Source organism: Micromonospora sp. NPDC020750, from assembly GCF_044334565.1.
GTDB lineage: Bacteria > Actinomycetota > Actinomycetes > Mycobacteriales > Micromonosporaceae > Micromonospora.
This window is the reverse complement of sequence record NZ_JBIRTH010000004.1, coordinates 624,956-671,894: the sequence shown is the minus strand read 5'-3', so window position 1 is coordinate 671,894 and position 46,939 is coordinate 624,956. Positions and strand designations below refer to the sequence as shown.

Sequence of the window (46,939 nt, the reverse complement as noted above, 5' to 3'; positions counted from 1 at the left end):
GTCGTCCGCACCGTCGACGACGGCCGGGCCGTGGTCGCCAACATCGCCGGCACCACCACCGACACCGACGGCACGGTGCACTCCTTCGAGGGCGGGCACTACATCAGCGTCGTGGGCTACCGCGACGACGGCCGGACGGTGAAGATCGCCGACTCGGCCAACCCCGACCAGGCCAGCTACGAGATCACCGTCGACAACCTCGCCGACTGGATCGCCACCCGCGGCTACGCCACCTCCTGACCCACCCACAAACGACGAGGGCCGGCCCCCACCCGGGGAGCCGGCCCTTTCGTCGTCATGTCGGTCGGCCAGGTCCCGTCGGGGTCGGTGGCCAGGGGGCACGGGACAGAGCCAGGAACCCAGCCCCCGCCCGGGCGTCCCGACCGCTACGGCAGGATGGGGACGTGGCGAAGAGACCCGCCCGTGGCGGCGCACCCCGGAACGCGAACGGACCCTGCCCGTGCGGAAACAGCCAGCCCTACCCGGAGTGCTGCGGACGGCTGCACCGGGGCGAGGCGGACGCCGCTACCGCCGAGGCGCTCATGCGGTCCCGGTTCAGCGCGTTCGCCGTCGGCGACGCCGCCTACCTGCTGCGCAGCTGGCACTCCTCGACCCGACCCGAGCGGCTACACCTCGACCTCGGGCAGCGGTGGACCCGGTTGGAAATCCTCGGAACCGAGCACGGCGGCCTGTTCGACAGCGCCGGCACGGTCGCGTTCCGGGCCCACCACCGCGAGGGCGGACGGCCCGGAACGCTCACCGAGCACAGCCGCTTCACCCGCGAGGACGGCCGTTGGGTCTACCTCGACGCGCTGCCCGACTGACCGCCCCCGAGCCCCACAACCGCCACGTCGACGCTCACCCGAACGCGACCCGGTCCAGCCAGAAACGCAGCAGGTCCACGTCCCCGAACACCTCGACCGTGCCCGCCTCGACCGGCCGACGCCGGTACACCATGAGCAGCAGCTCCGACAACGGGCCACGGACCGCGACAGCCGCCTTCTCGTGGGACCGCCGCCACACGATCGCCTCGCCGGTCAGGTCGACCAGCCACTCCGCCGCCACCTCCGGCGCGGTGTCGGTGGCGTGCAGGTGCACCGTGCGCCCCGGCCCGAGCAGCTCCCGCTGCGCCGGATGGAAGTCGAGCATCTCCGGCAGCGACCCCAGCTCCATCCACTCGTCCACGGCGTCGAGCGCCACCCGCGCGTCGACGGCGAACTCCACGCCGAGGGCCAGTGCCGCGTCGGCGCGGTGCAGCAGCGTCTCGTGGGTGAACCGGCGCGCCCAGAACGTGCTGCCCACACCCACCGTGGTCGACGGCGTCGGTATCCAGATCGGCGCGTCCGGGCCTGCGGCGACAAGTGCGGCGGCGAACCCTCGCGCCCCGGCCCTCAGCCAGGGCCCGAGCACCGCGGGGTCCTCGTCGCGGTAAGGGGTCAGATCCCGGAAGGAGTCGTCGGGCGGCGGCCCGGCGGGCCGGTCCCGGACGATCGACTCCGCCCACCGCTGCCCGCCGCCCAGATGCCGGCCGAGCTGCCCCACGTTCCACCCCGGACAGGAGGGCACCGGCGTGGTCAGGTCGGCACCGGCCACATGCCCGGCCAACAGGTCGGTCTGCTCGACGAGCTGCGCACAGAGCTCGTCGTACCCCAATCGGCTCATCGCGTCAGGCTAGACCGGAGCACCGACGATCCGGCGGACCAGACGCGGGGTGGCCCGGATCCGCCGGCCCGTCCACCCCGCGTCTCGGCGTCAGCGAGCGGGGGTCTCCCCGTCCGGCCGGGGAATGACCACCGTGGCGTCGCCCGGCAACCGGTCGTGGTCGCCGTCGCGCTGCGGGTACGACGGGGTGGGCTCCGACCCGGCGTACGGGGCCACCGGCTGGGTGGCCTCGACAGGGTCGCCGGCCAGCCGGGGCACCACCTGAGTCCGGTCAGGGTCGTCGCCGGACGGCACCACCTGGGTCCGGTCGGGGTCGTAGGCGGCCTCCCTCGGCACCACCTGCGTCCGGTCGGCGTCGTCGGCCACCGGGGCGACCGACTCGGCCCGCTCGGCGTCCTTCGCCACCGGTCCCGTCGCCGCCAGCCGGGCCGCCACGTCCCGCCGCCCCGCCTGGTACGCCCGCGCATGCGTCGCGATCAGCTGCGACTCCCGCTCCGCCCGGCTCAGCCACGACTCCCACCGGCTCTGCATCGGCCGGACCAGCCCGCCGCCCACGCCGACCACGAGGATGCCGCCGATCGTCGCCAGCACCGCGACCAGCACCGGCGTGGTCACCGCCGTCGCCACGCCGATCTGGTTGAGCGCCGCGATGACGCCCAGCCCGAGGATGAACACCGACGCGATCGTCGCCAGCACCCGCCCGTACGACAGGCCGCCCAGCGCGCTGCTGATGATGTCCTTCACCGCGTGCGCGATCGCCGCCGCGACCACCACGATCACGATCGCCACGAACGCCCGGGGCAGCCACGCGATCACCCCGGCGATCAGATCCGAGATCGGATTCGGACCCCAGATGCCGAAGGCGAGCTGCAACGTCACCAGCAGCACCCCGTAGTAGGCGAGCTTCGCCACGATGTCGCTCGCGTCGTACCTGGACCGGGCCAGCGCGGCCTTGACCCCGCCGCGCTCGACCGCCCGGTCGAAGCCGACCCGTTCCAGCACCTTGTCCACGACCTTCAGCACGGCCTTCGCGACCAGCCAACCAGCCACCAGGATCGCCACAAAACCGAGGGCCTTGGGCAGGAACAGCAGCACCGCGCGCAGGGCATCCCCCACCGCGTCACCGAAGTTGTCTCTCATCGAAGGGTCCTTCACACCAGGGGTCGCAACAGATCCGCCCGCTCTACCCCGACCGCCCCGCGCGCAAACGCCGCCACACCCCGACGAGGACCGCCGTCAGCGCCGTCGGCAGACGTAACGGACCTCGGCGCCGGCCTGCACCGGCGACGGCTCGACGATGTTGACCGTCGCCGTCTCCCGCGTCGCGCCCACCCCGCTGAAGGACCACCTCAGGGGCAGCGTCACCGTCCGCTGCCCCCGCCCGACCCGCTCGCCGACCAGCGCCCCCGGCGCCGACCCGGAGCGCAGCCACTGGTAGCGGATCGTGCCGGCGTTGCCGTTGGTCCGCACCGTCGCGACCACCTCCACCGTCACATCGCACCGGTTGCCGGCGGGCTCCGTCACCGCCACCGTGACCCCTTCGATCGCCAACGGGCTCAGCCGCTGCCAGACGAACAGCCCGACCGCCACCACCAACACCACGGTGACCAGGGTGGACAGCACCGAGACGACCCGCCGCCACGGCGACCGGGGCCGCCGGGCCGCACCCGGCTGCCGCCAGGCGGGGGCAGCCGGCGCGACGCCCGGCACCCCCGGCCCGAACCGCACCTCGCCCGCCGACCCGCCGACGGTCGGCCCCGCCGTGGCCGGTGCGGTCCCGCCGGCCGCGATCGTGGGATCGGTGAAGCCCTCAGCGGTACGCGCAGAGCCGCCCCCGCCCCACACCGGCCCGGGCGGCCCACCCTGCCCGGGCGGCCCACCCTGCCCGGGCGGCCCACCCTGCCCGGGCGGCCCACCCTGCCCGGGCGGCCCCGCCCCGCCCCCGGCAACCGGGCCACCCGCAGGGACCGTCCCGCCCAGCCCGACCGTCCGGCCGAGGTCCACCGTCCGGCCCAGGTCGGCGGTCGGCTCCCCCGCGCCCGGCGTCCCGAAGCCCGACGGCGTCCCGGGGCGCGCGCCACCGAGGGGCAGCGCCGTCGTCGGCTCGTTCGGATCGCTCATCGCCAGCCTCCCGGCATCGTCGTCGGCCGCCCGGTCAGCCCGGCGTGCAGAACGACTGCAGGCTCACGTACGCCGGCCCACCCGACCCGGCCGAGTTGCCCGCGGCGTCCACGGCGGTGACCTGTACCGAGATACGCACCCCGTCGGCGGGGCGGTCGAACGGGCCGAGGGTGCCCTCGAACACGCCCTTGCCGACCGACGACATGACCACCGTGCCCGACTGCGCGCCCGACGTGTAGCGGAACGACACCCGCAGCCCGTCGGCGCCCGACCGGTCGTCGGTGACCGCCACCGTGACCGGGGTCGACGTCGCCCCGTACGGGCAGCCCCTCGGATCCAGGGTGGTCCACCGGGTGCTCGGCGTCCCGACCGTGGGGGCGGTGACGTCCGGCGCGGGCGGGGGGCTGCCGGCCGACACGGTGGGGCTCGGCGTCACCGTCCGGGTGGGCCGGACCGTCGGCGTCGGGGGCCGGGTCGTCGGGGCGGCGGTCGTCGGCCCGCCGGTGGTCGGGGCGACGGTTGAGGGTGTCGGCGTGGCCACCGACGGGGTCGGCGTGACCGGCGGCGGCGTGGCGGATCCGGAGACCGGGGCGACCGGCGCCGGCGCGGCAACCGGGGCGGCCTCGCCCGCCACGGGCACCACGTCGGGTTCATCGCTTGAGGCGTACCGGTAGCCGACGCCACCGACCAGCACGGCCGCGACCAGGGCGCCGCCGATCAGGGCCGGCCGAGCCCGACCGGTGCGCATCCGTCGACCGGTGCGGATCTCCCGCCCCATGCCCGGGCTGCCGTCCGGCACGAGGACCGTACTGGCCAGGCTGGTGCTGCCGCCCGAGGCGTCGGAGAACGGGAAGAACGCGGCCAGCAGCGCGGCCCGCCGGGCCAGCTCACGGACCCCGCGCTCCTCCCAGTCCGCCCCGTACCCCTCGGCGGCGATCTGCTCCAGGATGCCGAGGAAGACGTGCGCCGGTTGAGGACGCTCGGCGGGCAGCTTGGCCATCCCCCAGCGCAGCAGCTCGTGCACCGGCGGCGGGGCCGGGTCGGTGGGGACCGGCGCGTACGCGTGCTGCTCGCGCAGGGCCAGCAGGCTGCGGCCGTCGTACGGGGGGTGACCGGTCAGGCACTCGAAGAAGGTGGCCGTGGCGGCGTAGATGTCGCAGGCCGGGGAGGCCGCCGCGCCCGTCCACTGCTCCGGGGCCATGTAACGGGGCGTGCCGGTCACCATGGTGGCGGACTCCCGGCCCACCGGCATGGCGATGCCGAAGTCCGCGAGCTTGCTCTCCCCCTCGGCGGTGACCAGCACGTTCTCGGGCTTGTAGTCCCGGTGCACCACGCCCCGCGCGTGCGCGGCTGCGAGCCCGGCGAGGGACCCCTTGAGGACGAGGAGCGCGGCCTCCGGCCCGGTGGGCCCGTTGGCGCGCAGCATCTGCCGCAGCGACACCCCGTTGACCAGCTCCATCACGATGGCCGCGCCCGCGGTCGACTCGACGTACTCGTAGAGTCGGGAGACGTGCTGATCGTCGATCTCGGCCAGTAGCCGGGCCTCGGCTCGGAAGGGGTCGCGGAAGGCCGGGTCCGTGCCGAGGACGCCGGCGAGGTACTTCACGGCGACCGGGGTGCCGGACCCGTCGTGGGTGGCGAGCACCACCCGCCCGGACGCGCCCACGCCCAGCTCGCGCACCTCGGTGTAGCCGGACACCCGCCAGCTGTTCCCACTCATTGGACGGTCTCCACGGCTCTTCCGGATTGACGCCCGGCACACAGGGACGCCGCTCATTGTGGCGGTCGCTGTCCAGTCCGCCATCGGCGCAACGGTTGCATCCTCCGCACCGGACGTCGGCGCCTCGTCCGGTGCTTGTGGACGGCGCTACTCCCCCTAAGCCATCCTAGGAGGCTAGGTGAACGGGGCGGACGGTGGGCGACCTGCGGCGGGCACTCGTTCGGACGCCGACTCCCCGCCCGCCACCTCTGGTGTTGCGCGTCGGTTGGAAATATCCTCCACCTCACGCGTTGCCTGTGAAGCTACTTTTCACCCCGGCCGTCGTCAGCCACAGAGGAGATGCCCATGCACTTCGACCACCCCGAGCTGGACCGCCGCACCCTGTTGCGGGCCGGGCTCGGCGCGGCGGCCGTCGCCGTCGTCGGCACGGAACTCGCGTTCCCCGCCGCCGCGCAGGCCGCGTCCGGATCGGACGTCGACTGGATCATCAGCTGCGACGAGTGGGGCGCCCGGCCGCCGGCCGGCTCCCTGCCGCTCAGCGCCATCGCCACCAACAAGATCATCGTGCACCACATGGCGTTCCCGAACGTCACCGACTACTCGCGGGACCAGGCCGTGAAGCTGGCCCGGGACTGTCAGAACCTGCACATGGACGGCAACGGCTGGTCCGACACCGGCCAGCACTTCACCGTCAGCCGGGGCGGGCACGTGCTGGAGGGCCGGAGCGGCAGCCTCGAGCGGCTGGCCGCCGGCGACCGGCAGGTGATCTCGGCGCACTGCCCCGGGGAGAACGGCCGGGCCATCGGCATCGAGAACGAGGGCACGTACGTCACCGAGACGCCGCCGCAGGAGCTGCTCGACTCGCTGGTCCAGCTCTGCGCCACGATCGGCCGCCGGTACGGCCTGCACGCCCACGACATCTTCGGGCACTGGGACTTCCGCACCACCGCGTGCCCGGGAGCCGCGTTCTACCGGCAGTTCCCGGAACTGCGCCGCCGGGTCTTCCGCGAGCTGGGCACCGACATCGGCGACGTGCCGGCCCGCCGCTGGCCGGACCTGTGGCGGTTCGTCAACTCCCCGACCGTACGGGTGGCGCAGTACCTGCTCACCCACCGCGGCTACGTCGTGCCGGTGAACAGCACGTTCGACGCCGCGACCGTCGCCGCCGTGCAGGACTGGCAGGCCCGCAACGGCATCCCGGTCGACGTCGACGCCACCCTCACGGGGCCGACCTGGGAGACCCTCGCGCCCGAGCTGGACAAGAACGCCACCGGCGCCCCGGTCAGCGCCGTGCAGTTCATCCTGAACTCCAAGGGCTATGCCGACGTCACGGTGACCGGCGAGTTCGACCACGCCACCAAGAAGGCCGTCCAGGACCTCCAGCGGCTGCACGGCCTGCACCCGAACGGCAAGGTCAGCACGAGCACCTGGTGCGCGCTCGTCGGCGGCGTGGTCCGCCAGTCGTTCCAGGCGGGCTGACCGGCTCCCGGTCGTGGTGGGGCGGGTCCGGCGTTGGTCCCGCCCCACCACACACGCCCGACACCCCGGCGGTCAGCCGCGCAGCGCCGCCGGCAGGGGCCGGTGGTGGACGATGTCCAGTCGGGACACCGCCCTGGTCAGGGCCACGTACAGCCGGTGCGGGCCACGTGCCTCGGCGGCCACGATGTCCGCCGGCTCGACCAGCACCACGTGGTCGTACTCCAGGCCCTTGGCCAGGGTCACGGGCAGCAGGGTGACCCGGGCCGACAGATCCACCTCGTCCACCCCGGCGGCCGGGACGCCGGCGGCGCGCAGCGGGTCGGCGAGCCGCGCGACGGCCGCGTCGACGCCGACGACCGCGACCGAGCCCGCGTACCCGAGCGCGTCCCGGACCGCGTCGAGGACGCCGGCGTCCAGGTCATCGACGTGCCGTACGCGCAGGTGGCCCTCGGCGCGGACGGACCGGGTCGGCGGCACGTCCACGCCGAGCGTCCCGAGCAGCCGGTTGGCCGGCGCCAGCACCGCGCCGGGCACCCGGAATCCCACGGTCAGCGGCACGACCCTGGCCGTGGGCCGGCCCAGGTGGGTCAGCTGGTCCGGCCAGCTCCGCGCCGCCCACGGCGTCGTGCCCTGGGCGAGGTCGCCGAGCACGGTGAGGGAGCCGTGGACGCTGCGGCGGGCGAGGGCGCGGCACTGCATCGGCGAGAGATCCTGCGCCTCGTCGACGATGACGTGGCCGTATCCGGGGGGATGCTCGATCAGCCCGGCGACCTCATCGAGCAGGACGAGGTCGGCCGCGGACCAGCGGGCGCCCCGGGCGCCGCGCGGGCGGGCCCAACGGACGGCCTTCTGCTCGTCGGCGGTGAGAATCCCGTCGGCCGACCCGGCGAGCGCGTCCGGGTCACCGAGCAGCTTCGCCAGCAGCTCGCCGGGGCGGGCGGCGGGCCAGACCCGGTCGAGGAGGTCACGGACCGGGGCGCAGCGCCCCACCCGCCGCCCCCAGGCCGCGCCGGACAGCTCCACGCGTCGCTCGGCCTGTCGTTGCAGCAGGTCCACGATCCGGGACCGCAGCCGCTCGCGGCCGATCCCGTAGGGCGGGGACTCGCGCCGGATCTCGGCGACCAGCGCGGCGACGGCCCCGGCGGGCAGCCGCCAGCGGTAGGAGCCGTCGGGCACGGTGAGCGCCTCGGCGGGTACGCGGACGCGCCCGTACAGGGCCCGGTCGAGCACGACGGCCATCCGGGCGTCGTGCTTGACGGCGGCCGCGGCATCGTCGTCGACGGCGGCGATCGGGTGCCGGGCCAGGAGATCCTCCAGGGTCCGCTGGTCGACGTCGACCTCGCCGAGCGTGGGCAGCACGGCCGAGACGTACCGCAGGAAGGCCGGGTTCGGGCCGATCACCAGCACCCCGGTGCGGCCGAGCTGCCGCCGGTGGGTGTAGAGCAGCCAGGCCGCGCGGTGCAGCCCGACGGCGGTCTTGCCGGTGCCGGGCGCGCCCTGGACGCAGACGGACGTGTCGAGGTCGGCGCGAACCAGCTCGTCCTGTTCGGGCTGGATGGTGGCGACGATGTCGCGCATCGGGCCGACCCGGGGACGCTCGATCTCCGCAGCCACGAGCCGGCTGCCGCCGCCGAGTTCCTCCCCCCGGTCGAGGCGCTCGTCCTCGAACCCGGTGAGCCGGGCCGGGGCCGGCGGCGTGGAGCTCCACCCGTACCGGCGGCGGACCGCGACGCCGAGATGGTCCCGGGCGGTGGCCCGGTAGAAGGTGCGCGACACCGGCGCCCGCCAGTCGATGACGAGCGGGTAGCCGGCCTCGTCGGTGATGTGGCGGCGGCCGAGGTGGTAGCGCTGACCGGCGTGCTCGCCCGCCTCGGCGGCGGCGCCGAACCGGAGGCGGCCGAAGTAGGGCGGGGCGTCCGGCTCCTCGGCGAGTTCCTTGGCGTGGGTCCGCAGCATCCGGCCGAGGGTCTCGGCGGTCCAGCGGTCGCCGGCCACGTCCGCGCCGGTAGCCACCCGGTGTCGGGCGGTGTCGCGCATCCGGGCGAGCGCGGCGCGGGTCGCGGCCAGGTGCGCCTGCTCCCGCACGAGTTCCCGGTCGACCCCGTCGTCCATGGCAACCTCCGATGAGAATCATTAACCGGGTAAACATTCTAACCGCAGTCATGAAATTGACCTGGTATCGGCCGCTGGTAGCCTGGGTGGCGTGACCGGAGAGCAGGGCGTGACCGGAGAGCGAGGGCTGCGCGAACGCAAGCGGCAGCGCACCCACGACGCGATCTCGGCGGCGGCGATCTCGCTGTTCGTCGAACGAGGCTTCGACCGGGTGTCGGTCGCCGAGGTGGCCGCGGCCGCGGAGGTCTCCAAGCCGACGCTGTTCAAGTACTTCGCCACGAAGGAGGACCTGGTCCTGCACCGGATCGCCGACCACCGGGGCGAGTCGGCCCGGGTGGTACGCGGCCGACGCCCGGGCGAGGCGCCGCTCGCCGCGCTGCGCCGGCACTTCCTCGACGGGCTGGACCGCCGCGACCCGGTCACCGGGCTGAACGACGACCCCCGGGTGTTGGCGTACCACGGGATGGTCTTCTCGACCCCGAGCCTCGCCGCCCGGGTGGCCGGGCACGCCGCCGCCGAGGAGGCGGCGCTGGCCGACGCCCTCGACGACGCCGCCGGCACGCGCCGCGACGAACGGGGGCGGCCGGAGCCCGAGGCCCGGCCCGACGGGCTGACCGGCCGGCTCGCGGCGGCACAGATCGTCGCGGCGCAGCGGGTACTGGCGCGGGACAACTGGCGTCGTCTCACCGAAGGGTGCACCGCCGCCCGGGCGCACCCGGAGGCGGTCGCCGCCGCCGACCACGCCTTCACGCTGCTCGACGCCGGCCTGGCCCCGTACCGGGGCTGAACCTCGGCGGCGGTCGCCCGGCGAGGGCGATGTCCGACGTGTCGGCCGGAGCCCCACCCGGGGTGAGCGTCGTCATAACGACTGGACGCCCGGCCCGGTGCCGTTGCTAGGCTCCAACCAGGTCATGAGCGCCAGCGTCAAGCCCCGGCTCGCTGGCCGGCAACCCTCCTCCGCGGTGGGGTGCCCCGGGTGAAGACCAGGCACCGGAGTTCACCGGTGCAAGCGTGGCCTGGTCCCCAGGTCAACACCGACCTTGGAGAACCATGTCTGCTCGTCTGTGCGCCCCGCTCACTGCCGCCCGCTCGGCACCGGCCGCGTCACCATCCCGTCCCGCGCTGGTCAGGCGTCGGCACGTGGATCTGATGCGGGTGTGCAGCGACGGCTGTCGCCGTCACGCGGCGCGCTGAGCGCCTCCCCCCTTCCGTAGTAGCCCCCTTCCGCGGCCGCCCGTCGGCGTGCCGCGTCCGGCGGCGTGCCGTCCGCGCGCCGCCCTGATCCCAGGAGACACCTGTGCGATTCCTCCCTGCCCTGACCAGATTCGCCGTGCTGGGCGTCGCGGCCGTCGTCGGCGCTGCCACCCTCACCGCCTGCGGCGACGACACCTCGGCCGCCGCCGACAACCCGTACGGCCTGGTCCAGCCCGGTGTGCTGCGGGCCGGCACCCTCACCGACGCGCCACCGAACGTGTACCTGAAGGACGGAAAGTTCACCGGCTTCGACAACGACCTGCTCACCGCGGTCGCGGAGAAGATCGGCCTGAAGGTGGAGTTCGTCGGCACCGACTTCTCCGCGCTGCTGTCGCAGGTCAACAACCGCAAGTTCGACGTGGGCAGTTCCTCGATCACCATCACCGAGGCGCGGAAGAAGACCGTCGACTTCGGCAACGGCTACGACTTCGGCTACTTCGGGCTGGACGTCCCGGCCGGATCCCCGATCACCGGCTTCGACCAGCTCGACGGCAAGCGGGTGGTGGTCGTGCAGGGCACCGTGCAGGACGACTACGCCACCGGCCAGAAGCTGGACCCCGTGCGGGTGCCGGACTACAACGGAGCGCTCAACCAGCTCAAGGCCGGCACCGCCGACGCCTGGATCGCCCCGGCGGAGATCGGCGACAAGTCCGCCGCCGACAGCGGCGGGAAGATCACGGTGGCCGCGAAGCAGCTCAGTTCCACACCGACCGCGTACGCGGTGGCCAAGGGCAACGACGCGCTGCGCGCGGCGCTGGACAAGGGCCTCGACGAGGTCATCGCCGACGGCACGTGGAGCCGGTTGCAGGAGCAGTACTACCCGGGCCGGCCGATCCCGGCGGACTTCAAGCCGGGCAGCGGCTCGGTGCCGGTGCCCGGCGCATCGGCGGCGGCCCCGGCCGGGTCGGCCGCGCCGTCGGCGTCGGCCTCGTCCTGAGTACGCGGGCGTGACGGCACGGGCGACGCCGGGCCGACGGTACGGATGACCAGCGAGCGGGGCGGACGGGAAGACGACTGATGGATCCACTGAGCACCCTGTGGGAGACCTTCTTCGACTGGGACTCCATGCGCGCGGCGCTGCCCGAGATGCTCACCGTCGGGCTGCCCAACACGCTGATCCTGGCGATCTCGGCCGCCCTGCTCGGCTCCCTGCTGGGCATGCTGCTGGCGGTCGCGGGCATCTCGCGTACCCGGTGGTTGCGCTGGCCGGCGCGGGTGTACACGGACGTCTTCCGCGGCCTGCCGGCGGCGGCGACGATCCTGCTCATCGGCGTCGGCCTGGCGCCGCTGGGCATGCAGGTGTGGGGGCCGAACCCGTACCCGCTGGGCATCCTGGCGCTGTCGCTGATCGCGTCGGCGTACATCGGGGAGATCTTCCGGGCCGGCATCCAGAGCGTGGAGGCCGCCCAGCTGGAGGGGGCCCGGGCGCTGGGGTTCTCCTGGGGCGAGGCGATGCGGCTGGTGATCATCCCGCAGGGGGTCCGCCGGGTGCTGCCGGCCTGGGTGAACCAGCTCATCGCCCTGATCAAGGACTCCAGCCTGGTCTACTTCCTCGGCCTGGTGGCCAGCCAGCGGGAGCTGTTCCGGATCGGGCAGGACCACGCGGCGACCACCGGCAACGAGTCGGCGCTGCTGCTGGCGGGCCTGCTCTACCTGACGCTGACCGTGCCGCTGACCCACGCGGTGAACTGGATCGACCGGCGGCTGCGGCAGGGCCGGCCGACCACGGCGACCGAGGACGACGGCGCAGTGGCGCTCGCCGGGCAGAACGCGCTGCCCGGCGACGCCGCCGCCCGCGCGAGCACGGGAAAGGACGAGCGATGAGCACCGCGACCGGCACGACGACCCCGGTGAGCCTGAGCGTGCGGGACGTGCACCTCGCCTTCGGCGCCAACCGGGTGCTGCGCGGCGCGAGCCTGGACGTCGGCCGGGGCGGCACGGCCTGCGTCATCGGGCCGTCCGGGTCGGGCAAGTCCACCCTGCTGCGCACGATCAACCGGCTCATCGAGCCGGACCGCGGGGACGTGCTGCTGGACGGGCGCAGCGTGATGGGCGACGACCCGGACGCGCTGCGCCAGCGGATCGGCATGGTGTTCCAGCAGTTCAACCTCTTCCCGCACATGACGGTGCTGCGCAACATCACCCTGGCGCTGCGCCGGCTCAAGCGGCTCGGCGAGGACGAGGCCGCGCAGGTGGCCCGCGCCCAACTGGAGCGGGTCGGCCTGGCCGGCCGGGCCGACGCCCGGCCGGCGCACCTGTCCGGCGGGCAGCAGCAGCGGGTGGCGATCGCCCGGGCGCTGGCGTTGCAGCCGCAGGTGATGCTCTTCGACGAGGCGACCTCGGCCCTGGACCCGGAGCTGGTCAAGGGGGTGCTCGGCATCATGGCGGAGCTGTCGGCGGGCGGCATGACCATGGTGGTGGTGACCCACGAGATGGGCTTCGCCCGCGAGGTCGCCGACACCGTGGCGTTCATGGACGGCGGGGTGGTGCTGGAGGCCGGCGAGCCGGCGGCGATCTTCGAGCGTCCCGAGCATCCCCGGCTGCGCCGCTTCCTGTCCCAGGTGCTCTGACCGGCCCGCACCGCCGGCTAGGTTCCGAAACTTTCGGCGTCGTTGGCCACATATGACCGGCAAATGTCGGACTAGAGCTTTCCGAAACTTCTCGATAACCTGTATCGAAAGTCGCTGATGTCGTCGGCCGCGCGACGACTTCGATCCCCCGGAGGGCAGTCAGGCATGAGCAGCTCAGCAGCACGCGACCGCGGAAGCGCCAGGGTTCGACCGGGCCGACGCGCGGCGCTGGTCTCCGCCACCGTCGGCACGGTGGCCGCCGGTATGGTGCTGGCGCTGGCCACCGCGGCCAGCGCCGGCACCACCCTCGCCACCTCGGCGGCCGAGAAGGGCCGCTACTTCGGCACCGCGGTGGCCGCGAACAAGTTGTCGGATTCCACGTACGTCGGGATCCTGAACCGCGAGTTCAACATGGTCACCCCCGAGAACGAGATGAAGTGGGACGCGACCGAGCCGTCCCAGGGCCAGTTCAACTACACCAGCGCCGACCGCATCGTCAGCCACGCCCAGGCCAACGGCATGCGGGTCCGGGGCCACGCGCTGGCCTGGCACTCGCAGCAGCCCGGCTGGGCACAGAACCTCAGCGGCAGCGCGCTGCGCTCGGCGATGGTCAACCACGTCACCCAGGTCGCCACCCACTACAAAGGAAAGATCCACTCCTGGGACGTGGTCAACGAGGCGTTCGCCGACGGCGGCAACGGCGCCCGGCGCGACTCGAACCTCCAGCGCACCGGCAACGACTGGATCGAGGTGGCGTTCCGCGCCGCCCGCACCGCCGACCCGGGCGCGAAGCTCTGCTACAACGACTACAACACCGACGGGCAGAACGCGAAGTCCAACGCGGTTTACGCGATGGTCTCCGACTTCAAGGCCCGGGGCGTGCCGATCGACTGCGTCGGGTTCCAGTCGCACTTCAACAGCGCCTCCCCGGTGCCCGGCGACTACCAGGCCAACCTGCAACGGTTCGCCAACCTCGGCCTCGACGTGCAGATCACCGAGCTGGACATCGAGGGCTCCGGCACGGCGCAGGCCACCTCGTACGCCAACGTCACCAAGGCGTGCCTGGCGGTGTCCCGCTGCACCGGCATCTCCGTGTGGGGCATCCGGGACACCGACTCCTGGCGGGCCAGCGGCACCCCGCTGCTGTTCGACGGCAACGGCAACAAGAAGGCCGCGTACACCGCCACTTTGGACGCGTTGAACAGCGGCACGCCCATTCCGACCACGCCCCCGCCCACCACGCCCCCGCCGACCACTCCTCCCCCGACCACCCCGCCGCCCGGCGCGGGCTGCACGGCGTCGTTGTCCCTGCAGACCTGGACCGGGGGCTTCGTGGCGACGGTGCGGGTGACGGCCGGCTCGTCGGGCACCAACGGCTGGGCGTCCACCGTCACGTTGCCGTCGGGCACGGCGGTCACCAACGCGTGGAACGCGCAGAGCAGCGGCACCACCGGAACGGTCCGGTTCGCCAACGTGGCCTACAACGGCCGGCTCACCGCCGGACAGTCGACCGAGTTCGGCTTCCAGGGCACCGGCGCCCCGCCGTCGGGCACCCCGTCCTGCACCGCGAGCTGACCCGGCATCCGATCACGGCGACCCGGTGCCACCGGGTCGCCGTGTCGTGCGGTCAGTGCCCCACCGGGTACGCGCGGGTCTCGGCGGCCCTGACCGCCGCCCACACCGCCCGGCCCGGGACCAGCCGCAGCTGCGCGGCGGCGGCCGGGGTGACGTCGGCGGCGACGGACAGCGGCCCGTCGAGCTGGACGCGCAGGTTGTCGCCGTGCCGCTGCACCCCGGCGACGGTGGCTGACCATGTGTTGCGAGGGCTGCCCTCGGGCCGGGCGGGGTACAGCGCGACGGCGGCCGGCGGGAACGCCACGAACGCCTCGCCGGCCACGCTGTCGGCGGCGGTGAGGGTCAGCCCGCCGACCCGGACCCGATGGCCGTCGGCGTGGCCCCGGTGCAGGTTGAGTCCGACCAGGCGGGCGACGTAGTCGGTGCGGGGGCGGGCGGTGACGGTGGCCGCGTCGCCGGTCTGGACGACCCGGCCACCCTCAACGACGACCAGCCGGTCGGCGAGCACCAACGCGTCGAGGGGATCGTGGGTGACCAGCACGGTCGCGCCCGGGTGGGCGGCGAGGTGGCGGTGCAGCTCGGCGCGGGTGTCCAGGCGGGTGCGGGCGTCGAGGGCGGCGAGCGGCTCGTCGAGCAGCAGCAGGGTGGGATCGACGGCGAGGGCGCGTGCCAGCGCGACCCGCTGCGCCTGCCCGCCGGAGAGCTGCCGGGGCCGGCGCCGGGCGTGCTCGGCGAGGCCGACCCGGGCCAGCCAGGCGTCGGCGACGGCCCGGGCGGCCCGCCGGTCAGCGCCGCGCCGGCGCGGGCCGAAGGCGACGTTGTCCCGGGCGCTCAGGTGCGGGAAGAGCAGGTAGTCCTGGAAGACGACGCCGACCGGGCGGCGCTCGGGCGGGGTCCACGCCCGGCGGTCGGGGCGGTCGAGGTCGGCCCCGGCGAGGGTGAGGTGGCCGGCGGTCAGCGGGTGCAGGCCGGCCAGCACGCGCAGCGCGGTGGTCTTGCCGGCGCCGTTGGGCCCGAGCAGCGCCACCACCTCCCCGGCGCGTACCCGCAGGGCGACGTCGAGGTGGAAGCCGCCCCGGTCGGCGACGAGGTGGGCGTCCAGCAGCGGCGGGACGGGGTCGCCGGTGCCCGGCCCAGCAGGCGGCGGGACGGGGTCGGCAGGTGGCGCGGCGGCGGTCACGGGCCGGCCGTCCACTTGTCGCGCAGCCCGGCGAGGATGGCCACGGAGACGGTGAGCAGGACGAGGCTGAGCACGATCGCGGCCTCCAGGTCGGTCTCCAGGGCCAGGTACACGGCCAGGGGCATGGTCTGGGTACGGCCCGGGAAGTTGCCGGCGAAGGTGATGGTGGCGCCGAACTCGCCGAGGGCACGGGCCCAGCACAGCATCGCCCCGGCGGCCACGCCGGGGGCGACCAGCGGCAGGGTGACGTGCGTGAAGGTGGTCCACCGGCCGGCCCCGAGGGTGGCGGCGGCCTCCTCGTACCGGACGTCGGCCCCGCGCAGCGCGCCCTCGACGGCGATGACCAGGAACGGCATGGCCACGAACGCCTCGGCGAGGACGACCCCGGCGGTGGTGAACGGCAGGGTGATCCCGAAGGTGGCATCGAGCCAGCCGCCGAGCAGCCCCCGCCGCCCGAAGACCAGCAGCAGAGCGACGCCGCCGACCACCGGCGGCAGCACCAGCGGCACGGTGACCAGCGCCCGGACCAGCCGCCGGCCGGGGAACTCCAGCCGGGCCAGCAGCCACGCCAGGGGCACGCCGAGGACGACGCAGACCAGCGTGGCGACCGTGGCGGTGAGCAGGGACAGCCGCAGCGCGGTGAGCACCCCCGGCGCGGCCAGCCGCTGCGGCAGGGTGGCCCACGGAGCGCGGGCGAGCAGCCCGGCGAGGGGCAGCACGAGGAAGATCAGCCCGAGCCCGGCCGGGACGAACAGGGCGACGGGCATCCGCCGCCCGGGGACGCGGCGGCGCGGTGTCGCCGGGCGGGCTCGTACCACCGGGGTCAGGCCCGCGGGGGCTGGAACCCGGCGGCGGTCAGCGCGGCGCGGCCCCGCTCGGACCGCACGTACGCGACGAGCTCCCGGGCTGCCGCCGGGTTGCCGGCCTGCCGGAGCACGACGATCGGGTAGTCGTTGACGGCCCCGGCGGACTCGGGGAACTCCACGGCGTCCACCTCGGACGCGGCGGCGGCGTCGGTGCGGTAGACCAGCGCGGCGTCGACCTCGCCGAGGCGCAGCTTGGACAGCGCGCCCCTGACGTCCTGTTCGAGGGTGACCGGGGTGAGCGGCACGCCGGCGGCGTCGAGGGCGGTGCGGGCCGCCGCCCCGCAGGGCACCTGCGGGGCGCACAGCGCGACCTTCGTCCCGGGCCGGGTCAGGTCGGCCAGCCCGGCCACCGACCGCGGATTGCCCTCCGGCACGGCGATGACGAGCTGGTTACGGGCGAAGGTGACCGGGGGGCCGTCGGCGTTGCCGGCGTCGGTGACCGTACGCATGGTGGCCGGGGACGCGGCGGCGAACACGTCGGCGGGCGCGCCCTGATTGACCTGGGTGGCCAGGGCGGAGCTGCCGGCGAAGCTGAAGGTGACCGTCGTGCCCGGGTGGGCGGCCTCGAACTCGGCGCCCAGCCGGGTGAACGACTCGGTCAGCGACGCCGCCGCGAAGACGGTGACCGGGCCACGCACCCCGTCGCCACTCGCGGACGAGTCGGACCCGCCGGCGCAGCCGGTGACGGCGAGGGCCAGGGCGACCACCCCGGTCAGGGCGGTGCGGGTCCGTCGGGTCCCCGGGTTCCCGTGTGCGGTCACGGGCCGGTCCTTCCTCGCGGGGGGTGCGGGGCCGGCCGTTCCACCACGACCGTGGTCGACTTGATCACCGCGACGGCGACCGAGCCGACCTGGAGGCCCAGGTCGTCGACCGCCTCGCGGCTCATCAGCGACACGATCCGGAACGGCCCGGCCTGGATGTCGACCTGGGCCATCACGGCGTCCTTGACCACCGCGGTGACGATGCCGCGCAGCCGGTTGCGGGCCGACGACAGCTCGGCGTGTTCCTCGGGCGCGGCAGCCGCGGCGCGGACGAACGCGGCCAGGTCGGCGCCGTCGAGCACCCGGTGGCCGTGCTCGTCGCGGGTGGCGGCGAGGCGGCCGGCGTCGACCCAGCGCCGCACCGTGTCGGTGCTGACGCCGAGAAGTTCGGCCGCCTCGCCGATCCGGAACACCGTCACGGAGGGCACTCTACCGTGCCGCCGATGCGGCCCGAAAGCTCACCGGGCCCCCGCAGCTACGGCGTCCGTACCGGCGAACCGCTCGCAGATGCGTCGCCACGCCGAGGCCGGGCCGCCGGGTCGGCATGCATCCCGGGCGGACGGGACTCGCCGGCCGTGCGAAATCCGGCGACCCCGGGGAGACTGACGCCATGAGATGGGTCCGTCGAACCGTGCCCGCCGTCGCCGCCGCAGTCGCGGCGCTGGCCGCCCGTGACGTCCTGCAGCGTGACCACGCGCTGCTGCGCAACTTTCCGGTGATCGGTCGGGCCCGGTACCTGCTGGAGTCGATCGGGCCGGAGTTGCGGCAGTACATCGTGGCCGGCAACAACGAGGAGCGGCCGTTCACGCGCGACCAGCGGCGCTGGGTGTACGCCTCGGCGAAGCAGGAGAACAACTACTTCGGGTTCGGCACCGACAACGACATCGAGTACACCGCCGGATACCCGATCATCAAGCACCGCACGTTCGGCCGGACGGTGCCGCCGTCGTCGCCGACGGCCGGGCACGACGTACGGCTGCCGTGCGCCAAGGTGCTCGGGGCGGCCCGGGGACGGGCGCGGGCCTTCCGGCCGGAGTCGGTGGTCAACGTCTCCGGGATGAGCTTCGGATCGCTGTCCGGCAACGCCGTGGCGGCGCTCAACCGGGGGGCGGCCCTGGCCGGGTGCCTGCAGAACACCGGCGAGGGGGGCCTGTCCCCGTACCACCGGCGGGGTGGGGAGCTGGTGTTCCAGCTCGGCACCGCGTACTTCGGCTGCCGCGACGAGCACGGCCGGTTCGACCTGGCCCGGCTCAGGGACCTGGTCGCCGGCGCGCCGGTACGGGCGCTGGAGGTCAAGCTCAGCCAGGGCGCGAAACCGACCCTGGGCGGGCTGTTGCCGGCGGCGAAGGTGTCGGCGGAGATCGCCGCGACCCGGGGCATCCCGCAGGGCCGGGACTGCGTCAGCCCGTCCCGGCACGCCGAGTTCTCCGACTGCGACAGCCTGCTGGACTGGGTGGAACTGCTGGCCACCGAGACCGGCCTGCCGGTGGGGATCAAGTCCGCCGTCGGCGACCTCGGTTTCTGGGAGGAGCTGACCACCCTGATGCGCGACACCGGCCGCGGGGTCGACTTCGTCACCGTCGACGGCGGCGAGGGCGGCACCGGTGCCGCCCCGCTGATCTTCACCGACTCGGTGTCGCTGCCGTTCCAGCAGGGCTTCTCCCGGGTGTACAAGGTCTTCGCCGAGCAGGGGCTGCACGAGCAGGTCGTCTTCGTCGGCGCCGGCAAGCTGGGGCTGCCGGACAACGCGGTGGTGGCGTTCGCGCTCGGCTGCGACATGGTCAACGTCGGCCGGGAGGCGATGCTGGCGATCGGCTGCATCCAGGCGCAGAAGTGCCACACCGACACCTGCCCGACCGGGGTCGCCACCCAGAACCCGTGGCTGGCCCGGGGCCTGGACCCGGCGTCGAAGTCGGTGCGAGCGGCGAACTACCTGCGGACGCTGCGGCGGGACCTGGTCAAGGTCGCGGAGGCGTGCGGGGTGGAGCACCCCGGGCTGATCGACGCCGACGCGGTGGAGATCCTCGGCGGCCGGACCTCCTCCACGCCGCTGCGGGAGGTCTACGGCTACCGCCCGGACTGGGGCCTGCCGTCGACCGCCGACCGGGAGGAGATCGTCCGCCTGATGACCCCCGAGGCGCCGAGGGGCGGCACCGCGACGCCCTCCCCCACCGCCATACCCTGACGGCGGCGACGCGTCGGGCGTCGTACGCCCGGGCATCAGGACAGTGACCGTCGGCGGCCCCGCCCCGGTCCGGACGCGGGCGCCCGGGGCCCTCCCACCAGCGGCGGTGGGAGAGCCCCGCGACGCGAGGCGTCACAGGTAGAGGGTGTTGGGCTCCTGCCCGCACAGCACCCGGCCGTACAGCTCGGTGTTGACGTCCGGGACGACGAGGCCGTGCAGCGCGGCGGAGGTGATGTCCCGCACGATGCGCTGGATCGGCACGTCGCTGTAGATGGAGGTGCCACCGCTGGCCATCTGGAAGATGTCGGCGACCTCCTTGGCCAGGCGGGCCGCCTCGCCCTGGTCGGCGCGTGCCCGGACCCGCTCCTCGACGGTCCACGCCTCGCCACTGAACGCCTTGTGGTCGACGACCTCGGCGATGCGCCGGGCGTGGAACAACGCCTGGTCGACCTTGTGGGCCGCGGTGCCGACCCGCAGGTGGGTCAGCGGGGCCTCGGCCTGGCTCGGGTAGTCGGTGTAGATGATCTTCCGGTCGGGCAGCCGCTCGAAGAAGCTGTCCCACGCCGCCTTGGCCAGGCCGGCGAGCATGCCGGCGCCGGAGACGGCGGCGACCAGCGTGGCCGGGGTGGAGTAGATGGGAATGTTCCGGTTGGTCTCGGACAGGGTGTCCGGACCGAGCGCGGCCCCCAGCGGGATGACCCGCTCGGCGGGGAGAAAGACGTCCGTGGCCACCGTGGTGATGCTGCCGGAGCCGCGCAGCCCGGTGGTGTGCCAGTCGTCGACCAACTCCATGTCGGACATCGGGACCATGGTCATGACCGGCTCCGGCTCGGCGCCGTCGCGCAGGATGACGGCCGCGGCCTCCATCCAGTGCGCGTGGTGCGCGCCGCTGACGAAGGGCCACCGGCCGTTGAGGATGTAGCCGCCCTCGACCGGGACCATGGTGCCCTTGGGGGCGTTGGTGCCGCAGACCCGCACGTCCGGGGTCGAGAACACCTCGTCCTGCACCTCGTCGGGGAACATGCAGACCAGGTACGTGGGGATCCAGTTGACCATCGCCACCCAGGCCACCGAGCCGTCGATGCGGCCCAGCGCCGCGCCGACCTCGACCAGGGTGGCGCCGTCGCACTCGTAGCCGCCGTACCGCTTGGGCACCCGCATCCGGAAGATGCCCGCCTCGGCCATCGCCTCGACCGTCGCCTCGTGCAGCCGCCGGTTCTCCTCCGACCACGCGATGTGCTCCCGGAGCACCGGCTCGGCCTTGGCGACCCGGCGGAGGATCTCCTCGCGCGTGGGGGTCTCAGTGATCGTCACCATTTCCTCCTTGAAGGCTCTCCGGTCCGTGGACCTTGTCCCCCTCACGGTCGCACCGGCCGCCGCGCGGACACTTCTTCCGTATTGCGGGGGTGCCCCGGAGCCGGGTCCGGGGGACGCCACGGCCCTCGGCTCAGGACGGCATCCGCATGGTCCGCAGGAAGACGGGCAGCAACCAGGGCCGCCGCCCGCCGACGGACAGCCTGCGGGCGAGCACCGCGCGCACCCGGTGCACCCGCCCGAACAGCATCAGGGTGAAGGTGGCCGGGTCGAAGGAGAGCCGGACGTCCGGGCGCGGGTCCGGCGGTCCCACCGACACCCGCCCGTCGACCAGGGCCAGGGTCACCTCCGGGCCGAAGCGGTGCCGGAAGTTCACCGAGATCCGTCCCGGGCGCGCCGGGGCGTCGCGGTCCAGCAGCCGGCCGTAGCTGCGGCGGGTCAGGTCGACCAGGAACAGGTCGACGAAGAGCGCGGCGTCGGCGGGGTCGATGACCCATCGCCTCCCGAGCGCCCGGGCGATGTCCCAGGCGTGGATGTTCAGCTCGTTGAGCAGGTGGGCCAGCAGCCCCGTGACCGGCAGCCGCGCGCCGCCCAGCCAGGACACCTCGTGCTCCGGCCCGGTCTCCCCGACCACCCGTAGCACCTCCTCGACGTCGGCGCGCAGCCGGTCGGCCAGGACCGGCAGGCGCCGCTCGGTGAAATGCCGCAGCACCTCGGCGTTCATCACCGAGATGGTGTCGACGGTGGTGCGGCGGCGCAGGTCGAGCAGGCCGGGCACCGGAAGGTCGGGCGGGGTCTCCCGGACGAGGGACAGGCCCATCGCGGCGACGCCGCACAGGTGGGCCATGGTGTCGGCCACCGTCCAGTGCGCGGTGGCGGCCCGGTCGGGCGGGGCGTCCTCGACGAGGTCGAGCAGCCGCCCCAGGACGACGGGCACGGAGGTTCGGACGCGGCGCCACTGATGCGGGGTGACCGACATACGTCCACGATGGACGAGACAGTAGGTGGAACGCTTGTTCGAGGTTGCCGTTCTACCGCCACGGCTGCCGTCGGGCCCGGCGCGGATTCGGCAATATCGAAGAAGCCAGTTGGCGGAACCGTCCCCACAATCCATCCATGACTGTCACCGGAAGCGCAGGCGCGGTCCACGTCGCCGCGCACCCCCACCCGCGGGCGCGCGGGCGGATCGTCCTGGGCGGTGTCGCGGCGGGGGTCCTGCTCGCGGTGCTGTGGTCGTACGAGTTCGTCGACCACGTGATCGGTGACAACGTCGCCAACGCCCTGCTGGGCCACGACGCGAAAGCCACCGCCATCGGCGGCACCGTCGCGGGCCTGGTGTTCGCGTTCGTCTCCGGCCTGGCCGGCACGTTCACGGCGTGCAACATCGCCATGGCCGCCGCGGTCGGCCCGATGAGCCAGGCCGGCGGCACCGGGGCCACCCGGGCCGGGCTGCGCGGGCTGCTGCGGCCGGTCGGCTGGCTCACCGTCGGGATGGTGGCGGTCTCCGCGGTGTACGGCTTCGTCGGCGTGCTGCTCGGCGACCGGCTGCCGCAACTGTCCACCGACACGGTCGGCGGGCTGCCGGTACGCCTGATCCAGTCGATGGTCGTCTTCGGCGTGATCGGGCTCGCCTTCGTCTACCTCGGGCTCGCCGCGCTCGGGACGCTGCCCGACCCGTTCGCGCACCGCCCGGTCGCCCGGGTCGTGGTGCTCGGCGCGCTGGTCGGCGGGTTCCTCATCGGCCGGCCGTACCCGCTGTTCAACAAGCTGTTCCACTGGGCGGTGGACACCGGGAACCCGCTCTACGGCGCGGGCGCGTTCGTGCTCCAGTCGCTGGGCAACATCGCCATCGTCGCCGCGCTGTTCGCGCTGATCATCGTGGCCACCCGGGGCCGGTTCATCCAGTGGCTGGCCGCCAGCCCCACCCGCACCGCCGCGGTGACCGGGGCGCTGCTGATCGCGCTGGGCGTGTTCATGGTCGTCTACTGGGACGTGCGGCTGCCCGCGATGTTCGACTACGGCTGGTTCCCCACCATGCCGTACAACGCGCGGTAGCGCCCCGCCGTGCCGGCGGGCGCGTCCCCGCGCCCGCCGGTGTCCGCGCCGGTCAGGCCGAGCCGACGTACCCGCCGGTCTTGATCCGCTGCGCGGTCTCCTCGTAGGCGACCGGGTCCTCCGGCAGCCGGGTGCCGAGCCCGTCGACGTAGCGGTTGAACATGCAGAACGAGGCGGCGATCAGCACCGCGTCGTGGATCTCCAGATCGGTGGCGCCCTCGGCGCGGGCCGCGTCGACCAGCTCCGCGCTCACCTTCCGCCCGCTCTCCTGCACCGCCGCGGCGATCCGTAGCAGGCCGCGCAGCTTCGCCGACACCTCGGCCGCGTCCAGGTCCGCCCGGACCTGTTGCACCAGCGGCATACCGCCGTCGAGCTGGGCGGCGGCGAACGCGGAGTGCGACGAGCAGCAGAACGTGCAGTCGTTGAGCCCGGAGACGTACGCCGCGATCAGCTCCCGCTCCCCGGCCGTGAGGGTCGGGTGCGGCGCGTGCAGCAGCGCCTCGGCCAGCGCGTTGAGCGCGACGGCGGTCTCCGGCCGGTAGCGCATGAGCCCGGTGATCCCCGGGTGTTCCGCCTCGTCCAGACCCAGATCGATGTGTGCCACATGCTCTCCTTGGCGTGACAGGCCGCGGCCGGCGGCAACGCGGTCCTGCTGCGCATGGTGCCGCCCCGGCGGCCCGTCCGCTTCTTCCTGCGTGCCCCGTTCGGGCCGGCGACCCGGACCGCCATCTCTCCCAGCGTGCCGTCTCCAGGGCCGGCACCTGGGCCGACACGGAGCGCCACGAGCAGGGCACGGACGCGTATTGCCGCTGCGTACGGGGCGCTGCCACGATCGGCCACATGGTCAACACAATGGACTTGCGGCAGGGGGCCCTGGCACAGACCGGGGCCCTGGTGGACCGACTTCGCGAACTCGTGCACCAGGAATCCCCACCCGGGGAGGTACGTCAGCTGCACGCCTGCGCCGACCTTCTGGAGAGCTGGATCAGCCCGGTGCTGGGCCGCCCCGCCGTGCGGGTGATGCGCGACGGTCTGCCGCACCTGCTCTGGCCGGCCGACGACCAGCGGGTGCTGCTGCTCGGGCACTACGACACGGTGTGGCCGGAGGGGACGGTGCGGGACTGGCCCTTCGCGCTCGCCGACGGCATCGCCACCGGCCCCGGGGTGTGCGACATGAAGGCCGGCATCGTCCAGATGGTCACCGCCCTGTCGCTGCTGCCCGACACCTCCCGGGTGGGGGTGCTGCTGACCTGCGACGAGGAGAGCGGATCGCCGACGTCCCGGCCGCTGATCGAGCAGCAGGCCCGGCGCTCCCGGGCGGTGCTGGTGGGCGAGCCGTCCACGGAGACGGGAGCGGTCAAGGTCGCCCGCAAGGGCGGCTCGAAGTACGAGATCACCATACGCGGCCGGGCCGCACACGCGGGCGTGGAGCCGCACCGGGGGGTGAACGCGGCGGTGGAACTGGCCCACCAGGTCCTGGCCGTGCGGGCGTTCGCCGCCGAGGGCACCAGCGTCACGCCGACGGTGCTCAGCGCGGGCACCATCAGCAACCAGGTGCCCGAGTCGGCGACGTTCTGCGTCGACGTACGCGCCTGGACCCGGGAGGAGCTCGACCGGGTGGACCGGTTGATCCACGCGATGACCCCCTGGCTGACCGACGCCGCGCTGGTGGTGGGCGGCGGGATCAACCGGTACCCGTTGCAGGAGGCGGTGGCGACGCCGCTGCTGGAGATCGCCCGGCGGGCGGGCCGGGAGCTGGGCCTGCCGCCGGTGGAGGCCGCACACGCCGCCGGGGCGTCCGACGCGAACTTCACCGGGTCGCTGGGCGTGGCCACCCTGGACGGCCTGGGCGGGGTGGGCGGCGGGTCACACGCCCGCACCGAGTGGGTGGACGTCACCCAGATGCCCGACCGCGCCGCCCTGCTCGCCGCGACGGTCGCCGGAGTGCTCGCGCAGCCGCGCCGGGGCCGCGTCGCCGCGGACCGGGGCGTCCCCGCCCGCCTCTGAACCCACGGCGGGCCGGAGATCGCCGTCGCCTCCACCAAGGCGCGCGCCGCTGCTCCCCAAGCGCCGGCTTCCCCTCCATAATGGTGCGTCGAGACGGCGCGCCGCCCGGTCCCCGCGCCGCTGCCCACCCGCCGGCGGTCCACGTTCGTGGCCGCCGGCCCAGCGAGCGGGAGGACGACCGCCCCATGACCCTCACCACGCGTCAGACCACGCCGCCGCCACGCTTCGGGGTGGAGGAGGAGTTCCTGGTCGTCGACGCCGTCACCCGGGCCCCGGCGCCCCGGGCCGCCGAGGTCGTCGGGGCGGCGTCCGCGCTGCTCGGGGAGCGGGTCTCCGGGGAGATCACCACCCTGCAACTGGAGACCCGCACCGACGCCTGCGAGACGCTCGGCGAGCTGGCCGCCCAGCTCGCCGAGGCCCGCAAGGTCGTCGCGGACTGCGCGCGGACGGCCGGGCTGCGGGTGGTGGCCACCGGCACCGCCCCCGTCGCCGGGGTGGTGCCGCCGCCGATGACCGTCGGCCCGCGCCAGAGCAGGGGCAACGAGACGTACCGGGGCCTGCACGACGAGCTGGCGCTGTGCGCCCTGCACGTGCACGTGGAGATGCCGAGCCGGCAGCGGGCGGTGCTGGTCGGCAACCACCTGCGGCCGTACCTGCCGCTGCTGCTCACCCTCACCGCGAACTCGCCGTACTGGGACGACCGCGACTCCGGGTACGCGAGCTGGCGGACCACCGTCTGGGGGCGGTGGCCGGTGGCCGGCCCGCCGCCGGTGTTCGACTCGGCGGAGCACTACGACGAGGTGGTGCAGCGGCTGACGGACGTCGGCGCCCTCGTCGACCGGGCCACCATCTTCTGGGACGTACGCCCCTCGGAGCGGCACCCGACCCTGGAGGTCCGGGTCGCCGACTCCGCCGTCACCGCCGAGGACTCGGCGCGGTACGCGGCGCTGGTGCGGGCGCTGGTGGTGCACCTGTCGGCGGCCGTGGAAGCCGGCGAGCCTGCCCCGGACGTCGCCGGCGAGCTGCTGCGGGCGGCCTACTGGCGGGCGGCCCGCGACGGCCTGGACGGCGAGGGTGTGGACCCGCGCACGGGCCGGCTGCGGCCCGCGACCGCGCTGGCCCGCGACCTGCTGGACATGGTGGAGCCGGTGCTGCGCGCCCACGGCGAGCACGACGTCGTCGCGGGATGGTTGGAGCGGCTGGGAGCCGACGGCACCGGGGCGCGGCACCAGCGGTCGGTGGCCCGCCGGGGTGGGACGCTCGCCGACGTCGTCGACCACCTTGCGGAGCAGACCGCGGGCTGACCCTGGCCGCGGTGCCATCATCACCCGCGCCGTCCACGGCGCGGCGATCAGGGCAATTCCGCGCAACCAGCGGCGGGTGCCGTGGGTAATGCTGGAGAAGCCCCCGACCTGCCGATGGAGGCTCTTCCGTGAACCAGATCGAGACCACCCCGTTCCACCTGGACAGGCTGGAACCCACGCTGATGAACCGCACCGCCCGGGCGTTCGCCGACCAGATGGCGGCCCGCCGGTCGGTACGACACTTCTCGGCCGAACCCGTGCCGCTGGACGTCGTCGAGGAGGCCGTTCGGGCCGCCGCGACGGCGCCCAGCGGCGCCAACCTGCAACCCTGGCGCTTCGTGATGATCACCGACGCGGAGCGCAAGCGCCAACTGCGGGAGGCCGCCGAGGCCGAGGAGATCGAGTTCTACACCCGACGCGCCTCGGCCGAGTGGCTCAATGCGGTGGCCCCGATGGGCACCGACTGGCAGAAGCCGTTCCTGGAGACCGCCCCGGTGGTCATCGTCGTGTTCGAGGTCCACCAGGGCCCGCAGACCCCGAGGCCCTACTACGTCAAGGAGTCGGTCGGCATCGCCGTCGGCATGCTGATCACCGCCCTGCACCTGTCCGGGCTGGCCACCCTCACCCACACCCCCAGCCCGATGCGGTTCCTCAACCAGATCTGCGAGCGCCCGGCCGAGGAGCGCGCCTGCGTGGTGATGCCGGTCGGCTACCCGGCCGAGGGGGTCACCGTCCCGGACCTGACCCGCAAGCCGCTGTCGGAGGTCATGGTCCGCCGGTAGGCGTCACCGCCCCAGATCCGCGGCGAAGAAGTCGAGCAGGGGCTGCACGTGCCGGTCCGGCCGGCGCCACTCGGCCAGCAGGTCCTCCAGCAGGTGCAGCTCCTCGACAAGTTCCCCGCCCCGGTACCGGCGCAGCACCGGGTGGATGAAGGCGCTCTCGGCGGCCCGGTCGGGCTGCGGGTGCCGCTCGATGGCGAACACGTCGGAGTACGCGTCGCGGCCCCAGCGCAGCGAGAACGTGTAGTAGTGGCTCTCGCCGCCGAACCGCTCCACCGCGTGGTCCTCGGGCAGGTCCTGGTAGTGGCAGGCCCCGCCGACGGGATCGACGACGATGACGTCGCAGAGGAACTCGAACTGGGTCCACAGCGCCGAGCTCCAGTTGACCCGGTCCAGCACCAGCCCGGTGAGCGCCTCGGCGTCGGCGTCCACCTTCTCGTACGGCAGCGGCGCGCCCTCGTACCGCTCGCGCAGCAGGGCGGTGAGCGTCCGCAGGTTGTAGCGGAACCCGTCGATGAAGGCCGAGGACGCCTTCTTGAAGTCGCGGTCCTGGGCGAGCGTGCCGGCGAAGTACAGCCCGTCGACGTCGACCGACTGCCAGTCGGTCCGGGTGGCCGGCAGCCGCCCGCTGGGCACCCTCGCCGGGCGGCAGTTCTCGGCGAACATCGAGGTGTCCATGGCGAAGCCGGTGCAGCGCAGCACGGTCTCGTACTCCATGACGGCCGTCTCGCCGTCGGCGTGGGTGTAGGTCAGGTGCACCTCGTACTTGTCGCCCACCGGGCGGATCTCGTCGATGACGCAGTCGAGCACCGAGTGCAGGGTCTTGAACTGGTAGCTGTCCAGAACGGCGCCGTGGTGGCCCCGTACGTCGCCAGGGTGCTTGGTGTTCCAGGCCAGCCGCATCGGCCGGGGGCTGGCCAGGTGGATCATGGCGGCGTGCCCGAGGATCGCCGAGGCGGTCTCGAAGGCGGAGTTGCCCTTGCCGAGGATGAGCACCCGCTGGCCGGCGTAGTCGGCCGCGTCGGTGCTCATGTCCTCGTAGCCGACCGCGTGCTCGATGCCGCGCACGTCGGGGACGTTCGGGGGGCCCCAGCCGGCGGCCACCACGACGCAGTCGGCGTGCAGCAGTCGGCCGCCGGCCCGCACGAGGAAGCCGTCGTCGGTCTTCTCGACCCGTTCGACGGTGGTGTCGTAGCGGATGGCCAACTGGTGGTGCCGGGCGAAGTCGCCCAGGTAGCGGACCAGGTCGTCCGCGTTGGGGAAATACTCGCGGCTGTAGTCGGAGAACGGCAGGTCGGCCGGCTCGTGCAGCAGCGAGTTCCAGTCCCAGCGCAGCCGGATCTCCGGGTCGGTGCTGGTCGTGTGCACCTTGTTCAGGGAGATCAGCCGGCGGTGCCGGGGGAACCGGCGGAAGAACTCGCCGGGGCTGGTAGCGCGTTCCAGCGTCAGGTAGTCGCTGCCGGCCTGCTGGAGGTAGTAGCTCAGCTGTAGGCCGGCCGGACCTGCGCCGATGATCAGGTAACGGTGGTGCTCGGTGCCTTCTGGCAGTTCGGTCATGGGTGCTCCCGCGTCGAGTACCCAAGACCATTGATGATAAATGCACTTAAGTCAATACATATCCGGGTTGGAGCGTGGCCCCGAAGGGCCGAGGCGCGCCCCCCAACGGGTTCCGCTCCGGTGCCGACCGCCCCCGACGGGTGGACCCCGGGGGCGGTCGGGCGACGTAGGCGCCGGCTCAGGCCGGCTGGGCGGCCGGCTCGCGGTGGCCGCTGACCTTCGCGGCCGGCATCGGGCCGCCGCGGGCGGTGCCGGTCATCTCGTCGCCGTCGATCGTCACGTCGAAGGCCAGATCCATCCGCATCGGCCTCTTGATGGACTGGTACCACGACAGGCGGTTGCCCTCCAGTTGGAGGTCGTTCAGGGTGAGCGTTTCCTTCTCACCACGCGAAATTCCCTGTAGGACACCGCCCTCGCTGAACAGCTCGAGCTCGGTACGGCGGGTGCCGAACGGGGTGGCCACGGCCACCTTCCAGAATCCCTCGACAGACACGACGGCTTCCTCTCTTCCCGGTCCCGGGCGGGGTGATCCCCGAAGACAGCGCGCCCGGGCAGCGCCGTAACCCACGCTAGCCACCGCGCGGTCCACAGTTAGTCGCCATATTGCCGTCTTCGGCCCCCCGGGTGGACACAGCGGGTCAAGACGACGAGATTGACCTAAAGGGATCCGGAGCGTCAAACCGTCCGTTAAACGCGAACCAAACGGCGGCAGGCTGGGAGAACGTCGGGAGCAATGTGAAAGAAGCGCACTCCGGGGCCACCGTCGCACGATGAAGTCGCACGATGAACCTGGGCCCGATCCGGTCGCCCTAATCCAATTTCCCCGCCCGTAGCAGGAGGAAACCAGGCACCCCAGGAATCAGATTCGCCACGTCGGCTAAAGAGGCCGGAGGAACCCCTCCACCGGCCGGGTCCGACGCGCCTGCGGACCTATCCCGCCAGGCGACAATTCCCCATCCCCCACCCGCGCGCCGCCACGAAACCGATCCGTGGAACACCGCCGCGGCGGCGCCGTCTGCCCTGTTCACGCCATCGGCTTTGGCAGAAGTCGATGGCACTGTCGTAAGGAGACCTTACCGTGCTGGGTCAACGCACACGCTCGCTCAGTCCCGGAATAGTCGCGATTCTACTCGCGGCCTCGCTCTTTTTCATCATCGACAGCCGCGTGTCCGTCGCCGGAGCCGAGGAGGCCGCCACACGATACCGCTTCACCGAGCAGCCCATCGCCTACCCGGACGGCTACGACAAGCTGCCCAAGAGAACGATCCGGGACGTCAACCCGACGTACCACAAGATCCGGGCCTGGATCTCGTCGGTCGGCGCGAGCATCGCGCTCAACGACCTCACCGACCACGGCCGGGCCAACAGCATGTGCTTCGTGGACGTCCGCACCAACCACGTGGTGGTCACCTACGCGCCCACCGCGCCGAAGGAGGACCAGTTCACGCCGTTCATCCTCGACGCGGCGCCGCTGCCGATCGACGACACCATGGCGCCGATGGCCTGCGTCCCGGGCGACTACAACCTCGACGGCCGGATGGACCTGATGGTCACCTACTGGGGCCGGGTGCCGATCATGTTCCTGCGCAAGGCCGGCGCCACCACGGTGTCCAACGCCACGTACCAGCGCCAGGAGCTGCTGCCGCAGAGCTCGCCGGACGGCCGCTACCACGGTCCCAAGTGGCACACCAACGCCTCCCTGGTCAGTGACCTCGACGGCGACGGCAAGCCGGACGTGGTGATCGGCAACTACTTCCCCGAGTCCGACGTGCTCAACACCCGGGGCCAGGACAACGTCGAGATGAACGACACCCTGTCCAGCGCCACCAACGGCGGCGGACTGCACGTGCTGCGCTGGCACTCGGCGACCACCGGGGACAACCCGTCGGTGAACTTCGTGGCGGAGCGCGGGGCGGTGCCGTTCAAGAAGTCCACCGGCTGGACGCTGGGCCTGGGCGCGGCCGACCTGACCGCGCGGGGGCTGCCGGACGTCTACGTCGCCAACGACTTCGGGCACAACCACCTGCTGCACAACATCTCCTCCCCCGGCCGGATCAAGTTCAAGGCGGCGATCGGGGAGCGCACCCCCACCACCCCCAAGTCGTTCGTGCTCGGCAACGGCTCGTTCAAGGGCATGGGCATCGACTTCGGCGACCTGGACCGCAACGGCAACTTCGACATGGTCGTCTCCAACATCACCACGGCCTGGGGCCTGGAGGAGAGCAACTTCGTCTGGATCAACCGGGCCCGCGACGAGCGCGACATGCTCGCCAAGCTGGGCAAGGGCGTCGCACCGTTCACCCAGGAGGCCCGGCCGCTGGGCATGGCCTGGAGCGGCTGGGGCTGGGACATCAAGTTCGGCGACTTCCTCAACAGCGGCGACCTGGAGGTCGTCCAGTCGCTCGGCTTCGTCAAGGGCAAGATCAACCGGTGGCCGTGGCTGCAGGAGATGGCCATGATGAACGACGACCTGCTGTCCAACCCGGCCATGTGGCCGAACCTGCAACCCGGTGACGACATCGCCGGCAGCCAGCCGCTGGCGTTCTTCGCCCGCACGGCCAGCGGCGAGTTCGCCAACATCACCAAGGAGGTCGGGCTCGACGTCCCGATCCCCACCCGCGGCGTCGCCACCGCCGACACCCGGGGCACCGGCGCGCTGGACCTCGCGGTGGCCCGGCAGTGGGGCCCGCCGGCGTTCTACGTCAACGAGGCGCCCAGCAAGGGCAACTTCCTGAACCTGCGGCTGTACCGGCCGGCGATCGGCGCCCCTGAGGGCCAGATGCTCTGCACCCCGGCGTACGGCGCCACCGTCACGGTGACCACGCCGGACGGCCGCAAGCAGATCTCCCAACTCGACGGCGGCAGCGGCCACGCCGGCAAGCGGAGCTTCGAGGTCCACTTCGGCCTCGGCAACAACAATGGCCCGGTCACCGTCGACCTGCGCTGGCGCGACCTGGGCGGCCAGCAGCACAGCACCAGCCAGCAGCTCACCGCCGGAACGCACACCCTCGTGCTGACCGACCGCGTCGAGGAGGTTCCGAACCGATGACCACGATCGCCCCGCCCCCCAGCATCAACACCGCCCCCGCGGCCCGCGTCGCCCCCGCCCCGGCCAAACCGGAGCCCGACCGCCGCTACCTGGCCTTGCGCAACTTCGCCCTCTCCATCAGCATCTTCAACATCTTCGGCTACACCCTGCTCGGCTTCGAGCAGCCGTGGCTGTGGCCCATTCTCGCGGTGCTCACCGCCTACGCCGCCGAGATCACCTTCGAGCTGATCCGGGCCTGGGCCAAGAAGGAGACACCCCGGTTCCTCGGCGGCGGTGGCCGCCGGGTGTACGAGTTCCTGCTGCCCTCGCACATCACCGCGCTGGCCTGCAACATGCTCCTCTACGCCAACGACATGTTCCTGCCGATCGCGTTCGCCGTGATCGTCGGCGTCACCGGCAAGTACGTCCTGCAGGCCCCGGTCTACGGCCGGATGCGGCACTACATGAACCCGTCGAACTTCGGCATCACCATGGCGCTGGTCTGCTTCGGCTCCTGGATCTCCATCGCCCCGCCGTACGAGTTCACGGAGAACGCCAACACCTACTTCCGGGTGATGATCCCGATCATCATCGTCACCGCCGGCACCGTGATCAACGCGCTGCTGACCCGCAAGGTGCCGTTGATCGTGGGCTGGCTCGGCGGCTTCGCCATCCAGGCGTTCATCCGGCACTGGATCTGGGACGTCGCGCTGTTCTCCGCGCTCGGCGTGATGACCGGTGTGGCGTTCGTGCTGTTCACCAACTACATGATCACCGACCCGGGCACCACCCCGGCCAAGCCGATGAACCAGTTCATGTTCGGCTCCTCGGTGGCCATGGTCTACGGCGTGCTGATGCTGTTCAACGTCGTCTACACGCTCTTCTTCGCGGTGGTCGTGGTCTGCGGCATCCGCGGACTGGGCTGGTGGATGGCGAGCCTGCGCAAGAAGTCCCGGGACCAGGCCGGGCTGTCCCTCGGCACCCCCAGGCGCATCGCGTGATCCGGCGGGACAGGACGCGCCGCGCCGGCTGGCGCGCCGCGCCGGCCGACCAGGTCGACCCCGTCAGGGCGGTCGACGGACGAAGCGAGGAGCAGGAATGAGCGAACGCATCGCGGTCGTCGGGATCGCCTGCCGATATCCCGACGCCGAGAACCCCAACCAACTGTGGGAGAACGTGCTCACCGGCCGCCGGGCGTTCCGTCGGCTGCCCGACGAGCGGATGAACTCCGAGGACTACTACTCCCCCGACCCGACCGCGCCCGACCGGTTCTACTCGGCCAAGGCCGCCGTGATCGAGGGCTTCGAATTCGACCGGGTCAAGTACAAGATCGCCGGCAGCACCTTCCGGTCCACCGACATGACGCACTGGCTGGCCCTGGACACGGTCGCCCGGGCGCTGGAGGACGCCGGCTTCCCGGACGGCGAGGGGCTGCCGCTGGCCACCACCGGGGTGGTCATCGGCAACACCCTCACCGGTGAGTTCAGCCGGGCCAACCTGCTGCGGCTGCGCTGGCCGTACGTGCGGCGCACGGTCGGGGCGGCGCTGCGCGAACAGGGCTGGGGCGACGCCGAGGTCGGCACGTTCCTCGACGAGCTGGAGCCGCGCTACAAGGCGCCCTTCCCGCCGATCGACGAGGACACCCTGGCCGGGGGCCTGGCCAACACCATCGCCGGGCGGGTGTGCAACCACTTCGACTTCAAGGGCGGCGGCTACACCGTCGACGGCGCCTGCTCGTCGTCGCTGCTGTCGGTCTCCACCGCCTGCAACGCCCTGGCCAACGGCGACCTCGACGCCGCCGTGGCCGGCGGGGTGGACCTGAGCATCGACCCGTTCGAGGTGATCGGCTTCGCCAAGACCGGGGCGCTGGCCACCGGGGAGATGCGGGTGTACGACCGCAACTCCAACGGGTTCTGGCCGGGCGAGGGCTGCGGCATGCTGGTGCTGATGCGCGACGAGGACGCCGTGGCGCGCGGGCTGCGGCGGCACGCCGTCATCGCCGGCTGGGGCTACTCCTCCGACGGCAAGGGCGGCATCACCCGGCCCGAGGCCAGCGGGCACCGGCTGGCCATCCGCCGGGCGTACGAGCGGGCCGGCTACGGCATCGACTCGGTCGCCTACCTGGAGGGTCACGGCACCGGCACCGCCGTCGGCGACGCCACCGAGCTGACGGCGTTCACCGAGGCCCGGCAGGAGGCCGACCCGGCGGGCGCGCCCGCCGCGATCAGCACCGTGAAGGGCAACTTCGGCCACACCAAGGCCGCCGCCGGGGTCGCCGGGCTGCTCAAGGCGATCCTCGCGGTACGCCAGCAGGTCATCCCGCCGGCCACCGGGCACGTCGACCCGCACCCGGTGCTCGACGTGGAGCGGCCCGCCGTGCGGGTGCCCGCGACGGCGGAGCTGTGGCCGGCGGACAAGCCGGTCCGGGCGGCGGTGTCCTCGATGGGCTTCGGCGGCATCAACGCCCACGTGGTGGTCGAGAGCGCGGAGAACGGCCGGCGGACCCGGATCGGGGCGTCGACGGCCGCGCTGGTGCGCTCCCGGCAGGACACCGAGCTGCTGATGTTCGACGCGCGCACCCCGGAGGAACTGGGCTCACGGCTGTCGGACCTGGCACCGTGGGTCGGCCGGCTGTCGTACGCGGAACTGGGCGACCTGGCCGCGACCCTGGCCGGGAAGCTGGCCGACCGGCCGGTGCGGGCGGCGGTGGTCGTCGCGTCGCCCGAGCAGGCGCGGCAGCGCCTGGAGCGGCTGGTCGAGCTGGTCGACTCCGGCGAGCAGCGGGTGATCGACGCGACCGGGGGCGTCTTCCTCGGCTCGACGGGTTCCGCCCCGCGGATCGGGTTCCTGTTCCCCGGCCAGGGCGCGGGCCGGCGGGCCGACGGCGGCGCGCTGCGCCGCCGGTTCGAGGAGGTCGACACCCTGTACCAGGACCACCAGCCGCCACCCGGCGCGGACCTGGTGGCCACGGCGGTGGCGCAGCCGCGGATCGTGACCGCGTCGGTCGCCGGCCTGCGGGTGCTGTCGATGCTCGGGGTGCGGGCGGTCGGGGCCGCCGGGCACAGCCTCGGCGAGCTGACCGCCCTGCACTGGGCCGGCGCCATGGACGAGGCGACGCTGATCGCGACCGCCGGCGCACGTGGCCGGATCATGGCAGACGCCAGCGCCGGCGACGGCACGATGGCCAGCATCTCCGCCGCCCCCGAGGTGGTCGAGCCGCTGCTGGTCGGCACGCCGGTGGTCATCGCCGGCTACAACAGCCCGCAGCAGACCGTGGTCTCCGGTCCGGTCGCGGCGGTGGAACAGGTCGGCGCGCTGGCCGAGCGGTCCGGGCTGTTCTGGACCCGGATCGCGGTGTCGCACGCCTTCCACTCGGAGGCAGTCGCCCCGGCCGCGGTCGCGTTCGCCGAGCACCTGGGCAGCCTGCCCTTCGCCCCGCTGTCCGGTGGGATGGTCTCCACGGTCACCGGGGACGTGCTGCCGGCCGACACCGACGTGCCCGACCTGCTGCGCCGGCAGGTGCTGGACCCGGTGCGGTTCACCCAGGCGGTGCGCCGCCTGGCCGACGACGCCGACCTGCTGCTGGAGGTCGGTCCGGGTCGGGTGCTGCGCGGCCTGGCCGCGGACATCGCCCCGGAGGTGCCGACGATCTCGCTGGAGACCGACAGCCTGTCGCTGGCGGGCCTGCTCAACGCGGTCGGCGCCGCGTACGCGGCTGGCGCGGCGGTGAACCACTCGGTGCTGTTCCAGGACCGGTTCACCCGGCCGCTGGAGCCGGGCCGGCCGCTGCGGTTCTTCGCCAGCCCCGCCGAGTCGGCGCCGGCCGGGGACTTCGCGGTGGCCCGTGCCGGGGCCGAGCCGGCCGCCGTCGCGGTGTCGCCGGCCGGCGCGTCCGTCGCGGCCTCCGGGCCCGGCGCGACGGTCGACACCCTGGAACTGCTGCGCCGGCTCGCCGCCGAGCGGGCGGAGCTGCCGCTGGAGGCCGTACGGCCGGACAGCCGGCCGCTGGACGAGCTGCACCTCAGCTCGATCACCGTCGGGCAGATCGTCAACCAGGCCGCCCGGGAACTCAACGTGACCGCCCCGACGCTGACCTCCAGCTACGCCACCGCCACGGTGGCGGAGATCGCGCAGATCCTGGACGAGGCCGGCGGTGGCGGCGACGCGGAGGAAGCGGAACGGTCGATCGCCGGGGTGGCCCCGTGGGTCCGGGCGTTCGCGGTGGACCTGGTGCCCACCGAGGCCGGTCCGCGGGTCGGTGCCCCGGTCGAGGGCGGCTGGCAGGCGTTCACCGCCGGGCACAGCCCTCTCGCCGAGCCGTTGCGCGCGGCGCTGCAACAGGCCCGGGTCGGCGGTGGGGTGCTGCTGTGCCTGCCGCGCGACTGTCAGCCCGAGCACATTCCGGTGATGCTGCGGGCCGCCCGGGCCGCCGTGTCACAGGGTGGCCCCGTCCGGTTCGTGGCGCTGGGCGACCGGCGCAACGCGGCCGGCCTGGCCAAGACGCTGCACCAGGAGCACCCGGAGATCACCACCACGGTGATCACGCTGCCGCTGGCCGGCGACCCGTCCGCCGACGACATCGCGGCCACGGTGTCCCGGCTCGTCGCCGACGTGGCGGCGACCGCCGAATTCAGCGAGGTCAACTACGACGCCGACGGCAACCGGTACGTGCCGGTGCTGCGGCCGGCGCCCCTGCCGCCCAACGGCGGGCCCGGCCTCGGGGTGGAGGACGTGCTGCTGGTCACCGGAGGCGGCAAGGGCATCACCGCCGAGTGCGCCCTGGCGCTGGGGCGGGACACCCTGACGGCGGTCGGCCTGATCGGCCGCTCCGACCCGGCGGCCGACGCGGAACTGGCGGCCAACCTCGAACGGCTCACCGCCGCCGGGGTGCGCTTCCACTACGCCCGGGCGGACATCACCGCCCTGGACGAGGTGAAGGCGGCCGTCAACGACATCGAGCGGGTGCTCGGCCCGGTCACCGGTGTGCTGCACGGCGCCGGCCGCAACGAGCCGACCACGGTGGTCAGCCTCGACGAGGCGACGTTCCGGCGGACCCTCGCGCCGAAGATCGACGGGCTGGAGGCCGTGCTCGCCGCGACCGACCCGCACACGCTGCGGCTGCTGGTCACCTTCGGCAGCATCATCGGCCGGGCGGGGCTGCGCGGCGAGGCGCACTACGCCACGGCCAACGACTGGATGACCGACCTGACCCGCCGGGTCGGCGAGGACTACCCGCACATCCGGTGCCTGGCGCTGGAGTGGTCGGTGTGGTCCGGCGCCGGCATGGGAGAGCGGCTCGGGGTGCTGGAGGCCCTCACCCGCGACGGCATCGCCCCGATCCCGGTGGAGGCCGGCATCGCCACCCTGAAGGAGGTGCTGGCCAGCCCGTCCGCGCCGCAGGCGCTGGTGGTTATGGGCCGCGCCGACGGCCTGTCCACGGTCACGCTGGAGCGGCGCGAGCTGCCGCTGCTGCGCTTCGTCGACCGGCAGCAGGTGCACTACCCGGGCGTGGAGCTGGTCGTGGACGCCGACCTGACCGCCGACGACGACCTCTACCTGCCCGACCACCTGCTCGACGGGGACCTGCTCTTCCCCGCCGTGCTGGGCATGGAGGCGATGGCGCAGGCGGCGGCGGCGCTCACCGGGCGCACGGAGGCCCCGGTGCTGGAGGACGTCGAGCTGCTGCGCCCGATCGTGGTGCCGCCCTCGGGCAGCAACACGATCCGGATCGCGGTGCTCGCCGCGGCCGACGGCGCGGTCGAGGCGGTGGTGCGCAGCAGCGACACCAACTTCCAGGCCGACCACTTCCGGGCCCGGCTGCGCTGGGACCAGCCGCTGCGGGTCGAAGCCCGGCCGGGGACCGCCGCCGCGCGGCTGCTGCCGATCGACCCGGCCCGCGACCTGTACGGCCCGGTGCTGTTCCAGGGACGGCGGTTCCAGCGCCTGCTGGGCTACCTGGACCTGGCGGCGACGAGCTGCACGGCGCGGGTGTCCAACCGGCCGGTCGACGCGTGGTTCGCCCGGTACCGGCCCGGCGACCTGGTACTCGGCGACCCGGGCACCAGGGACACGGTGATGCACGCGTTGCAGTGCTGCGTGCCGGACGCGACCCTGCTGCCGGGGGCTATCGAGCGGCTGCACCTGGCCGACCCGAAGGTCGCCGCCACCCTGGACACCGTCACCATCCACGCGGTGGAGCGGCTGCGCCAGGGCGACACCTACCACTACGACGTGGACGTCTGCGACGGCGACGGCAATCTCGTCGAGCGGTGGGTGGGGCTGCGCCTGCACGCCGTACGCAAGCAGGACGGCACCGGGCCGTGGCTGCCGGCGCTGGTCGGCCCGTACCTGGAGCGGCGGGCCGGCGCGTTCCTGCCCGACGAGCTGCGCTGCGTCGTACGGCCCGACGACCCGGACGCCACCGGCACGCCGGCCCGACGCCGGCAGACCGCCCGGGCGGTGAGCTGGGCGTTGGGCGCGGAGACGACGGTGCGTTACCGGCCCGACGGCAAGCCGGAGGTCGACGGGGACGTCCGGATCTCCGCCTCGCACGGCGCCGGGGTCACCTTCGCCGTCGCCGGCGCCTCGGCGGCGGTGGGCTGCGACGTGGAGCTGGCCGCGGCCCGTTCCGCCGAGGAGTGGGAGGGCCTGATCGGCCCGGACGGGGTCGCCCTGTCCACGCTGCTGGCCCGGGAGCAGGGCGAGGACCTGTCGGTCGCCGCCACCCGGGTCTGGGGCGCGGTGGAGTGCCTGCGCAAGAACGGCCACACCCGGGTCGACCTGGTGGCCGAGCCGAACGGAACGGCCGGTTGGGTCGCTCTGCGGTCGGGGGCGGCGCGGGTCGCCACCTTCGTCACCGCGCTCAACGACATCGGCGACCCGGTGGTGTTCACGATGTTGGCGGAAGGAGTCAGGTGAGATGGAGTCCTACTACGAGTACCGGCACCTGGTGGGTTTCGAGGAGACCAACCTCGTCGGGAACGTCTATTACGTCAACTACCTGCGTTGGCAGGGCCGGTGCCGGGAGATGTTCCTGCGGGACGAGGCGCCGGAGGTCCTGGCGGACATCCGCGACGACCTGAAGCTGTTCACGCTCAAGTGCGAGTGCGAGTTCTTCACCGAGATCACCGCGTTCGACGAGCTGTCGATCCGGATGCGGCTGGAGGACCTCACGCAGACCCAGATCGGCTTCGCGTTCGACTATGTGCGGCTGCGTGACGGCTTCGAGGAGCTGGTGGCCCGGGGTCGGCAGCGGATCGCGTGCATGCGCGGCCCGAACACCGACACCCGGCCGACCCGGGTGCCGGACACGCTGCGCGCGGCCCTGTCGCGCTACGCGGTGCCCCTCGCCGCAAGTGGCCGGCGGGTGTCCGAAGGCGTCGGGGAGGGCTGAGCCGTGACCAGAGCGGACCAGCGACCGACCGCCGGCCCGGCGACGATGCCGGCGCCCGCGGCCGACCACGCCGAACTGCGGGCGGTGATGGGGATGTTCGCCACCGGCGTGACGGTGGTGACGTCGGGCCGGGACCTGCCGCACGGCATGACCGCGAACGCGTTCACCTCCGTGTCGCTGGACCCGGCGATGGTCCTGGTGTGCGTGAAGCGCAGCGCCGTCATGCACGACACCATCCTGGCCCAGGGCACCTTCGCGGTGTCCATCCTGGCCGCCGACCAGGAGGGGCTGGCCCGGTACTTCGCCAGCTCCAGCAGGCCCCGCGACGAGCGGGAGTTCGAGACGGTGCGGTGCGAACCGGGCCCGCACACCGGCGCGCCGATCGTGACCGGGAACGTGGCCTGGGTGGAGTGCAAGCTGGCGGCGGTGTACGACGGCGGCGACCACTCCATCTTCCTCGGCTCGGTCCTCAGCACCGGCCGTGGTGACAGCAGTGACGCACTGCTGTTCCATGGCGGCCGGTTCCGCGAGGTCGGCAAGGGCTGACCGGGTCGGCCACCGACGGCCGGGCGGCCACGCACCCCGCGTGGTCGACCCGGCCGTCGCCGTGCGGGCCGGGCGCGGGAAGCACAGGGCCCGCGGGAACCAAGGACAGGCGCGGGAACCACAGGGCAGGCGCGGGAACCACAGGGCAGGCGCGGGAACCACAGGGCAGGCGCGGGAACTATCAGCAGGGCCAGCGCGGGGCGACCTCGTCGGGGCCCCGGGCGGACACGACGAGGCGCAACCGGCGGGAAGCACCGGTTGCGCCTGGATCGACGAGTCGGACGGGTCAGGCCTCGTGGACGTGCATCGGCAGGCCGCCCCGCACCCGCAGGGTCAGCATCGGCTCCGGCACCACCTGGTAACCGGGGCTCAGCGACAGGCGTAGCTGACGGGCCACGCAGGCCAGGACGAACACCGCCTCCATCAGCCCGAGGTTGTTGCCGACGCAGAAGCGCGGGCCGGCGCCGAACGGGATGTAGGCGTACCGCGGTCGGTCGGTGCGCCGGTCCGGGTCGAACCGGTCCGGGTCGAAGCGGTCCGGGTCGGGCCAGAACTCCGGGTGCCGGTGCAGGGTGTACGGGCACAGCACCAGGTCTGCGCCGGCGGGCACGTGCCACCCGCCCACGTTGTCGTCGGCCTGGGCGATGCGCGGCAGCAGCCACACCGGCGGGTACATCCGCATCACCTCGTCGACCACCATCGCGGTGTACCGCAGCCGGTGCAGGTCCTCGTACACCGGGTTCCGGTCGCCGAGCACCTCGACGGCCTCGGCGTGCATCCGCTCCCACACCTCGTGGTGCTGGTCGAGCAGGTAGAAGGTCCAGGTGAGGGTGCTGGCGGTGGTCTCGTGCCCGGCCAGCAGCAGGGTGACCAGCTCGTCACGCATCCGCTGCCGGGCCACCCCCGGGTCGGTCTCCCGGCTGGTCGACTCGATGAGGCGGGACACCACGTCGTCGCGGCCCTCGGTGCCGCCGGGCTCCGCCCGCCGGTGCGCCACCAGCCGGTCGACGATCTCCTGGAGCTCGGCGCGGGCCCGGCGGAAGCGCAGCTGCCGGGGCAACGGCACCCAGGTCGGCACGGCGCTCAGCGACATCATCTCAAAGATCGCCTGGTCCTGGACCGCCTCGAACGCCTCGCCGATCCCGCCGAACTCGCTGAGGTCGGCGTCGAGCAGCGTCCGGCCCAGCACGCCGAGGGTCAGCTCGGTCATCTCGTGCCGGATGTCGACCGGGTCGCCGCCGGCCATGCGTTGCAGCCGGGCGGCCATCCGCACCGCCTCCTCGGCGACCGCGTCGGCCTGACGGGCGATGCGGCGCGCCTGGAACACCGGCTGGATCACCTTGCGCTGCTTGGTCCACAGCTCGCCCTCACTGGTCAGCAGGCCGTCGCCGAGGGTACGGCGGGCGTGCACCAGCCCGATGCCCTTGTGGTAGTTGCCGGGGTTCTCGGCCAGCACGTGCTTGGCGTGGTCGGGGTGGTTGAAGAAGTAGAGCGTCTTCGGCCCCAGCGGCAGCCGGACCGCGTCGCCGTGCCGGGCGGAGACCGCCCGCATGACGTCCAGCCGGTTGCGGGCCATCCGCCCGAGCAGCACCGGCGCCGTCCAGGGCGACGGCCCCGGCGGGCGCAGCCGGCCCCGGTCGGCGACGGCGGTCACGGCTGCACCCTCGCGCCGACCCGGAACCGCTCGGCCACGGCCCGCCGCCACACCTCGTAGGCGGGCAGGCCGTCGGCCGCCGGTCCGGCGGGGATCAGCTCGTCGGTGATCCGGCCCGCCTCGGCGGCGGAGGTCCGGCAGAACACCCGGGCCGCCAGCTCCGTGTGCGGTACCAGCAGCCCGGCCCTGATCCGGGCCTGCGCCGCGAACGCGGAGGCCTGGGCGACGAACGGGGCGTGCTCGCCCGCCCGGGTCAGGAACAGCCGCAGCTCTTCCTCGGTGCAACCGCCCGCGTACGTCGCCGCGAGCCCGGCGCCGCTGTAGAGGTCCTGGTGCCGGGCCGGCGCGAACCGGTCGATGAGGTCGGCCGCGAGCGTCGGATCGCACCCGGCGACGAACCAGGTGGCCCGGCCGATGCCCTGGTCGATGGCGCGGGCGGCGTACGAGGTCGGGCCCTCGGCCGGCCACGGGAAGTCGGTCACCGCGCGCCGGCCGTGCACATACTCGTCGGTGTGGAAGTACGCCTGGTGGAAGCCGTAGCCGTCGTGCACGAGCCAGCGCAGCAACGGGTCGGTGCCGGCCGCGAGAGCCCGCCGCCACAGGAACTTCGGCAGTCGGGCGAGCGCCCAGCCGATCCCGACGTACGCCATGTAGACGTGCCGGTCGCCGGTGCCGGCGAGGAACTCGGCGCTGCGCCGAGGGGTGCCCGGGGTCAGCGCGTCGACCAGCGCGAAGCCCATGGCCGCGCCCTCGTAGGCGAACCCCTGGAACCGGGTGGGCAACTCGGCGAGGTCGGTGTCGACGTCGGTCACCCGGCGTGCGCCGGCGGCCGAGGAGAGCCCGGTCAGGAACGACGAACCGACCGTCTCCAGGATGGTGCGGGCCTCCGGCCCTTTGTCGTGGAACCCCCGGGTGGAGACGAGGGTCTCCGAGACGTCGGGGGTGAGGACGCGGCGCCTGAGCGCCCTGATGGTGCCGGCCACCTGCTGCTCCAATACATCCAAAATTGACGATCCAACTGCCCCATCCTCCGGGCCGACCGGTGTCCGCCGCCACTTCCCGCTTGCCCTCTGACCTGCGGTGCAATGGCCAGGACGACGGCACGCTGGGAGTAGTTCGCCGTCGCCGGACGGGGCAGGATCGAGCCGCCCGCCAGGCCCGGCAGCCGCGACGCGCCGCGCGTCCCACGCCGGTCGCGGGCGGAGAGGAACTCGCGATGTTGGTACTTGTGACGGGCGGTACGGGCTTCGTCGGCGCGCACACGGTGGCGGCGCTCGCCGCGGCCGGACACCGGGTGCGGGTGCTGGCCCGCGACCCCGACCGGGTCGCCCCGGCCCTGTCGCCGCTGTCGGTGCCGAGCGACGCGGTGCAGGTCGCGGACGGCGACGTCACCGACGAGACCGCGGTGGCCCGGGCCGTCCGCGGCGTCGACGCGCTGGTGCACGCCGCCTCGGTCTACTCGTTCGACAGCCGGTGGCACGAGGCCACCCGACGCACCAACGTGCGCGGCACGGAGGTGGTGCTGGCGGCGGCCCGCCGGCACGGGGTGGGGCGATCGGTGCACGTGTCGACGTTCGGCGCGCTGCTGCCGTCCCCGGCCGGGACGGTGGGCCCGCAGTCGCCGCCGAGCACGGCCCGGGAGACGTACCTGGCGAGCAAGGCCGCCGCGGAGCGGGTCGCCCGGCAGCACCAGGCCCACGGCGACCCGGTGGTGATCAGCTACCCGCCCGCCCTGCTGGGCCCGGACGACCCGAAGCTCGGCGACCAGAACGCCCGGCTGCGCAACGTGTTGCGCGGCCTGATGCCGATGTGGCCCACCGGCGGCTTCCCGGTCGGCGACGTGCGGGACACGGCCGTGCTGCTCGCGGAGCTGGCCACCGGGCCCGCCGGGGTCGGCGACCGGCACCTCGGCCCGGGCCGCTACCTGCGCACCCGCGACTACGTGACGGCCATGCGCGAGGTGACCGGCCGTCGGCTGCCCACGCTGTTCCTCCCGGCCCGGGCGATGCTGCCCTTCGCCTACGCCACCGACGTGGTGCAGCGGGTGTGGCCGTGGCACATCCCGGCCGAGTACGGCGCCTGCTACGTCTGCGCCTGCGACGCCCGCCCGGAGGACGTGGCGCGGTCGGCGGGGCCCGAGCCCCGGCCGTTCACCGAGACGCTCGCCGACACCGTGCGCTGGCTGCACCGTACGGGGCGGCTCACGGCGGCGCAGGCCGGCCGGGCCGCCGCACCTGCCGACCCCGCCGCGCCCGCGGCGGGATCCGTCCGAGCCGCGGCAGCGCCGCGGAAGGAGGCACGATCATGACCGTCGCAGAACCGCATCCCGCCCGCTCGTCCGAGGCCCACGCCGTCGCGGCCTACCGTCAGGTCCGGGACACCACGGCGGCCCTGCTGGCCCAGGCACCCCCGGAGGCCGGCGCGCTGCCGGTGGCGAACTGTCCGGGGTGGACGGTCCGGGACCTCGTCGCGCACCTGGTGGAGGTCTGCGCGCGGGTGCACGGCCGGGCCACCGGGTCCACTCCCGGACCGGTGCCCGCCGGCGGGCTGCCGGAGCTGTTCGACGAGTGGGAGCGGTTGAGCGGGCCGGTGGAGGAGTTCCTCGCCGGTCCGGGTTCGATGGACCGGCACATCCTGGTGATGGACGCGTTCACCCACGAGCTGGACCTGCGTCAGGCGCTGGGGGTGCCGCCACCGGTCGACCACCCGGCGCTGCCGGTGGCCTCGGGTGTCCTGCTGACGGGGCTCTCCGCCTCGCTCGACGGCCACGGCCTGCCGCCGCTGGCGGTCGAGACCGAGCACGGGCGGCGCGTGGCGGGAACGGGCGAGCCGGCGGTCACGATGTCCGGCCCGTGGTACGAGGTCTATCTGTCGCTGGCCGGTCGCCGCACCACGGCGCAGATCCGGTCGCTGCGGTGGAGCGCGGATCCGGGGCGCTGGCTGCCGGCGTTCACCTGGGGGCCGTTCCGGGTGCCGGAGTCGTCCGGCGCCGAAACCGTACGCTGAACGCCGGTTGTGACGCGTGCGCCGGTCGGCGTCCCGGCCGACCGGTGCCCCCGTCCCACCGGCCTGCTCCCCTCCCCCTGGGAGGTCTTTCAGGGCTCGTTGCCGGGTCCCGCGCGGCCCGCGCCCTCATCCCCGGGTGGCGACGCCGCCGCCCGGTCCGTGGCCCCGGCGCGACCCCGGGCCCGGGGTGCGGGGTCGCCACCGCCCGGTGGCGGCGGTCACGACTTGGCCCCGTGCAGCATCCGCGACGACCGGTTGGTGCGCCGGTCGTTGCGGGCGAAGCCGTGCCGGGTCCGGCTGCCGGGGGTGCTGCTGTCCAGTTCGGGCAGCGCGATCAGGATGGGCAGGTCGAACACTCCGGTGTGGTGCAGCTCCAGGTCCACCGTGAGTTCGTCGCCGACGGCGACGGTGAGCGCGTCGTGGGAGCCGACCGCCAGGGGCCGGCGCATGGACGGCCGGGCCGCGATGTCGTCGAGCGCGATCGCCGCGGCGCGCAGGTACCACTCCCCCTCCGGCACGTCACGCAGCATGTACTCGCCGGAGGCCTCCAGGATGTCGCAGGAGGCCGGCAGGCCCTGCACGATGGGGCTGTCGAAGATGCCGACGTACACCTTGACCGGCACGTCGACCTGGGGCAGGACGAGGCGTCCACCGATGCTGGCGCGGCGGCGCGGGCCGGCCGTGCGGGTGCGGGCCAGCTGTGGGATGCCGTGCTCGGCCAGCCACCGGTACCGGGCCGGCGAGATGCCCACGCTGCGGGTGAACCGGCTGATGAAGGTGCCCAGGCTGTTGTAGCCGACCGCGTAGGCGATGTCGGTGACGCTCATGTCCGTCTCGAGCAGCAGGTTCTTGGCCTTGTAGAGCCGGATCGCGGTCAGGAAACGACCTGGCGAAGTGCCCGTCTTGGACCGGAAGAGCCGGGAGAAGTAAAAGCGGCTGAGAAAGGCTGAATCGGCCATTGCGTCGAGCGACAGCGGTTCGTGGTAACGATCCCACATGATCGAGATGGCTCTTTCGACGGCGTTGTGCACGGCGAATCAACTCCATTCGGTGAACACGTTGGAGACACTCCGGCCGCATCCTGGCACGATGTGCCCGTGCGCCGGGCGCCGGCCGCGGGGGCGTCCCCACGACCGGCGACGTGGTCCTGCCCAAGGGTCGCCACGACTTCGTCGTCGCACCGTATCGGAACAGGTGTTCGATCATCCGGTGAAAACTGCGGAGAATCGCCAGTTCACCGGCTTGGTCGGGCAGCGCAAGTGCGGACCGAAACCTCTCGAGTCGCCCTTACTGTGAGTGTCCTAAGTGGTCCGGATGGGTTAGGACGATACCATGCATGGAGATCAATAAATACGGTAGTTTTCAATGTTCTTACTCGCAGCGACGTGACTTAATCTGACAGTCGCAGCGATTATCCGAATTGTTCGACGATGCGCGCCGTGTCCGGACATGATCAGTGCGGGACCGGGAGCTGGCCACCCAGCCACCGGGCCGCCGCCATCGCCGCCCAGGAGCAGATCTCGACCAGCGTCCGGTCGTCCGCGCCGACCAGCCGGCAGCTACGCACGACCCCCGGGTCCACCTGGTACGAGGCGAAGGCCACCAGCAGGGCCAGCCGACCCACGGGGCGCTGATTCTCGGGCAGTCCCCCGACGAGTTCCTCCACCCAGTCCCGGCTGATCCCCCGCGGACCGCCGCGCCAGCCGACCAGGTTGACCAGCACCAGGTCGCGGACCGCCTCGGGCACCGAGCGGCGCCCCGCCTCGTCGATCGCGGCGCAGGCCCGGCCGAACGCCTCCGCGATCGCCGGGTTGCCGGCCGCCCAGGACAGGTCCGCCGGCAGCGGCGCGGCCGGCAGCAGTTCCAGGGAGCGACCCGGTTCGTGCGGACGCCGCGACGCGCTCATCATGGCCCAGCCGAGCACCCGCAGCACCATGGGCAGGGCGACCTCCGGCACCCCGGGCGGCAACGGCACGTCGCGCAGGAACACGTTCACCACCCGGTTGAGGTAGTGCAGCAGCACCGCCACCCCGGCCAGCTCCGGCATCTGGGCCGCGGGGAACGGCGGCCGGTCCGGCCGGGTCCGCCCGTCAGCGGGCATCGCCCAGGCGACGATCTCCTCCAGCGCCGCCTCGCCGACGCCCGGTTCCAGGTCCGATCGGGTGGGCCCGTCGGGGCCGGCGCCGCCGAGCAGGTCCAGCGCGTTGTTGTGGATGGTCGCGCAGTACGGGCAGGCGTTACCCAGCGAGACCGCGGTGGCCACCGCCTCCTTGGCCGCCCGCGGGGCGGCGCCGGGGACGACCAGCGCCTCCCGGAGCAGCATCCACGCGGCGGCCAGCGCCTCGGGGGCCGGGGCGTGCAGGGCCACCGGCGGCGCGAGCACGCCGAAGTCCCTCTCCACCTGCTTGTACACCTCGGCCACCAGGCCGCTCGCCCGACCCCGACGCACCGCGCCGACGTATCGGATCTGCGTCAACCCGAGCGCGCCCAGCACCGGTCGCAGCACACTTGCCGGCATCACGCACCTCATCCATCTCTGTGAATTGAATACAGGCTATCGGCGAAAAGTACCTTCATCCAGTACTCGGTACGGTCGAACCGCGCCGCCGAACGGTGCAGTAGGCAACCTGGGAGAGCATCGGACCTGCGAAGACGTGCCATCATGGGCCAACGGAATCGCTGCCCGACCGCCGTCGTCGGCGTTTCCGTGTCGCCCCGCAGCCCCGTCGGAGATCGCTGCGGCCAGCGCCGACAGCGCTCCGGTTTCGCCCCGGAGCGTAATGTCGCACGGTTGGCCCGGCTTCGCCCGAG

The 46,939-nt window shown here is 73.4% G+C and carries 38 protein-coding genes and 1 riboswitch; of the genes, 20 read left to right on the top strand and 18 right to left on the bottom strand.

Going from position 1 to position 46,939, the window contains the following annotated elements:
• Both ACH4T9_RS16760 and ACH4T9_RS16755 read left to right on the top strand, forming a co-directional pair.
• Positions 1–240, top strand: a 240-nt coding sequence (locus ACH4T9_RS16760) for a C39 family peptidase (protein WP_396674907.1), incomplete at its 5' end; no start/stop codon positions are given.
• Between the two features lie 164 nt (positions 241–404).
• Positions 405–824 (top strand): YchJ family protein, encoded by a 420-nt coding sequence (locus ACH4T9_RS16755; protein WP_396674905.1) that lies wholly within the window; start codon positions 405–407, stop codon positions 822–824.
• A gap of 34 nt (positions 825–858) precedes the next feature.
• Here ACH4T9_RS16755 and ACH4T9_RS16750 read toward each other — a convergent pair whose 3' ends face one another.
• The 4 genes from ACH4T9_RS16750 to ACH4T9_RS16735 form a co-directional block, all read right to left on the bottom strand.
• Entirely contained in the window at positions 859–1,662 is an 804-nt protein-coding gene (locus tag ACH4T9_RS16750; RefSeq protein WP_396674904.1) for a maleylpyruvate isomerase family mycothiol-dependent enzyme, read from the bottom strand.
• A 90-nt stretch (positions 1,663–1,752) separates the two neighbouring features.
• Positions 1,753–2,802, bottom strand: a complete 1,050-nt coding sequence (locus tag ACH4T9_RS16745; protein WP_396674902.1) for a hypothetical protein — start codon at positions 2,800–2,802, stop codon at positions 1,753–1,755.
• Positions 2,803–2,898: 96 nt separating this feature from the next.
• Positions 2,899–3,783: a hypothetical protein gene (locus ACH4T9_RS16740; protein ID WP_396674901.1), complete on the bottom strand. Its 885-nt coding sequence runs from the start codon at positions 3,781–3,783 to the stop codon at positions 2,899–2,901.
• Between the two features lie 34 nt (positions 3,784–3,817).
• The gene (locus ACH4T9_RS16735) at positions 3,818–5,503 is read right to left on the bottom strand and encodes a serine/threonine-protein kinase (RefSeq protein ID WP_396674899.1); all 1,686 of its coding nucleotides are present in this window, start codon (positions 5,501–5,503) and stop codon (positions 3,818–3,820) included.
• Positions 5,504–5,848: 345 nt separating this feature from the next.
• Here ACH4T9_RS16735 and ACH4T9_RS16730 point away from each other — a divergent pair, with 345 nt between their 5' ends.
• A complete protein-coding gene (locus tag ACH4T9_RS16730) occupies positions 5,849–6,982 on the top strand; it encodes a peptidoglycan-binding protein (protein ID WP_396674897.1) in 1,134 nt (377 codons plus the stop codon).
• A 72-nt stretch (positions 6,983–7,054) separates the two neighbouring features.
• Here ACH4T9_RS16730 and ACH4T9_RS16725 read toward each other — a convergent pair whose 3' ends face one another.
• Entirely contained in the window at positions 7,055–9,094 is a 2,040-nt protein-coding gene (locus ACH4T9_RS16725; RefSeq protein WP_396674896.1) for a HelD family protein, read from the bottom strand.
• 91 nt (positions 9,095–9,185) lie between these two features.
• Here ACH4T9_RS16725 and ACH4T9_RS16720 point away from each other — a divergent pair, with 91 nt between their 5' ends.
• The 5 genes from ACH4T9_RS16720 to ACH4T9_RS16700 all read left to right on the top strand — a co-directional run bounded on the left by ACH4T9_RS16720 (position 9,186) and on the right by ACH4T9_RS16700 (position 14,493).
• Positions 9,186–9,881, top strand: a complete 696-nt coding sequence (locus ACH4T9_RS16720; protein WP_396674894.1) for a TetR/AcrR family transcriptional regulator — start codon at positions 9,186–9,188, stop codon at positions 9,879–9,881.
• A gap of 120 nt (positions 9,882–10,001) precedes the next feature.
• Positions 10,002–10,112, top strand: a riboswitch (SAM riboswitch).
• A gap of 279 nt (positions 10,113–10,391) precedes the next feature.
• Entirely contained in the window at positions 10,392–11,285 is an 894-nt protein-coding gene (locus tag ACH4T9_RS16715) for an ABC transporter substrate-binding protein (protein ID WP_396674893.1), read from the top strand.
• An 80-nt stretch (positions 11,286–11,365) separates the two neighbouring features.
• Positions 11,366–12,172, top strand: coding sequence for an amino acid ABC transporter permease (locus tag ACH4T9_RS16710; RefSeq protein WP_396674891.1), 807 nt, complete (start codon positions 11,366–11,368; stop codon positions 12,170–12,172).
• The gene (locus ACH4T9_RS16705; RefSeq protein WP_396674890.1) at positions 12,169–12,918 is read left to right on the top strand and encodes an amino acid ABC transporter ATP-binding protein; all 750 of its coding nucleotides are present in this window, start codon (positions 12,169–12,171) and stop codon (positions 12,916–12,918) included. The genes ACH4T9_RS16710 and ACH4T9_RS16705 overlap by 4 nt, the downstream gene beginning before the upstream one ends.
• Before the next feature lie 165 nt (positions 12,919–13,083).
• A complete protein-coding gene (locus ACH4T9_RS16700) occupies positions 13,084–14,493 on the top strand; it encodes an endo-1,4-beta-xylanase (protein WP_396674889.1) in 1,410 nt (469 codons plus the stop codon).
• A gap of 52 nt (positions 14,494–14,545) precedes the next feature.
• Here the strand turns inward: ACH4T9_RS16700 and ACH4T9_RS16695 are convergent, their stop codons facing one another.
• From ACH4T9_RS16695 to ACH4T9_RS16680, 4 genes are all read right to left on the bottom strand, one after another.
• On the bottom strand, positions 14,546–15,598 hold the full coding sequence (locus tag ACH4T9_RS16695) for an ABC transporter ATP-binding protein (protein ID WP_396674916.1): 1,053 nt from the start codon (positions 15,596–15,598) through the stop codon (positions 14,546–14,548).
• A gap of 71 nt (positions 15,599–15,669) precedes the next feature.
• On the bottom strand, positions 15,670–16,500 hold the full coding sequence (locus tag ACH4T9_RS16690) for an ABC transporter permease (protein ID WP_396674914.1): 831 nt from the start codon (positions 16,498–16,500) through the stop codon (positions 15,670–15,672).
• Positions 16,497–17,300: a molybdate ABC transporter substrate-binding protein gene (gene modA, locus ACH4T9_RS16685; RefSeq protein ID WP_396674888.1), complete on the bottom strand. Its 804-nt coding sequence runs from the start codon at positions 17,298–17,300 to the stop codon at positions 16,497–16,499. The genes ACH4T9_RS16690 and modA overlap by 4 nt, the downstream gene beginning before the upstream one ends.
• Positions 17,297–17,719 (bottom strand): molybdopterin-binding protein, encoded by a 423-nt coding sequence (locus tag ACH4T9_RS16680; protein WP_396674886.1) that lies wholly within the window; start codon positions 17,717–17,719, stop codon positions 17,297–17,299. The genes modA and ACH4T9_RS16680 overlap by 4 nt, the downstream gene beginning before the upstream one ends.
• Before the next feature lie 191 nt (positions 17,720–17,910).
• Here ACH4T9_RS16680 and ACH4T9_RS16675 point away from each other — a divergent pair, with 191 nt between their 5' ends.
• Positions 17,911–19,485, top strand: a complete 1,575-nt coding sequence (locus ACH4T9_RS16675; RefSeq protein ID WP_396674885.1) for a glutamate synthase-related protein — start codon at positions 17,911–17,913, stop codon at positions 19,483–19,485.
• 132 nt (positions 19,486–19,617) lie between these two features.
• On the opposite strand, the gene ACH4T9_RS16670 is transcribed toward ACH4T9_RS16675, so the two are convergent.
• Positions 19,618–20,802 (bottom strand): acyl-CoA dehydrogenase family protein, encoded by a 1,185-nt coding sequence (locus ACH4T9_RS16670; protein WP_396674883.1) that lies wholly within the window; start codon positions 20,800–20,802, stop codon positions 19,618–19,620.
• 130 nt (positions 20,803–20,932) lie between these two features.
• Positions 20,933–21,736 carry a maleylpyruvate isomerase family mycothiol-dependent enzyme gene (locus ACH4T9_RS16665; protein WP_396674882.1) on the bottom strand — a complete coding sequence of 268 codons (804 nt, stop codon included), beginning with the start codon at positions 21,734–21,736 and terminating at the stop codon, positions 20,933–20,935.
• 179 nt (positions 21,737–21,915) lie between these two features.
• Here ACH4T9_RS16665 and ACH4T9_RS16660 point away from each other — a divergent pair, with 179 nt between their 5' ends.
• Entirely contained in the window at positions 21,916–22,854 is a 939-nt protein-coding gene (locus tag ACH4T9_RS16660; RefSeq protein WP_396674880.1) for a hypothetical protein, read from the top strand.
• 52 nt (positions 22,855–22,906) lie between these two features.
• On the opposite strand, the gene ACH4T9_RS16655 is transcribed toward ACH4T9_RS16660, so the two are convergent.
• A complete protein-coding gene (locus ACH4T9_RS16655; protein ID WP_350889695.1) occupies positions 22,907–23,458 on the bottom strand; it encodes a peroxidase-related enzyme in 552 nt (183 codons plus the stop codon).
• A 248-nt stretch (positions 23,459–23,706) separates the two neighbouring features.
• Here ACH4T9_RS16655 and ACH4T9_RS16650 point away from each other — a divergent pair, with 248 nt between their 5' ends.
• The 3 genes from ACH4T9_RS16650 (at position 23,707) to ACH4T9_RS16640 (ending at position 26,947) form a co-directional block, all read left to right on the top strand.
• Positions 23,707–24,861, top strand: a complete 1,155-nt coding sequence (locus ACH4T9_RS16650; protein WP_396674879.1) for a M20/M25/M40 family metallo-hydrolase — start codon at positions 23,707–23,709, stop codon at positions 24,859–24,861.
• A 185-nt stretch (positions 24,862–25,046) separates the two neighbouring features.
• Positions 25,047–26,165: a glutamate--cysteine ligase gene (locus ACH4T9_RS16645; protein ID WP_396674878.1), complete on the top strand. Its 1,119-nt coding sequence runs from the start codon at positions 25,047–25,049 to the stop codon at positions 26,163–26,165.
• A gap of 182 nt (positions 26,166–26,347) precedes the next feature.
• Positions 26,348–26,947: a nitroreductase family protein gene (locus tag ACH4T9_RS16640; protein WP_396674913.1), complete on the top strand. Its 600-nt coding sequence runs from the start codon at positions 26,348–26,350 to the stop codon at positions 26,945–26,947.
• 3 nt (positions 26,948–26,950) lie between these two features.
• On the opposite strand, the gene ACH4T9_RS16635 is transcribed toward ACH4T9_RS16640, so the two are convergent.
• Together ACH4T9_RS16635 and ACH4T9_RS16630 are read right to left on the bottom strand one after the other, a co-directional pair.
• On the bottom strand, positions 26,951–28,501 hold the full coding sequence (locus tag ACH4T9_RS16635) for an NAD(P)-binding domain-containing protein (protein WP_387017292.1): 1,551 nt from the start codon (positions 28,499–28,501) through the stop codon (positions 26,951–26,953).
• 178 nt (positions 28,502–28,679) lie between these two features.
• Entirely contained in the window at positions 28,680–28,994 is a 315-nt protein-coding gene (locus tag ACH4T9_RS16630) for a hypothetical protein (RefSeq protein ID WP_396674877.1), read from the bottom strand.
• A gap of 585 nt (positions 28,995–29,579) precedes the next feature.
• Here ACH4T9_RS16630 and ACH4T9_RS16625 point away from each other — a divergent pair.
• From ACH4T9_RS16625 to ACH4T9_RS16605, 5 genes are all read left to right on the top strand, one after another.
• Positions 29,580–31,550, top strand: coding sequence for a CRTAC1 family protein (locus tag ACH4T9_RS16625; RefSeq protein ID WP_396674875.1), 1,971 nt, complete (start codon positions 29,580–29,582; stop codon positions 31,548–31,550).
• A complete protein-coding gene (locus tag ACH4T9_RS16620) occupies positions 31,547–32,530 on the top strand; it encodes an enediyne biosynthesis protein (RefSeq protein ID WP_396674873.1) in 984 nt (327 codons plus the stop codon). Before ACH4T9_RS16625 ends, ACH4T9_RS16620 begins: the two co-directional genes overlap by 4 nt.
• A 97-nt stretch (positions 32,531–32,627) precedes the next feature.
• Positions 32,628–38,447, top strand: a complete 5,820-nt coding sequence (locus ACH4T9_RS16615) for a type I polyketide synthase (protein ID WP_396674872.1) — start codon at positions 32,628–32,630, stop codon at positions 38,445–38,447.
• Between the two features lies 1 nt (position 38,448).
• Positions 38,449–38,922 (top strand): acyl-CoA thioesterase, encoded by a 474-nt coding sequence (locus ACH4T9_RS16610; protein WP_396674870.1) that lies wholly within the window; start codon positions 38,449–38,451, stop codon positions 38,920–38,922.
• A gap of 45 nt (positions 38,923–38,967) precedes the next feature.
• Positions 38,968–39,468: a flavin reductase family protein gene (locus tag ACH4T9_RS16605; RefSeq protein WP_396674911.1), complete on the top strand. Its 501-nt coding sequence runs from the start codon at positions 38,968–38,970 to the stop codon at positions 39,466–39,468.
• Positions 39,469–39,754: 286 nt separating this feature from the next.
• Here ACH4T9_RS16605 and ACH4T9_RS16600 read toward each other — a convergent pair whose 3' ends face one another.
• Together ACH4T9_RS16600 and ACH4T9_RS16595 are read right to left on the bottom strand one after the other, a co-directional pair.
• Entirely contained in the window at positions 39,755–41,122 is a 1,368-nt protein-coding gene (locus tag ACH4T9_RS16600) for a cytochrome P450 (protein ID WP_396674869.1), read from the bottom strand.
• A complete protein-coding gene (locus ACH4T9_RS16595; protein ID WP_396674909.1) occupies positions 41,119–42,105 on the bottom strand; it encodes a DUF1702 family protein in 987 nt (328 codons plus the stop codon). Before ACH4T9_RS16595 ends, ACH4T9_RS16600 begins: the two co-directional genes overlap by 4 nt.
• 233 nt (positions 42,106–42,338) lie before the next feature.
• Here ACH4T9_RS16595 and ACH4T9_RS16590 point away from each other — a divergent pair, with 233 nt between their 5' ends.
• Both ACH4T9_RS16590 and ACH4T9_RS16585 read left to right on the top strand, forming a co-directional pair.
• Positions 42,339–43,430 (top strand): SDR family NAD(P)-dependent oxidoreductase, encoded by a 1,092-nt coding sequence (locus ACH4T9_RS16590; RefSeq protein ID WP_396674867.1) that lies wholly within the window; start codon positions 42,339–42,341, stop codon positions 43,428–43,430.
• Positions 43,427–44,128: a maleylpyruvate isomerase family mycothiol-dependent enzyme gene (locus tag ACH4T9_RS16585; protein ID WP_396674865.1), complete on the top strand. Its 702-nt coding sequence runs from the start codon at positions 43,427–43,429 to the stop codon at positions 44,126–44,128. The genes ACH4T9_RS16590 and ACH4T9_RS16585 overlap by 4 nt, the downstream gene beginning before the upstream one ends.
• Positions 44,129–44,346: 218 nt before the next feature.
• Here the strand turns inward: ACH4T9_RS16585 and ACH4T9_RS16580 are convergent, their stop codons facing one another.
• Complete coding sequence (locus ACH4T9_RS16580; RefSeq protein ID WP_396674908.1) at positions 44,347–45,126, bottom strand: helix-turn-helix transcriptional regulator; 780 nt, start codon at positions 45,124–45,126, stop codon at positions 44,347–44,349.
• Positions 45,127–45,581: 455 nt separating this feature from the next.
• Entirely contained in the window at positions 45,582–46,646 is a 1,065-nt protein-coding gene (locus ACH4T9_RS16575) for a carboxymuconolactone decarboxylase family protein (protein ID WP_396674864.1), read from the bottom strand.
• Positions 46,647–46,939: the final 293 nt, after the last annotated feature.

What these genes read in the sequence shown, in the direction of transcription:
- ACH4T9_RS16750 (WP_396674904.1), bottom strand. Translation starts at nt 1,662, where the DNA reads ATGAGCCGATTGGGGTACGACGAGCTCTGTGCGCAGCTCGTCGAGCAG.
- ACH4T9_RS16745 (WP_396674902.1), bottom strand. Translation starts at nt 2,802, where the DNA reads ATGAGAGACAACTTCGGTGACGCGGTGGGGGATGCCCTGCGCGCGGTG.
- ACH4T9_RS16740 (WP_396674901.1), bottom strand. Translation starts at nt 3,783, where the DNA reads ATGAGCGATCCGAACGAGCCGACGACGGCGCTGCCCCTCGGTGGCGCG.
- ACH4T9_RS16735 (WP_396674899.1), bottom strand. Translation starts at nt 5,503, where the DNA reads ATGAGTGGGAACAGCTGGCGGGTGTCCGGCTACACCGAGGTGCGCGAG.
- ACH4T9_RS16730 (WP_396674897.1), top strand. Translation starts at nt 5,849, where the DNA reads ATGCACTTCGACCACCCCGAGCTGGACCGCCGCACCCTGTTGCGGGCC.
- ACH4T9_RS16725 (WP_396674896.1), bottom strand. Translation starts at nt 9,094, where the DNA reads ATGGACGACGGGGTCGACCGGGAACTCGTGCGGGAGCAGGCGCACCTG.
- ACH4T9_RS16710 (WP_396674891.1), top strand. Translation starts at nt 11,366, where the DNA reads ATGGATCCACTGAGCACCCTGTGGGAGACCTTCTTCGACTGGGACTCC.
- ACH4T9_RS16705 (WP_396674890.1), top strand. Translation starts at nt 12,169, where the DNA reads ATGAGCACCGCGACCGGCACGACGACCCCGGTGAGCCTGAGCGTGCGG.
- ACH4T9_RS16700 (WP_396674889.1), top strand. Translation starts at nt 13,084, where the DNA reads ATGAGCAGCTCAGCAGCACGCGACCGCGGAAGCGCCAGGGTTCGACCG.
- ACH4T9_RS16675 (WP_396674885.1), top strand. Translation starts at nt 17,911, where the DNA reads ATGAGATGGGTCCGTCGAACCGTGCCCGCCGTCGCCGCCGCAGTCGCG.
- ACH4T9_RS16670 (WP_396674883.1), bottom strand. Translation starts at nt 20,802, where the DNA reads ATGGTGACGATCACTGAGACCCCCACGCGCGAGGAGATCCTCCGCCGG.
- ACH4T9_RS16660 (WP_396674880.1), top strand. Translation starts at nt 21,916, where the DNA reads ATGACTGTCACCGGAAGCGCAGGCGCGGTCCACGTCGCCGCGCACCCC.
- ACH4T9_RS16650 (WP_396674879.1), top strand. Translation starts at nt 23,707, where the DNA reads ATGGACTTGCGGCAGGGGGCCCTGGCACAGACCGGGGCCCTGGTGGAC.
- ACH4T9_RS16645 (WP_396674878.1), top strand. Translation starts at nt 25,047, where the DNA reads ATGACCCTCACCACGCGTCAGACCACGCCGCCGCCACGCTTCGGGGTG.
- ACH4T9_RS16640 (WP_396674913.1), top strand. Translation starts at nt 26,348, where the DNA reads ATGAACCGCACCGCCCGGGCGTTCGCCGACCAGATGGCGGCCCGCCGG.
- ACH4T9_RS16635 (WP_387017292.1), bottom strand. Translation starts at nt 28,501, where the DNA reads ATGACCGAACTGCCAGAAGGCACCGAGCACCACCGTTACCTGATCATC.
- ACH4T9_RS16620 (WP_396674873.1), top strand. Translation starts at nt 31,547, where the DNA reads ATGACCACGATCGCCCCGCCCCCCAGCATCAACACCGCCCCCGCGGCC.
- ACH4T9_RS16615 (WP_396674872.1), top strand. Translation starts at nt 32,628, where the DNA reads ATGAGCGAACGCATCGCGGTCGTCGGGATCGCCTGCCGATATCCCGAC.
- ACH4T9_RS16610 (WP_396674870.1), top strand. Translation starts at nt 38,449, where the DNA reads ATGGAGTCCTACTACGAGTACCGGCACCTGGTGGGTTTCGAGGAGACC.
- ACH4T9_RS16605 (WP_396674911.1), top strand. Translation starts at nt 38,968, where the DNA reads ATGCCGGCGCCCGCGGCCGACCACGCCGAACTGCGGGCGGTGATGGGG.
- ACH4T9_RS16590 (WP_396674867.1), top strand. Translation starts at nt 42,339, where the DNA reads ATGTTGGTACTTGTGACGGGCGGTACGGGCTTCGTCGGCGCGCACACG.
- ACH4T9_RS16585 (WP_396674865.1), top strand. Translation starts at nt 43,427, where the DNA reads ATGACCGTCGCAGAACCGCATCCCGCCCGCTCGTCCGAGGCCCACGCC.
- ACH4T9_RS16580 (WP_396674908.1), bottom strand. Translation starts at nt 45,126, where the DNA reads ATGTGGGATCGTTACCACGAACCGCTGTCGCTCGACGCAATGGCCGAT.
- ACH4T9_RS16575 (WP_396674864.1), bottom strand. Translation starts at nt 46,646, where the DNA reads ATGCCGGCAAGTGTGCTGCGACCGGTGCTGGGCGCGCTCGGGTTGACG.